51 protein-coding genes (1 of these 51 running past the window's edge) are annotated in these 56,150 nt (G+C 71.3%); 29 read left to right on the top strand and 22 right to left on the bottom strand.

Annotated elements, in window-relative coordinates; all coding sequences use genetic code 11:
* The first annotated feature begins 143 nt into the window (after window positions 1-143).
* The 4 genes from eccCa to ABD808_RS11615 all read left to right on the top strand — a co-directional run bounded on the left by eccCa (window position 144) and on the right by ABD808_RS11615 (window position 7,499).
* Window positions 144-4,118 (top strand): type VII secretion protein EccCa, encoded by a 3,975-nt coding sequence (gene eccCa, locus ABD808_RS11630; RefSeq protein WP_344894293.1) that lies wholly within the window; start codon window positions 144-146, stop codon window positions 4,116-4,118.
* A gap of 311 nt (window positions 4,119-4,429) precedes the next feature.
* Entirely contained in the window at window positions 4,430-4,729 is a 300-nt protein-coding gene (locus ABD808_RS11625; protein WP_344894291.1) for a DUF6507 family protein, read from the top strand.
* Window positions 4,726-7,023: a DNA/RNA non-specific endonuclease gene (locus ABD808_RS11620; protein ID WP_344894288.1), complete on the top strand. Its 2,298-nt coding sequence runs from the start codon at window positions 4,726-4,728 to the stop codon at window positions 7,021-7,023. Before ABD808_RS11625 ends, ABD808_RS11620 begins: the two co-directional genes overlap by 4 nt.
* Window positions 7,024-7,043: 20 nt before the next feature.
* Window positions 7,044-7,499: a hypothetical protein gene (locus tag ABD808_RS11615; protein ID WP_344894285.1), complete on the top strand. Its 456-nt coding sequence runs from the start codon at window positions 7,044-7,046 to the stop codon at window positions 7,497-7,499.
* Window positions 7,500-7,812: 313 nt separating this feature from the next.
* On the opposite strand, the gene ABD808_RS11610 is transcribed toward ABD808_RS11615, so the two are convergent.
* Window positions 7,813-7,947, bottom strand: coding sequence for a hypothetical protein (locus tag ABD808_RS11610; RefSeq protein ID WP_344894283.1), 135 nt, complete (start codon window positions 7,945-7,947; stop codon window positions 7,813-7,815).
* A 232-nt stretch (window positions 7,948-8,179) separates the two neighbouring features.
* On the opposite strand from ABD808_RS11610, the gene ABD808_RS11605 reads away from it, so the two are divergent.
* The 4 genes from ABD808_RS11605 to ABD808_RS11590 all read left to right on the top strand — a co-directional run bounded on the left by ABD808_RS11605 (window position 8,180) and on the right by ABD808_RS11590 (window position 10,617).
* The gene (locus ABD808_RS11605) at window positions 8,180-8,992 is read left to right on the top strand and encodes a helix-turn-helix domain-containing protein (RefSeq protein ID WP_344894280.1); all 813 of its coding nucleotides are present in this window, start codon (window positions 8,180-8,182) and stop codon (window positions 8,990-8,992) included.
* Window positions 8,993-8,994: 2 nt separating this feature from the next.
* A complete protein-coding gene (locus ABD808_RS11600) occupies window positions 8,995-9,189 on the top strand; it encodes a DUF397 domain-containing protein (protein WP_344895377.1) in 195 nt (64 codons plus the stop codon).
* Between the two features lie 169 nt (window positions 9,190-9,358).
* Window positions 9,359-9,736 (top strand): hypothetical protein, encoded by a 378-nt coding sequence (locus ABD808_RS11595; protein WP_344894277.1) that lies wholly within the window; start codon window positions 9,359-9,361, stop codon window positions 9,734-9,736.
* Window positions 9,733-10,617, top strand: coding sequence for a DUF6177 family protein (locus ABD808_RS11590; protein WP_344894274.1), 885 nt, complete (start codon window positions 9,733-9,735; stop codon window positions 10,615-10,617). The genes ABD808_RS11595 and ABD808_RS11590 overlap by 4 nt, the downstream gene beginning before the upstream one ends.
* 4 nt (window positions 10,618-10,621) lie before the next feature.
* On the opposite strand, the gene ABD808_RS11585 is transcribed toward ABD808_RS11590, so the two are convergent.
* Entirely contained in the window at window positions 10,622-12,742 is a 2,121-nt protein-coding gene (locus tag ABD808_RS11585; protein ID WP_344894271.1) for a SpoIIE family protein phosphatase, read from the bottom strand.
* A 294-nt stretch (window positions 12,743-13,036) separates the two neighbouring features.
* On the opposite strand from ABD808_RS11585, the gene panB reads away from it, so the two are divergent.
* Entirely contained in the window at window positions 13,037-13,888 is an 852-nt protein-coding gene (gene panB, locus ABD808_RS11580; RefSeq protein ID WP_344894268.1) for a 3-methyl-2-oxobutanoate hydroxymethyltransferase, read from the top strand.
* Window positions 13,889-13,912: 24 nt separating this feature from the next.
* On the opposite strand, the gene ABD808_RS11575 is transcribed toward panB, so the two are convergent.
* Window positions 13,913-14,983, bottom strand: coding sequence for a potassium channel family protein (locus tag ABD808_RS11575; protein ID WP_344894265.1), 1,071 nt, complete (start codon window positions 14,981-14,983; stop codon window positions 13,913-13,915).
* Window positions 14,984-14,995: 12 nt separating this feature from the next.
* Window positions 14,996-15,700, bottom strand: coding sequence for an NADPH-dependent F420 reductase (npdG, locus tag ABD808_RS11570; RefSeq protein WP_344894262.1), 705 nt, complete (start codon window positions 15,698-15,700; stop codon window positions 14,996-14,998).
* 140 nt (window positions 15,701-15,840) lie between these two features.
* Here npdG and tnpB point away from each other — a divergent pair, with 140 nt between their 5' ends.
* Window positions 15,841-17,133 (top strand): IS607 family element RNA-guided endonuclease TnpB, encoded by a 1,293-nt coding sequence (tnpB, locus tag ABD808_RS11565; RefSeq protein WP_344894259.1) that lies wholly within the window; start codon window positions 15,841-15,843, stop codon window positions 17,131-17,133.
* Between the two features lie 44 nt (window positions 17,134-17,177).
* Window positions 17,178-17,795 (top strand): hypothetical protein, encoded by a 618-nt coding sequence (locus tag ABD808_RS11560; RefSeq protein WP_344894256.1) that lies wholly within the window; start codon window positions 17,178-17,180, stop codon window positions 17,793-17,795.
* 7 nt (window positions 17,796-17,802) lie between these two features.
* On the opposite strand, the gene ABD808_RS11555 is transcribed toward ABD808_RS11560, so the two are convergent.
* Window positions 17,803-17,979 (bottom strand): hypothetical protein, encoded by a 177-nt coding sequence (locus ABD808_RS11555; protein WP_344894253.1) that lies wholly within the window; start codon window positions 17,977-17,979, stop codon window positions 17,803-17,805.
* Between the two features lie 68 nt (window positions 17,980-18,047).
* On the opposite strand from ABD808_RS11555, the gene map reads away from it, so the two are divergent.
* A complete protein-coding gene (gene map / locus ABD808_RS11550) occupies window positions 18,048-18,899 on the top strand; it encodes a type I methionyl aminopeptidase (RefSeq protein ID WP_344894250.1) in 852 nt (283 codons plus the stop codon).
* A gap of 58 nt (window positions 18,900-18,957) precedes the next feature.
* Complete coding sequence (locus ABD808_RS11545) at window positions 18,958-19,653, top strand: ComEA family DNA-binding protein (RefSeq protein ID WP_344894247.1); 696 nt, start codon at window positions 18,958-18,960, stop codon at window positions 19,651-19,653.
* A 57-nt stretch (window positions 19,654-19,710) separates the two neighbouring features.
* On the opposite strand, the gene ABD808_RS11540 is transcribed toward ABD808_RS11545, so the two are convergent.
* Both ABD808_RS11540 and ABD808_RS11535 read right to left on the bottom strand, forming a co-directional pair.
* Window positions 19,711-20,223, bottom strand: coding sequence for a peptidase inhibitor family I36 protein (locus ABD808_RS11540; RefSeq protein WP_344894244.1), 513 nt, complete (start codon window positions 20,221-20,223; stop codon window positions 19,711-19,713).
* Between the two features lie 340 nt (window positions 20,224-20,563).
* Complete coding sequence (locus ABD808_RS11535) at window positions 20,564-21,187, bottom strand: NAD(P)-dependent oxidoreductase (RefSeq protein WP_344894241.1); 624 nt, start codon at window positions 21,185-21,187, stop codon at window positions 20,564-20,566.
* 86 nt (window positions 21,188-21,273) lie between these two features.
* Here ABD808_RS11535 and ABD808_RS11530 point away from each other — a divergent pair, with 86 nt between their 5' ends.
* Complete coding sequence (locus ABD808_RS11530; protein WP_344894237.1) at window positions 21,274-21,624, top strand: winged helix-turn-helix transcriptional regulator; 351 nt, start codon at window positions 21,274-21,276, stop codon at window positions 21,622-21,624.
* A 219-nt stretch (window positions 21,625-21,843) separates the two neighbouring features.
* A complete protein-coding gene (locus ABD808_RS11525) occupies window positions 21,844-22,560 on the top strand; it encodes a metal-dependent hydrolase (protein ID WP_344894235.1) in 717 nt (238 codons plus the stop codon).
* Between the two features lie 33 nt (window positions 22,561-22,593).
* Here the strand turns inward: ABD808_RS11525 and ABD808_RS11520 are convergent, their stop codons facing one another.
* From ABD808_RS11520 to ABD808_RS11500, 5 genes are all read right to left on the bottom strand, one after another.
* Entirely contained in the window at window positions 22,594-23,112 is a 519-nt protein-coding gene (locus ABD808_RS11520) for a hypothetical protein (RefSeq protein ID WP_344894232.1), read from the bottom strand.
* On the bottom strand, window positions 23,109-23,930 hold the full coding sequence (locus ABD808_RS11515; RefSeq protein WP_344894229.1) for a sensor histidine kinase: 822 nt from the start codon (window positions 23,928-23,930) through the stop codon (window positions 23,109-23,111). The genes ABD808_RS11520 and ABD808_RS11515 overlap by 4 nt, the downstream gene beginning before the upstream one ends.
* 579 nt (window positions 23,931-24,509) lie before the next feature.
* Complete coding sequence (locus ABD808_RS11510) at window positions 24,510-25,184, bottom strand: response regulator (protein ID WP_344894226.1); 675 nt, start codon at window positions 25,182-25,184, stop codon at window positions 24,510-24,512.
* A gap of 84 nt (window positions 25,185-25,268) precedes the next feature.
* On the bottom strand, window positions 25,269-25,778 hold the full coding sequence (locus ABD808_RS11505) for a hypothetical protein (protein WP_344894223.1): 510 nt from the start codon (window positions 25,776-25,778) through the stop codon (window positions 25,269-25,271).
* The gene (locus ABD808_RS11500; protein WP_344894220.1) at window positions 25,775-27,196 is read right to left on the bottom strand and encodes an ATP-binding protein; all 1,422 of its coding nucleotides are present in this window, start codon (window positions 27,194-27,196) and stop codon (window positions 25,775-25,777) included. The genes ABD808_RS11505 and ABD808_RS11500 overlap by 4 nt, the downstream gene beginning before the upstream one ends.
* A gap of 102 nt (window positions 27,197-27,298) precedes the next feature.
* On the opposite strand from ABD808_RS11500, the gene ABD808_RS11495 reads away from it, so the two are divergent.
* Window positions 27,299-29,041 (top strand): hypothetical protein, encoded by a 1,743-nt coding sequence (locus tag ABD808_RS11495; protein WP_344894217.1) that lies wholly within the window; start codon window positions 27,299-27,301, stop codon window positions 29,039-29,041.
* A gap of 47 nt (window positions 29,042-29,088) precedes the next feature.
* Here ABD808_RS11495 and ABD808_RS11490 read toward each other — a convergent pair whose 3' ends face one another.
* The 5 genes from ABD808_RS11490 to ABD808_RS11470 all read right to left on the bottom strand — a co-directional run bounded on the left by ABD808_RS11490 (window position 29,089) and on the right by ABD808_RS11470 (window position 35,901).
* Window positions 29,089-30,183, bottom strand: a complete 1,095-nt coding sequence (locus ABD808_RS11490) for a baeRF3 domain-containing protein (protein WP_344894214.1) — start codon at window positions 30,181-30,183, stop codon at window positions 29,089-29,091.
* An 83-nt stretch (window positions 30,184-30,266) separates the two neighbouring features.
* A complete protein-coding gene (locus ABD808_RS11485; RefSeq protein ID WP_344894211.1) occupies window positions 30,267-30,962 on the bottom strand; it encodes a response regulator in 696 nt (231 codons plus the stop codon).
* Between the two features lie 13 nt (window positions 30,963-30,975).
* Window positions 30,976-32,256 carry a sensor histidine kinase gene (locus ABD808_RS11480; RefSeq protein ID WP_425548912.1) on the bottom strand — a complete coding sequence of 427 codons (1,281 nt, stop codon included), beginning with the start codon at window positions 32,254-32,256 and terminating at the stop codon, window positions 30,976-30,978.
* Window positions 32,257-32,314: 58 nt separating this feature from the next.
* The gene (locus tag ABD808_RS11475) at window positions 32,315-34,486 is read right to left on the bottom strand and encodes a bifunctional copper resistance protein CopD/cytochrome c oxidase assembly protein (protein WP_344894204.1); all 2,172 of its coding nucleotides are present in this window, start codon (window positions 34,484-34,486) and stop codon (window positions 32,315-32,317) included.
* Window positions 34,487-34,602: 116 nt separating this feature from the next.
* Window positions 34,603-35,901 (bottom strand): helix-turn-helix domain-containing protein, encoded by a 1,299-nt coding sequence (locus ABD808_RS11470; protein ID WP_344894201.1) that lies wholly within the window; start codon window positions 35,899-35,901, stop codon window positions 34,603-34,605.
* A gap of 278 nt (window positions 35,902-36,179) precedes the next feature.
* On the opposite strand from ABD808_RS11470, the gene ABD808_RS11465 reads away from it, so the two are divergent.
* The 4 genes from ABD808_RS11465 (at window position 36,180) to ABD808_RS11450 (ending at window position 40,072) form a co-directional block, all read left to right on the top strand.
* Entirely contained in the window at window positions 36,180-37,625 is a 1,446-nt protein-coding gene (locus ABD808_RS11465; protein WP_344894198.1) for an NCS2 family permease, read from the top strand.
* 136 nt (window positions 37,626-37,761) lie between these two features.
* The gene (locus tag ABD808_RS11460; protein ID WP_344894195.1) at window positions 37,762-38,928 is read left to right on the top strand and encodes a glycerate kinase; all 1,167 of its coding nucleotides are present in this window, start codon (window positions 37,762-37,764) and stop codon (window positions 38,926-38,928) included.
* Between the two features lie 258 nt (window positions 38,929-39,186).
* Window positions 39,187-39,687, top strand: coding sequence for a hypothetical protein (locus tag ABD808_RS11455; RefSeq protein ID WP_344894192.1), 501 nt, complete (start codon window positions 39,187-39,189; stop codon window positions 39,685-39,687).
* Between the two features lie 118 nt (window positions 39,688-39,805).
* Window positions 39,806-40,072: a hypothetical protein gene (locus ABD808_RS11450; RefSeq protein ID WP_344894189.1), complete on the top strand. Its 267-nt coding sequence runs from the start codon at window positions 39,806-39,808 to the stop codon at window positions 40,070-40,072.
* Window positions 40,073-40,234: 162 nt separating this feature from the next.
* Here the strand turns inward: ABD808_RS11450 and ABD808_RS11445 are convergent, their stop codons facing one another.
* Window positions 40,235-40,642, bottom strand: a complete 408-nt coding sequence (locus tag ABD808_RS11445; protein WP_344894186.1) for a hypothetical protein — start codon at window positions 40,640-40,642, stop codon at window positions 40,235-40,237.
* Between the two features lie 1,318 nt (window positions 40,643-41,960).
* On the opposite strand from ABD808_RS11445, the gene ald reads away from it, so the two are divergent.
* On the top strand, window positions 41,961-43,076 hold the full coding sequence (gene ald, locus ABD808_RS11440) for an alanine dehydrogenase (RefSeq protein WP_344894183.1): 1,116 nt from the start codon (window positions 41,961-41,963) through the stop codon (window positions 43,074-43,076).
* Between the two features lie 115 nt (window positions 43,077-43,191).
* Window positions 43,192-43,491 (top strand): metal-sensitive transcriptional regulator, encoded by a 300-nt coding sequence (locus ABD808_RS11435; protein ID WP_176196176.1) that lies wholly within the window; start codon window positions 43,192-43,194, stop codon window positions 43,489-43,491.
* 94 nt (window positions 43,492-43,585) lie between these two features.
* On the opposite strand, the gene ABD808_RS11430 is transcribed toward ABD808_RS11435, so the two are convergent.
* Complete coding sequence (locus ABD808_RS11430) at window positions 43,586-44,140, bottom strand: MarR family winged helix-turn-helix transcriptional regulator (protein WP_344894176.1); 555 nt, start codon at window positions 44,138-44,140, stop codon at window positions 43,586-43,588.
* Between the two features lie 80 nt (window positions 44,141-44,220).
* Between ABD808_RS11430 and ABD808_RS11425 the strand changes: the two genes are divergently transcribed.
* The gene (locus tag ABD808_RS11425; protein WP_344894173.1) at window positions 44,221-45,774 is read left to right on the top strand and encodes a DHA2 family efflux MFS transporter permease subunit; all 1,554 of its coding nucleotides are present in this window, start codon (window positions 44,221-44,223) and stop codon (window positions 45,772-45,774) included.
* A 12-nt stretch (window positions 45,775-45,786) separates the two neighbouring features.
* On the opposite strand, the gene cutA is transcribed toward ABD808_RS11425, so the two are convergent.
* Both cutA and ggt read right to left on the bottom strand, forming a co-directional pair.
* Entirely contained in the window at window positions 45,787-46,149 is a 363-nt protein-coding gene (gene cutA / locus ABD808_RS11420; protein ID WP_344894170.1) for a divalent-cation tolerance protein CutA, read from the bottom strand.
* A gap of 65 nt (window positions 46,150-46,214) precedes the next feature.
* Complete coding sequence (gene ggt, locus ABD808_RS11415) at window positions 46,215-48,161, bottom strand: gamma-glutamyltransferase (RefSeq protein ID WP_344894167.1); 1,947 nt, start codon at window positions 48,159-48,161, stop codon at window positions 46,215-46,217.
* A 370-nt stretch (window positions 48,162-48,531) separates the two neighbouring features.
* Between ggt and ABD808_RS11410 the strand changes: the two genes are divergently transcribed.
* The 6 genes from ABD808_RS11410 (at window position 48,532) to ABD808_RS11385 (ending at window position 55,916) form a co-directional block, all read left to right on the top strand.
* Window positions 48,532-50,730 (top strand): APC family permease, encoded by a 2,199-nt coding sequence (locus ABD808_RS11410; RefSeq protein WP_344894164.1) that lies wholly within the window; start codon window positions 48,532-48,534, stop codon window positions 50,728-50,730.
* Window positions 50,731-50,929: 199 nt separating this feature from the next.
* Window positions 50,930-51,763, top strand: coding sequence for an NUDIX hydrolase (locus ABD808_RS11405; protein ID WP_344894161.1), 834 nt, complete (start codon window positions 50,930-50,932; stop codon window positions 51,761-51,763).
* On the top strand, window positions 51,760-52,881 hold the full coding sequence (locus ABD808_RS11400; protein WP_344894157.1) for a molecular chaperone DnaJ: 1,122 nt from the start codon (window positions 51,760-51,762) through the stop codon (window positions 52,879-52,881). Before ABD808_RS11405 ends, ABD808_RS11400 begins: the two co-directional genes overlap by 4 nt.
* 11 nt (window positions 52,882-52,892) lie before the next feature.
* Window positions 52,893-53,864, top strand: coding sequence for a hypothetical protein (locus ABD808_RS11395; RefSeq protein WP_344894154.1), 972 nt, complete (start codon window positions 52,893-52,895; stop codon window positions 53,862-53,864).
* A gap of 3 nt (window positions 53,865-53,867) precedes the next feature.
* On the top strand, window positions 53,868-55,187 hold the full coding sequence (locus ABD808_RS11390; RefSeq protein ID WP_344894151.1) for an adenylosuccinate synthetase: 1,320 nt from the start codon (window positions 53,868-53,870) through the stop codon (window positions 55,185-55,187).
* A gap of 12 nt (window positions 55,188-55,199) precedes the next feature.
* Window positions 55,200-55,916, top strand: coding sequence for a 3-keto-5-aminohexanoate cleavage protein (locus ABD808_RS11385; RefSeq protein ID WP_344894148.1), 717 nt, complete (start codon window positions 55,200-55,202; stop codon window positions 55,914-55,916).
* 18 nt (window positions 55,917-55,934) lie between these two features.
* On the opposite strand, the gene ABD808_RS11380 is transcribed toward ABD808_RS11385, so the two are convergent.
* A protein-coding gene (locus ABD808_RS11380; RefSeq protein WP_344894144.1) for an Rv1733c family protein crosses the window boundary here: on the bottom strand, window positions 55,935-56,150 show its final stretch. It continues 399 nt past the right edge of the window; the window shows 216 of its 615 coding nt (coding positions 400-615); its start codon lies off the right edge, out of view; its stop codon occupies window positions 55,935-55,937.

Genomic DNA, 56,150 nt, shown 5'->3' with positions numbered 1-56,150 from the left:
GCGGGGGCTCGCCGCGCCGCCACCGGAGCGAGGTGGTCGCGCGCGGATCGTCGCAGGACGCGTGGACGGCCCCGCCGGGAACGTCCAGGGCCCCCGGGACCAGGACGGATCGACGCAACCGCGAACACCGAGGGAGAACGGTCGTGACCATCCGGGTAGTGCATCGTCCGGCGCGCACCGTCCTGCCGCCCCCGGAGCCGGAGCGGCGCCTCATCGAGGCGCCGCCGACCCTCCCGGAGGAGGGCGCGCAGGGCAACCAGGTGATGATGATCCTGCCGATGGTCGGCATGATGGCCTCGCTCGCGATCATGACGGTGCTGCGCAACCCGGCGTTCATGGTGTTCGGGGCGGTGCTGCTGGTGGTCGCGGTCCTGGCGGGCGGGGCGATGCTGCTGTCGCGGCGCGGGCAGGTGTCTCGGCAGCGCCGCGCGCAGCGCGAACGTTACCTGGACTACCTGGAGACGCTGCGCGAGGAGCTGACCGCCCGGGAGGCGGCGGACCGGGCGCGGGCACGGGTCCTGGACCCGCCGCCGGAGGCGCTGTACGACATCGTCCGCGACCCGACCCGCCTGTGGGAGCGGCGGCGCCGCCAGCCCGACTTCCTGCGGGTGCGGGTCGGCACCGGGTTCATGCCCGGGCCACCGCTGGAGGTCGGCGAGCAGGGGACGGCGCTGATGCCGACCGACCCGTTCATGTTCGCCGAGGCGCGGGCGCTGCTGGACCGGTTCGGCGACGCGCCGGACATGCCGTTGACGCTGCCGCTGGACATGGCGGGGAACGTCAGCGTGGTCGGCGAACGCGCGGACGTGCTGCGGCTGATGCGGGCCCTGCTGGCGCAGCTCGCGGCGTTCCACTCGCCGCAGGACGTGGCGGTCGCGGTGGCGTGCGGGGCAGGGCGCGCCGCCGACTGGGAATGGGCGAAGTGGCTGCCGCACGTGCTGGACCGGCACCGCCACGACGGTGGTGCGCCCGTCCGGCTGATCGCGCCGAGCCCGCTGCGGCTGGCCGCGCTGCTGGCCGACGACCTGCGCGAACGCGGCGACGTCGCGGCCGAGGTGCGGCGCGGGCTCGGCCGCGACGACTCGTTCCAGCTGCTGCGCAGGCTGCTGGTCGTGCACGACACCCACGGGGAGGTCGCCGCCGAGCTGGTGCGTCCTGACGAGACGGTGCCGCCCGCCGATCTCGCGGTGACGATCCTCCATCTGGTGGACGACCGGCGGCGGGAGCCCGGCGACGTCGGCGTGCGGATCCGCGTCGACGGCGACCACGTCGAGGTCGACGACCTGCGCGGCCCCGTCCCGGCGACGATGGCCGGGACGGTCGACGACGTCCCGTCCGGGATGTTGGCCGGGCTGGCGCGGATGCTCGCGCCGCTGCGGCTGTCGCGCGAGTCGGCGGAGGAGAGCGCCGCCGCGGACGGCGAGATCGACTTCACCGCACTGATCGGGGTGGACGACCCCGCCGAGATCGACGTGGCCCGGCTGTGGGCGCCGCGCACCGAGCGGGCGTTCCTGCGGGTGCCGATCGGATTGGACGACGCGGCCGAACCGGTCATCCTGGACCTGAAGGAGGCCGCGAGCCTCGGCATGGGCCCGCACGGGCTCTGCGTGGGCGCGACCGGATCCGGCAAGAGCGAGATGCTGCGCACGCTGGTGCTGACGCTGGCGGCGACGCACCCGCCCGAACAGGTCAGCATGGTGCTCGTCGACTACAAGGGCGGCGCCACGTTCGCGCCGTTCGAGAACCTGCCGCACGTGGCGGGTGTGATCACCAACCTGGAGGACGACGCCGGGCTGATCGAACGGGCGTACGCGAGCCTGTCCGGCGAGGTGCAGCGCCGCCAGCGGCTGCTGCGCGACGCGGGCAACATCGCGAGCATCGGCGACTACGCCTTCGAGCGGACGCGGCGTCCCGAGCTGGCCCCGCTGCCGTACCTGCTGGTCATCATCGACGAGTTCGGGGAGCTGCTGTCCGCGCGTCCCGACTTCATCGACCTGTTCCTGTCGATCGGCCGGATCGGGCGCAGCATCGGCGTGCACCTGCTGCTGTCGAGCCAGCGGATCGAGAGCGGGAAACTGCGGGGCCTGGAGACCTACCTGTCGTACCGCCTCGGCCTCCGCACGTTCTCCGAGGAGGAGAGCCGCACCGTCCTGGACACTCCCGACGCGTTCCACCTGCCCGCGCTGCCCGGATTCGGCTTCCTGAAGGTCGACACCAGCGTGTACCAGCGGTTCAAGGGCGGGTACGTGTCCGGACCGTACCGGGGCCCGGTGCAGACGGTGCGGGAGGGCGACAAGAAGCCGCCCGTGCGGCCGTACACGGCGTTCAACACGTCCGCCCCCTCGGCGGAGGCGCGCGGCGGCCCGGCACCGCAGGACACCGGTATGCCGGAGCGCTCCGCGGGCCCCCGGCTGCTGGACGTGCTGGTCGGCGGCCTCGTCCGGCACGGCCGCCGGATCCAGCACATCTGGCTGCCGCCGCTGCCCGCGCTGACCACCCTGGACCAGGTCACCGGCCCCGTCCGGATCGACGACGACGGGATGCGGCTCCCGGTGCGGGCCGAACCGCTGCACGTGCCGATCGGCCTGCTGGACGACGCGCGCCGCCAGTGGCAGGGCGTGTGGAACCTCGACCTGGAGTCGGCGGGCGGCCACATCGCGATCATCGGCGGCCCGCAGACCGGCAAGACGACGCTGCTGCGCACGCTGGTGCTGTCGCTGGCGCTGACCCACTCCCCCGCGCAGGTCGCGGTCTACGGGCTCGACCTGCTCGGCGGCGGCCTCCGGTCGCTGGCCGGGCTGCCCAACGTCGGCGGCGTCGCGGGCCGCGCCGACCGCGAACGCGTGCGCCGGACCGTCGAGGAGGTGCACGGCATGCTGGACCACCGCCAGGAGGTGTTCCGGCGGCACGGCGTCGACGGCGTCCAACGGCTCCGGGCGATGCACGCCGCCGGGCAGGTGCCCGAACTCCCGGCGGCGGACGTGGTACTGGTCGTGGACGGGTTCGGCGCCATCCGCGCCGACTTCGAGGAGATCGACGAGATGGTCACCGACATCCTCACCCGCGGCGGCGGCTACGGCGTCCACCTGGTGGCGGGGATGCTCCGCTGGAACGACGTGCGCATGTCGGCGCAGTCGATGTTCGGGCGCCGGGTCGAGCTGCGCCTGAACGACCCCGCCGACTCCACCGTCGAACGCAAGCTGGCGCAGACCATCGGGACCGCGCAACGGGGCCGCGCTCTGACCGACGGCAAGCTGTTCGCTCAGGTCGCGGTGCCCGCGCTCGGCCACGTCCCGGACCCGTCCGAGCTGGGCGCGGCCGTGGAGTCGGCGGTCGGCGCGGTCCGGTCGGCGTGGACGGGCCCGGTCGCCCCACCGGTCCGCGTGCTGCCGCACCGCCTGGACGCGGCCGACCTCCCCGGCCCCGCCGAACAGCCCCTGCTACTGCCGGTCGGGCTGGAGGAGCGTTCGTTCGAGCCCGTCCTGCTCGACCTGTTCGGCGCCGAACAGAACCTGCTCGTCCTCGGCGACGGCGGGTGCGGCAAGTCCGCACTGCTGCGCCTGGTCGCGCGAACCGTGGTCGACCGCTACTCCCCCGAGGAGGTCGTCTTCGCGGTGATGGACCCGCGCCGCACCCTCGGCCGCGACATCGTGCCCGCCCCGTACCTCGGCGGATACGCGAACACACCACGGGTGTGCGCGGGCCTGGCGGCGGGCGTCACGAAGGAACTGGAGGAACGCATGCCCGAGCCGGACGACGAGGACGCCGCGTCCGCCACGGGCCCGCGCGTCGTCGTGCTCGTGGACGACTACGACCTCCTCACGACCGCCGGGCAACAGCCGTTGGCGGCGTTCGTCCCGTTCGTCCCCAACGGCCCGGACATCGGGTTGCACTTCGTGGTGACCCGGCGCGTCGCGGGCGCGAGCCGGGGCCTGTACGACCCGCTCGTCCAGTCGATCCGGGAGATCGGCGCCGCCTCGCTGCTCATGTCCGGGGACCGCTCGGAGGGCCAGATCTTCCCCCGCGTCCACGCCGACCATCTCCCACCGGGACGCGGAAAATGGATCAGACGAGGAGAGGAGCCCCGCCTCGTCCAGATCGCCTTGGAGCCCCACTGACCAACAACACCATCAGCCGCATCCCCAAAGGCGACACGCTCCGGCTCCACCCGCACGCCGCCCCTACGGCTGGCGCTCGGCGGCAAGGTCTCACCCGCCGGGTCGTCCCGACGACTTCAGCAGCCTGGAGCCATTTCAGGCCCTGCTCCGCCACCTCCAGGCCCCCACGACGACCCCGCATCTGACCAGCTAGTCAGATATACGTCACCCAAAACGACCATTACCGACCATCCATTTTCAACCATTCCACAGATTTGTCGGACGTCACCCCTAGCCTGTCAAGGACTTCCGTCGAGGGGCAGGGGGCCCGGATGACCGCATGGGATATCAAGCCGTACGGGGTGAAGAGCGTGATCGATCGGACGGCGGACGCCTTCAAACCGGTCGAGAAACACGCCAAAACGTTCGTGACCAGTACCCGTGACGCTGCGGAGGCCACGGGGAGTCCCCGTGTCGCTCAGGCGTTAGCCGGGTTCGTCCTGCACCACCAGCCGACCCTGAGCGGCATCGCCCGCCGCACCGAACGCACCCTCCAGGCCGCCGCCGACGCCACCATGGCCTACCTGGACGGCGACGACCAGATGGCCGCGGGCACCCCGGGCCGCTCATGATCGTCCCCGACGAGGTCCTGGGCATCATGGCCAAAGTCCACCCCGACGCGGTGGAAACCGAAGCCCACGACTTACGCAAGGCCGCCGGAGGCATCCGCGACGCCGGAGCCGACGTCCACACCACCTGGCAAGGCTTATCGGCGTTCTACAAGGCCCCCGAAGCCGACCAGCTCTTCGCCGCCACCACACCCGTCCGCGACAACGCGGCCATGTTCGCAGGCCAACTAGAGAAGGTCACCGGCGCACTCACCACCTACGCCGCCGAAACCCGCGTCATCAAACACAAACTCACCGACCTGTACATGCAGGCCGTGACCTTCGTCAACAAAACCTTCAACGAAGACGGCAACTGGAACGAGAACAAAGACCTCGTCAACGAGAACAACACCCTGCTCGCCGCGGTCAACACCCAGGCCATGGCCTTCCACAACGCCCAGGAAAAGGCCACCAGCAGCATCTACGCCGCCTACGGCGAAACCACCCCGCCCCTGCCCACCGGCGGCGGCGGCGAGCCACCCCCGTGGGGCACCCCCGAAAAAGCCGACCTGCCCTGGTACGAAGACCTGTGGAACGGCGCCGGTTCCCTCCTCACCGGCTTCTTCGGCGACGGTCTCGGCGGCGACGCCAAAGGCATCTGGGACCTGGTCACCTCCCCCGACAAATGGTGGGACGCCTACAAGAGCCTGATGGCCCTGACCCTGCCCCTCAACCCCATCATCGCGCCGTTCGCGATGCTGATCCCGTCCGTCCGGCACAAGGTCAACGAGACCTGGAAGGGCTTCGGCAAATCCTTCGTCGCCTGGGACCGCTGGAAACAAGACCCCGCCCGCGCCGCCGGAAACACCCTCTTCAACATCGTCACCACCGTCGTCCCCGTAGGCAAAGTAGGAACCCCGGGCAAACTCGCCAAACTCTCCCGCGCCACCGCAAAAGTCGGCGACCTCGTCGACCCGGTCAGCCTCAGCCTCAAGGCCACCAAACTCCCCAAGGTCTCCGACATCGTCGCCCACCTCGGCGGAAAAGTCGGCGACCTGGCCAAGACGACCAAACTCAACCTCCACAAGTTCGTCATCCAACCCACCATCGACCTCAAGAACTACATCCACCACCGCCACTCACACATCCCCGACCGCATCCCCGAATGGATCCAACGCGAACACCGCCAACCAGCCGCAGCCCAAGTCCGCGCCTCACACACCCCCGAACTAGCCGCCGCCCGCACCGGCCAACCCACCAACACCATCCACGACCCTGCGCAGACTCCGGCCACCGCGTCGCGCGCCACCCCTCAGAGCGGCAACACCACCGGAGGCAACTCTCCGGGCGAGTCCCCCTTGATCCGCCATACCGGTTCCTTGACAGGCCCACATCAGGGGCCCTCAGAGGGTTCTGGGGTCTTACACCACGATCGCGTCGAGGGGGACTTGGACACCCCCGCCGCCGCTACACCTCCTCATGGTCCCGAAGGCCCTCCGCATGACCCTTCGGGGGGCGAGCACACCCCCAAGCTCGAAGATCAGGTCGTCGAACGGAAGGACGCGCTCTCTCCCAAGAAGAGCAAACCGTTCGGGGATGGCGTCGAACTCGAGGCCAACAAGCGGTACATCGTCACCGACCATGGCGGACGGTACCGTGGCGTCTTCATCACCGACGACCACGGGGTGATCAGAGAGGTCCACACATGGTCCCGCAGCACGGGCAAGTGGCGCCCGGACCTGCGTAACCCGCTGCCGAACGTCGCCTACCACGTCGACGACAACTGGATCTTCCGCACCGACGACCACGCACGAACCATCAGCGTGGAAGGCGAACTCCATCACCCCGGATCCGACGACGCCCGCCGGATGGCGACGGACCAGAGTTCCGCAGGCAAGGAAGGGGGGACGGAGTATGAGAGGCTCAACAAAGAGATAATCGACAACTTCGTCGATGAACACAATCGCCTTCCGATGTCACACGAGGTTGATCTATACCATGACGTCAGATGGAATGGCGGACACCTCATAGGCACAGCCTTTGGCGGTCCGGGCGAACGCATCAACCTGGTCTCCATGCTAGAGAAGCTAAATAAGGCACAAAAGGGGACAAGTCTCCTTAATAACTATCGGAAACTAGAAAGTTACTTCATAGCAATTCTTGACCGCTCTCAACCGCCAAGGCTTGAGATCAACATAAGGGCAGACTACCTACCAGGCCGGAAGGTTCCTCACGAAATCATAGTTGAGTACGCACTCGACGGACAGATTACGAACAAACTCGTCTACCCCAACGTGCCGCCGATAAATAGCAGTTAGCAGCAGCAGAGAGCCATGTCATGATTTCAGAAAGCCCCATCTCTCCAGAAGAGCAGGAAGCCGTCCTACGAGATGTCGGTGGCGGCGTGCTCGCGGCGGCACCGGACGGCTGGACTCAACTTCGCTTTCGGCTGGACGTGACCACCGAACTGGCAAGTAACAGGTTCGAGGCAACGATGGAAGATGGTTCCATCGTTCACCTGAGCGCACCTGACCGACCACGCAGAAGCCTCCAGAAATTGCGCGAACAAATGTATTCACCAGGCAAGGGGGCTTGGTTCACTGCCCGGTACGTCATCGTTCGACCGGGTCGATACAGCGTCGAGTTTGACTATGAAAACGAACCCGATTTCGGTTTCGAGATCGACGCTTTGACCTACGCCAACGATCTCAAATCCTTTCCACGGGACGACGAGCACATTCCTGATTGGCTTCGCCAGAAGATCAACGAATCAGAAGCCAGCGAAGAAGGATAGGCGACGACGACAAGACCTACGTCAACGACCTCAAGTGGTTCCCTTGCGACGACGAACACATCCCCGACTGGCTTCGCCAGAAGATCAATGAAGCAGTGGCCCACGAGGAATGATAAGCGGAGACGGGCATTCATTTCTTGATGCCGATGCAGGAGCGGCAGCCGGTGGGGGTTTCGGTGGCCGCAAGTTCCGGGAGGTCAACGGTGTTTGCCGGTGTAGTCAGCGTTGGTGATGGCCATGCCGATGAGGAGGATCAGCACCCAGGCCGCGAAGCCGGTGAGTAGAGCGAGGGCGGTGATCGCCAGGGTGAGGATCACAGGTTCTCCTCGATCTTGCGTTGGTCGGCGAGTGCCTCGCTGAGCAGCTCGTATGAATCCTCGGCGAGGGTCATGCACAGGCCGTGGTAGAGCTCTCGATCACTCAGGGGATGGCCCAGGCGGGTGGCCATGACACACGTCATCGTCGGAGGGCGGCGAATGTGCCAGGTCGGATACTGCGCCTGTAGACGAGCGCCTTCTTGATCGTTCACGAGTCGGATTCCCTGCGAATTGATTTGGCCGATGACAGGCGAGCCTCGCAGGCAAGAGTTACTCTGAGCTACGAACCGCTCACCCCCCATGAGCACCCGGCCAAGTGAGGCGACACCCCCGAACCTGCGGGCCGACACCCGGGAGCACCCGATGGCATCCTCGCGTGACACCAACCCCTCCGCCTTCCAGGAAGCGTTCGTCAACGAGTTGCGTGCGCGGCGTCAGGCGGACGGCATCTCCCGGAACAAGCTCGCGGCGAAGCTGGGCTGCACGCCCCAGTGGATCGCCAAAGTCGAGACCTTCGAGAAGCCCCCGTCCGAGGGCCTCGCCCAGGACCTGGACACCTACTACCAAATGGGCGGCACGTTCCACCGCATGTGGGAGAAGCACGTTGAGGCACGGATGAATGGGCTCATTCCGACCGGATTTCGACCTCTCATCGAGGCAGAGAAGGAGACGGACCGAGTCAGCATCTTCGAGCCACTCCTGATCCCGGGCTTGTTCCAGACGGAGGACTACGCCCGCCTCGTGCTCAGTGCTAGCAGGCGCCCCGACAAGTTGGAAGAACTTGTCTCGATTCGAGTGGGGCGCCAGGTCATCCTCGACAAAGCTGATCCGCCGTGGATCTTCTTGTTGCTCCGAGAATCAGTCATTCGTGATCTACAGCCGGAATTACTTCATGGACAGTGCGAGCGGCTGCTTGATCTGGCAGGACGACACACGATCGCGGTTCAGATCATCCCAGTGAGAGCGCGTCTGTTTCACCCGACGGGGTTCCAGATACTTGGCTTCCCGCAGGCAGGTTCCATCGCGTACATGGAAGGAACCGGAGAGCACGGCCAGACACTCACAAACCCGGAAGCAGTACGCAAACTTGTCGTACTCTTCGACTTGGCAAGATCCGAAGCGTTGTCTGCTGAGGATTCCATGGCCCTGATCAGGGCCCACATGGAAGGCACGTGAGCATGTCTGACCTGTCGCCTTGGCGCAAGAGCTCCCACAGTGATCAAGAAGGAGGCAACTGCGTGGAAGTCGCCGAGCTCTTCTTGGCGATCGCCGTCCGGGACTCGAAGGACCCGGACGGGCCGAAACTGGCGTTCGAGCGTGCGGCGTTCGCTGACCTGGTGACCGGCATCCAGACCGGACGGTACGACCGGTAGTCCGCGTTCAGGAAATGTGCTGGGGTCTCATGCCACGATCGGGTGCGGGGCCCTCGGCATGTTCGCATGGCCACGGTGCGGGTGCGGTCTCCGCTGGCATGCGCGCGTGATCACGGTGCGGGGACGGTTCGTTGACGTTGGATGTCGGCGGTGTTGGAAAGGTCGGGGGATGACTAAGGATGTTGTCGCGCTGGTGGCGGCGGAGCCGGATGTGGGGTCTGTTCTGGCGGGGATGGTGGAAGCCGGGAGTCAGTGGCGGGTCGAGAGCGCGGCGGGGGGTGGGGTTCTTCGGTTGTGTGATGAGGGTGGACAGATCGTGGTGAGTGTTGAGGTGCCTGTGCTGGTGGAGGTGGTCGGGGAGTTGGCTCGGCTCCTCGGGCCCGAGGTTGGGGAGGTTGAGGTGCCTGTTTGGTGGGTTGAGGTTCGGGGTGGTGAGTTCTGGGACGGGTCGGAAGTCGTGGCGTTACGGTTCGCGGCGCGGATTGTTGAGCGGCTCGGTGGGACGGTGTGGGTCGGGGATCCCGAGTATGTGAGGCGGGCGACATGACCGTTGATGTGATGTCGGAGCGGGTGGGTGTGGTCATGCAGAACCGGCCCGTGGTGTCGTTGTCGTCGTGGGTGGCGGAGGCGATTCGGGTGTGCGCTGAGGCTGACAAGGGGCTTCAGGTTGTTACCCCCGTGCATTCGCGGCTGACGTTGCCGTTGCGGTTGGCGCTCACCGGGCCTGACTGTCGGTGGGTGGTGACTGATCCCGCAGGCGGGTACTACGACGGGATCTCCGGGGTGAAGCTCGCCTGGGACGGGTCATTGTTCGCCCCGACCGAGGGGGGCACGGCTGAGGCTTTCAAGGAGGCGGGGGCGGACGGGACGCAGGTCTTTGTCGACGCGACCGTCCGGCACACGGCGTATGAGGCGTTGAACGTCGGGGTGGTCGCGCAGACGATGTGCGAGGAGCTGGGTTCCGGACCGCCGTCGGGGTGGGGTACGGCCGAGCCCGCGGGGATCGTGTGGAGCACCGAGCGGCTGACCGGGGTGTGCCGTGAGCGGGCGCCACGGCCCACGTGGCTGGTGTTCGTGGGTGACGGGGTGGTCGGGACGATGACGGTGCGGCGGACGGAGTCGGGCGTCCAGGAGACCGTGACGGCGGGGGTGGGGCGTGAGGCCGATGTGCGGGGGCTCGTCGAGCGGCTGGACGCCGGGTTCTCGTTGGTGTCCGTCCTGGCGCAGCGGGTGCCCGGCCGGGATGACCTCACCGTGGAGCCGCGGTGGTCGGGGATGCCGGTGCCGGTGGGCATGGCGATCGGGCCCGAGGCCCAGGCGGAGATCGGGATGCCGGTGTCGGGGCGCGCCGAATGGCGCGATCTGGACGGCGGGCCGGACGGGTGGGCGGAGTTCGCCCGCGTCATCGGCGCCCTGAAAGGGGCCTAGCCGATCACTCGCGGTGGTGGTTCTCGCCCGGCCAGGACTCGTCGGGCCAGCCGGAGACCTGTTCGGAGGCGTCCGGGTCGATGCCGGGGACGATCTGTTCGCACCACACGACCTTCCCGGCGGCGGTGCGGCGGGTGCCCCAGCGGTGCGCGAGCTGGCTGACGACGAGGAGGCCTCGGCCGTTCTCGTCGTCGTCCTCGGCGCGGCGCAGCCGAGGCAGCGCGGCGGAGCGGTCCAGCACCTCGCAAACGAGGGTCCGTTCCAGGAGGAGGCGCAGTTCGATCGGGCCCGGCGCGTACCGGAAGGCGTTCGTGATCAGCTCGGACGCCAGCAGCTGGGTGGTGTAGTCGAGCTCGTCCAGGTCCCATTCGGCCAGACGGCTGCGGACGAGCCCACGGGCGCGGCGGACGGCGGCCGGGTCGGCGGGCAGCGTCCAGGAGGCGAAGCGGTCCTCGGGCAGGCGGCGCAGCCGCGCGATGAGGACGGCGATGTCGTCGCGGTGCTGGTCGGCGTACACGCCCGCGAGGGTCGCCTTGGCGAGGTCCTCCATGGAGTGGTCGACCGAGTCGGGGCCGAAGACGCGCTGGAGGCGGGCGAGGCCGTCGTCGATGTCGCGGCCCCGGTTCTCGACCAGGCCGTCGGTGTAGATGACGAACAGGCTGCCGTCCTCGACGGTGAACTCGCGGCTCTCGATCGCGGCGCCGCCCGCGACGCCGAGCGGCGGGGCGGGCGGGACCTGGAGGTACTCGTTGTCGCCGTTCGGCCCGGCCAGCAGCGGCGGCAGGTGCCCGGCGGACGCGATCTCGATGGCGCCGGTCGTCGCGTCGTACACCGCGTACACGCAGGTGGCGAAGTGCGGCTCCTGCTCGCCCAGCTCGATCATCAGCTCGTGCATGACGTGCAGCGCGTCGGCGGGCGGCAGTTCCAGGTTGGCGAGCGTGTGCAGCGCGGTGCGCAGCCGTCCCATGGTGACGGCGGCCTTCACGCCGTGCCCGGCGACGTCGCCGACGATGAGGGCGACGCGGGCGCCGGGCAGCGCGATCGACTCGTACCAGTCGCCGCCGACCTCGACGAGCTTGCTGCCGGGCAGGTAGCGGTGCCTGACCTCGACCGACGACGGCGCCGACAGCCGGTTCGGCAGCAGGCTGCGTTGCAGCGCGAGCGCGGTGGCGCGCTCGCGGCCGAACTGACGCGCGTTGTCGATGACGATCGCGGCGCGGGCCGCGAACTCCATGCCGATCTCGAGGTCGTAGCGGTCGAACTTGCGGAACCCTGGCACACGGGTGCAGGCGAGGAACCCGAGCAGCGTGTCCTGCGCGATCATCGGCAGCAGCACCATCGACACGCCGGTCAGCAGTTCACCGGCGGGGCCGCGCCGCCACAGCCGGCCGATCTCGGACGCCGAGTCGACGTCGATGTGCGGCAGGTGGACGGGACGCGCCGTGTCCATGACCTCCCGGTACGGGGTGCCCTCGGGGAACACCAGCACCTCGCCGACCGGGAACGTCGACGTCCACGCCGCCAGGTTCCCGTCGTCGGAGGTGACGGCGATGCGGCGCAGCACCGCCGATCCGGACTCGGCGTGCACCTCGTCGGCGGCGACCAGGCTCTCCAGCACCAGCACCGAGGCGGCGTTGCAGTAGTGCGGGACGCAGACGTCGACGAGCCCCCGCGCGGACTGGTCGAGGTCGAGGGACGCGCCGAACCGGGTGAGCTGGTCGTCCATCAGCGCGCGCCGCATGAGGGCCGGGTCCTGGTAGCGGTCGCTCGGCGGCAGCGCGACCCGGACGAACAGCAGCGTCGTGGGCGCGGTCTCGGGGTCGCCGCCGACCAGGGGCTGCGCGGTCACGACGGCCTCGGTGGACGTGCCGTCGCCGCGCAGCACGGTCACGACGCCGTTGCGTTCCTGCCCGGTGTCGCCCTTCTCGAGCAGCGCTTCGAGTTCGGCCTTGGCCTCGTCGCCGACCAGCACGGTCGCGGGATGGCCGATCAGGTCCTCGGGGGCGCGGCCGAGGACGGCCCGCGCGTTCGGCCCGCACTGCACGATCCGCCGGGAAACGTCGATTCCCAGGACGAGCGTCCGGGACGCGGAATCGGTCGCGGGCGCTTCGCCTCGCGGCGCCATGACGGATCTCACCTGACGCGCTCCAGACAGCCGTTCGTTTGAGCCCTACCCAGCGACAGTATGGGGCATGACACCGTTTCAAGGGGAGAAGATCACGCTTACCATGCCGAAATCCCTCCCGGACATGCCCTCCCCGGCCACATTCCGGACGCCGGGCGGCCCGATCCTGGTCGCCACACGGCCCTCGGGCCGACTTCAGGGGGAATGGCGGGGGCTATCCGAATCGTTGTGAAAGTGGCACGATCGGTCCCGTCTGGGTACGCCGCCGTGGCGCCTCAAGACCGGAGGTTTCGCATGTCTTCTTCTGTCGCACCCCCCGAGCGACCGGCCGCACTGTACGGCGGTACGAGCGGGCGAAGGGTGACCGTACGCGACATCGCCGCCGCCAAGGAGCGGCACGAGAAGTGGCCGATGCTCACCGCGTACGACGCGCTCACCGCGCGGATCTTCGACGAGGCCGGGATCCCGGTGCTGCTCGTCGGCGACTCCGCCGCGATGGTGGTGTACGGCTACGACTCCACGATCCCCGTCACCGTGGACGATCTGATCCCCCTCACCGCGGCCGTCGTGCGCGGTTCCAAGCGCGCGATGGTGGTCGCCGACCTGCCGTTCGGCTCGTACCAGACGGGCGTCCCCGAGGCGCTGTCGGCCGCGACCCGCTTCCTCAAGGAGACCGGGGCGCACGCGATCAAGCTGGAGGGCGGCCGCCGGATCATCCCGCAGGTCGAGGCGATGGTCGCCGCCGGGATCCCGGTGATGGGCCACCTCGGCCTCACCCCACAGTCGGTGAACGTCTTCGGCGGCTACCGGGTGCAGGGCCGCGGCCAGGACGGCGACGAACTGATGGCGGACGCGAAGGCCCTGGAGGCGGCGGGCGCGTTCTCGGTCGTCCTCGAATGCGTGCCCGCGGAGCTCGCCGCCCGCGTCACCTCGTCGCTGTCGGTCCCGACGATCGGCATCGGCGGCGGCAACCAGACCGACGCACAGGTCCTCGTCTGGCAGGACATGGCCGGGCTGACCCCGCGCACCGCGAAGTTCGTCAAGAAGTTCGCCGACATGAACGCGCTGCTCGGCGAGGCCGCCCGCAGCTACGCCGACGAGGTCGTGAGCGGCGCCTACCCGGCCGCCGAGCACACCTACCACTGAGACCGGCGCGAGCCGTCCCGGCCCTCAGGAGTTGTGGCCGGGACGGACGTCGTCGTTCTCGTCCGTCCGCGGCCGGTGGGTGGAGCGCACCACGATCAGCCGGTCGCCGGGTTCGAGCACCTCGCATTCGGCGTGGTCGAACGGCAGCATCCGGCCGTCCCTGACCAGCGCGATCGCCGGTTCCCGCACCGCGCCGATCGGGCCGCCGACCTCGTCGCGGCGCACGTCCCGCTCGGCGAGGTCGAGGCCGCTGCCCCGTTCGAGGAGGTCCTCGATGACCTCGCTGACGGCGGGCTGGACGGTCGACACCCCGAGCAGCCGTCCGGCCGCCTCCGACGACGTCACCACGTGGTCGGCGCCGGACTGCCGCAGCAGCGGGACGTTCTCCGACTCGCGCACCGACGCCTGGATCCCCGCCGCCGGGTTGAGCTGCCGCGCGGTCAACGTGATCAGCACGGCGGTGTCGTCGCGGGCGCTGGCCACGACGACCCACCTGGCCCGCTCGACGGCGGCCTGTTTCAGCACGGAGCTGCGGGTCGCGTCCCCGACGATGCCGACGAACCCGGCCTCGGACGCCTCGGCCACCACGCGCGGGTCGGGATCCACCACGACGATGGACGCGCGCTCGACTCCGGTGCTGAGCAGTGTCTTGATGGCGCTGCGGCCCTTCGTGCCGTAGCCCGCCACCACGATGTGGTCGCGCACGCGCGTCCTCCAGCGGGTTCTGCGCCAGTCCTGGCGGGTGCGTTCCGCGAGCACCTCAAGCGTGGTGCCGACGAGGACGATGAGGAACAGCACCCGGACGGGCGTGATGAAGACGATGTTGACCAGCCGGGCGCCGTCGCTGACCGGCGTGATGTCACCGTAGCCGGTGGTGGACGCGGTCACCGTCGCGTAGTAGAAGGCGTCCAGCAGGGACAACGTGCCGCCCCCGCTGTCCCGGTAGCCGTCGCGGTCGACGTACACGGCGGCCACGACGGCGAGGAGCAGCACCAGCGCGATGCCGACCCGCCGGGCGACCGCGCGCATCGGGCCCGCGCCCGCCGACGACGGCAGCAGGACGAGCGGGCCCCTGGCCGCGTCCGGATCGTTCATGCTCGGCGGGGGTCAGACGTCGGTGACGCGCAGGCCCGCGTGAGCCTTGTAGCGGCGGTTGATCGAGATGAGGTTCGCGGTGAGCGCCTCGACCTGGTGCGCGTTGTGGAGCCTGCCGCCGTAGACGCCGCGCATGCCGGGGATCCGCCCGGCGAGGGCCTGGACGAGGTCGGTCGCCTCCCGGTCGTCGCCGAGGACGAGGACGTCCAGCTCCATGCCCTCCACCTCGGGGTCGAGCAGCAGCTTGGCGGACACGTGGTGGAACGCGGCGACGACGCGGCTGCCGGTCAGCACGGCGGCGGCCTGCTGGGCGGCGCTGCCCTCCTCGACGGGCAGCGCGAACGCGCCCTTGCCCTTCTCGAAGCCGAGCGGGTTCACGCAGTCGACGACGATCTTGCCGGTGAGCTCGTCGCGCAGTGACTCCAGCAGCGCGCGGTGGCCGTCCCACGGCACTGCGACGACGACGACGTCGGAGCGTCCGGCCGCGTCCGCGTTGTCGGCGCCGGTGATGGTCAGGCCCGCGTCCGCCCCGGCGGTGAGGTCGTCGGCGGCGGCCTGGGCGCGTTCGGCCTTGCGGGACCCGAGCGTCACCCGGTGTCCGGCGAGCGCGAACCGGCGCGCGAGCCCCTTGCCCTGGTCGCCGGTGCCGCCGAGAATCCCGATCGACAGACCGCTCACGTCGGGAAGGTCGCCCCCGGTGTTCTGCTGCTCAGTCATGCCGCCGAGTCTGCCAGGCCGAAAGCACGCGCGGCGGCGCGGGGTTCTCATCGGTTGGGTGGGGTGAGTGAAGTGAGTGTTGGTGTGTGTCTGTACGCGGAGCGCCGGGACTGTCGGCGGGGGTCGGTACGGTACGTGGCGTGCAGGTCACTCAGGCGTACCGGTTCGCCCTGGATTCGACGCCCGCGCGGCGGCGGGCGTTGGCATCGCACGCGGGTGCGGCGCGGTTCGCGTGGAACTGGGCCCTGGCCGCCTGCACCACCCGCCACAAGGCCGAAGGCAAGTGGTGGTCGGCTACCGAACTGCACCGGTTATGGAACCAGACCAAAAAGACCGACCCCACGCTGGGCTGGTGGGCCGAGAACTCCAAGTGCGTGTATCAGGAGGCGTTCCGTGACCTTGACCGGGCGCTGCGCGAGTTCGTCCGGTCCCGTAACGGAGCCCGCAAGGGCCGGTTGGGGTTTCCTCGGTTCAAGAAGCGGAGCCAGTGCCGGGACTCGTTCCGGTTCTCCACCGGTGTCATGCGCTGTGCGGGCCGGACCGTCGCCCTGCCCCGCCTGGGCACCGTCGCCACCCACGAGTCGACCCGCAAACTCACTCGCCGCCTGGACAACGGCACCGCGCGGATCCTGTCTGCAACGGTGTCGCGGACCGCGGACCGCTGGCACGTCTCCTTCACCGTCCACGTCGAAAGGCCGGCCCCCGCGCGGCACGCCCGGCCCGGGTCGGCGGTAGGCGTCGACCTGGGCGTCACCACCCTGCTGACCGGCGTCGCCGACGGTGGCACAGTGATCGAAATCCCCGGACCAAAGGCGCTACGGACCAGGCTGCGGAAACTCGCGCGACTCAGCCGGGTCCACGCCCGCGCCCAGCCCGGGTCAGCCAACCGGGCGAAAGCCGCCGCGCGGCTGGCCCGCCACCACGCCCGCGTCACCCACGTCCGCACCGACACCCTCCACAAGGTCACCAGCGCGCTCGCCGCACGGTACGAAACCGTGGTGATCGAAGACCTCAACGTGACCGGGATGCTGGCCAACCGGCGCCTGGCCCGCGCCATCGCCGACCAAGGGTTCGGGCAAGCACGGCGAATGCTCACCTACAAGACCGGCTGGAACGCCGGAACCCTGCTGATCGCCGATCGGTGGTTCCCCTCGTCCAAGACGTGCTCGGATTGTGGGAGGCGAAAGCCAAACCTCGCCCTGTCCGAGCGTGTCTACCGGTGTGGGGGTTGCGGCCTGGTCGCGGGCCGGGATGTGAACGCGGCCCGTAATCTGCTCGTTCTCGCCGCCAGTGGGGCGGAGAGCCCAAACGCCTGTGGAGGCGATGTAAGACCTGGCCTGGCCGGGCGGTCGCCAGCGAAGCAGGAACCCGGCACCACACCTGGTGTGGGTGAGACCGGGACCGCCGCCGCGCAAGCGACGGCTACCCGATAGCGAACACTCACTCTCGCTTACACAACGGGTAACGGTGCGGCACGATGGTGGTCGTGGAGGCCGAGCAGATCGTCATGTTGCGCGAAGTCCTGGCCGCGACGGGCTGGCTGGAGCGGACCGAGGAGTTCGGCCGCGCCCTGCGGGTCACGTCCCGGACCCCGGGCGGGCTGCTGCTCGTCGGCACGCCCGACGGCGAGCCGTGGCATCTGGCGGCGCATCTGGACGACGAGAGCCGTCTCGGCGACGTCCCCGGCCTCACGCCGACGCTGGTGCGCTGGAAGCCCCCGGCGGACGCGCCCGCGCACCTGCGCGTCGGTCTGGAACGGCTGGAGGAGGCGCGGCGCGGCGAGACGCTGTTCGTCGTCGCCGAGGAGGACGCGCCCGTCCCGCTGCTGGAACGGGTCGACGACGCGCGCCGCGTCGGGGCGACGATCCTCGCGCTCGACGGCGGCGACCGCGAGCTGCGCGGCCTCGCCCACGAGTCGCTGACCGTCCCGCCGGACGAGGCGCTGCTGTCGTTCGACGGTGCGCAGCACCTGGTCAGCGCGGCGGCCGGGGTTGACGCGGACGGCGGGCGGCGGAGCCCGCGCGGCGGTCCGCGCGGGCTCCGCCGCCGCCTCGCGAAGCTTCTGGACACGGTGGCGGGGCCCACGGTGGACTAGTGGGCGGCTAGTCGTCGCCGTCCTGCCTGCGCCACGCCTCGTTGCGTTCGCGTGCCAGGGCGAGCGCGTTCGCGGCGGCGCCCTCGGAGTCGTAGGGGCCCATGCGGTCCTTGTCGGGGCAGCCCGGCCCGTGCTCGACCTTCATGTGCTTCAGGCAGAACCACCAGTCACCGTCGTCGGCCATCGGCGCTCCTCTCGATCTTGTGCCGCACGGGATTCGTTGCCCCGATCCCGCTGACTACACTCGCGTCTATGACGACCCAGCTACTCCGGCCCGGCAACGTTTCCCCCATGCGCAAGGTTCCGCAGACCATTCCGCGTCCGGAGTACGTGGGCAAGAAGCACCCGAGGACCGGGGAGCCCGACGTCAAGTCGCCCGAGATCATCGAGCGGATGCGGGTGGCCGGGAAGATCGCCGCGCAGGCGCTGGAAGAGGTCGGCAAGCACGTCCGGCCCGGGATCACGACCGACGAGCTGGACGTCATCGGCCACGAGTTCCTCCTCGACCACGGCGCCTACCCGTCGACGCTGGGCTACCGCGGCTTCCCCAAGTCGCTGTGCACGTCGGTCAACGAGGTGATCTGCCACGGCATCCCGGACGACACCGTCCTGCGCGACGGCGACATCGTCAACGTCGACATCACCGGGTTCATCGGCGGCGTGCACGGCGACACCGACGCGACGTTCCTGTGCGGCGACGTCGACGAGGAGTCGCGGCTGCTGGTGGAGCGGACGCACGAGGCGACGATGCGGGGCATCCGGGCGGTGAAGCCGGGCCGGGCGCTGAACGTGATCGGACGGGTGATCGAGTCGTACGCCAAGCGGTTCGGGTACGGGGTCGTCCGCGACTTCACCGGGCACGGGATCGGCACCACGTTCCACTCCGGGCTGGTCGTCCCGCACTACGACGACCCGAACGCCACGACGATCATCGAACCGGGGATGACGTTCACGATCGAGCCGATGCTGACGCTCGGCACCCACGACTACGACATCTGGAAGGACGGCTGGACCGTCGTCACCAAGGACCGCAGGCGCACCGCCCAGTTCGAGCACACGCTGCTGGTGACCGAAGACGGCCACGAAATCCTTACCCTCCCGTGACAGACCTCTTGATCTAGAGTCCGATTCGCCTCACCTCCGGCCGGGAGACCCTCTAGAGATGAACGCCCCAGCGCCGTACGAGCCGAGGGTCCCGTCCGACAGCATGCCGCCCGGACGCGCCGCCCTCAGCGTGACGTGGGCGGCGCTGCCGTTCCTGAGCCTCGGCTACGCGACGCCGTTCACGTTCGCGGCGGCGGCGCTGTGGCGGCGCAGCCCGCACCTGATGATCTCGACGGCCGCGTACGTCGGCGTCTTCGCGACGCTGCTGCTCCTGCTCCCCGACATGGGCAAGGACGACGGCGCGGAACGCGCGGCCGGGGTGCTGCTGTTCATCCTCGGCGTGGTGGGCTGCGCGCACGCGTTCATCATCCGCCGCCGCGTGTTCGACCCGCACGGGCTGTCGGCCGTCGACAACGAGGCGGTCGTCGAGCGCGTCAAGCGGCGGCGGCTGCTGCGGGACAAGGCGCGCGACCTGGCGGCGTCCGACCCGGGCCTCGCGAGGGAGCTGCGGATCGGACGCCCCGACCTGCCGCGCCAGTACAACGACGGCGGGCTCGTCGACGTCAACCACGCCCCGGTGAACGCGCTCACGCTGCTGCCAGGCATCACGCCGGAGCTGGCGGCGCGGATCGAGCGGGTGCGGGCCGAGACGGGCGGGTTCGTGTCCGCGGAGGAGCTGTCGGCGGTGGCGGGCCTGCCGCCCGACCTCACCGGCGACCTGTCCGACTACGCCGTCTTCGTTCGTTCCCATTGAGCGAAGGGGACCGGCCGCAAACCGCCGACCGATCCCCCGCGAAACCGTGCGACCAGTCTACTCGTCGATGCAGTAGATCGAGAAGAGGTCCGCGCGGTCGCTGGCCGCGCCGACGTCCACCGAGGACGCCTGCGGTCCCTCAGCCCACAGCTCCGACCAGGGGTCGCTCGGCTGGTTCTTCTCGAAGACGAAGACCGCGTTGTCGGAGTTGTTGTAGTAGGACGAGATCCGGTCGGCGAACCCGTAGTCGGCGAGTTTCGTCGAAAGCGTGGTACCGCAGTGGATGGTGAGTTGCGCCCCGGTGAAGTTCGTGCCGTCGTAGAAGCAGACGCGGTGACCGTCACACGAGCCGGGCTTGTCGTCGCCGGGGAAGCTGACGACCACCCTGCCGTTGTTGTAGGACACCTCGTTCGGGCCGGTCTGGACACCACCGGGGTGCTGGCGGAGCTGAACGTCGACCGCGCCCCGCGCCGGTGAGCTCTGGGCGGCGAACCCAGCGCCGGCACTCCCGATGACCATGGCGGCGGCTCCCGCGAGGGCGAACCCGCGGGCGAACATGCGAGCGGACATGACTCTCCCTTCGTTCTGCGCTGAACGGAGCCGGAGATGATCTCGGCTCGCTTCGAACGTAGAGGGCTTCAAAGGAAAAGTAAAACTTTGAATAATCCAAGCATCAACCAAACCGACAACGGGGCAGGCCATCGCGCTGGACGGGGAACTCGCCGTTCAGGACCGGCCGCGAGGCGGGCGCCCGGTGGCAGACGGCGCCCTGGTTCCCCGGCGACGGCGGCGCGGTGCGCGCGGCCGCCGCCGAGCAGGGCCTGCCGGGCGTCGTCGCCAAGCGCCTCGACTCCCCGTACGAGCCCGGCGAGGAGTCGGGCGCCTGGCGATTCATCCCTGGTAAGGGCGACTAGTAGGCAACGGTGATGCGACGGCCGACGGCCTGGCTCTTCTCCAGCTCGTCGACCAGCGCGACGGCGTAGTCCTCCGCGCTGATGAAGCTCTTCCCGTCGGCGTCGGTGAGGAGCTCGTCGCCGCCGAGCCGGAAGGTGCCGGTGCGCTCGCCGGGCTCGATTCCGGCGGCGGGCGAGATGTACGTCCAGTCCAGGTCGCCCGCCTCGGCGCGGACGACGTCGAGCAGCTCGCCCTGGGCGAGCGCCTCGCCCTTGTACAGGTCGGGGAACTCGGGCGTGTCGACGAGCCGGGCGCCGGGACCGACCAGCAGGCTGCCCGCGCCGCCGACCACGACCACGCGCCGGACACCCGCCTGCCGCAGCCCGTCGAGCGCGCCGCGTCCGCCCGCCAGCAGCGGCCCGGTCGGCTCCGACCCGTCGCGCGGCGGCGCGATCGCGAGGACGGCCGCGTCGTGCCCCTTGGCGAGCCCGGCGATCGCGGCGGCGTCGGCGGCCTCCGCCTTGGCCGTGCCCTCGTTCCCGCTGCGCGTGACCCCGGTGACCTCGTGGCCCCGGCGGCGGGCCTCGTCGGCGACCCGGCGCCCGATCATCCCGGTGGCGCCGATCAGCAGAATCCTCATGATGGCCTCCTCTGATGTCGTCATCGGCGTGAAGGTATCCATTGGATACTGGTTACTTCAACATCCACTGGTACCCTCTGGGAACCATGAAGGGCAACGCGTTCGATCCGAACTGCCCGACCAGGCTCGTTCTAGACCGCATCGGCGACAAATGGTCGGTCCTGGTCGTGCTCAGCCTCAGCTCCGGACCGCGCCGCTTCACCCAGCTCCGCGACACGATCGGCGGAATCACCCCCAAGGTCCTCACCCAGACGCTCCGCGCGATGGAGCGCGACGGCCTCCTCATCCGCACGGTCTTCGCCGAGGTGCCGCCGCGGGTCGAGTACGCGCTGACGCCGCTCGGGCAGTCCCTCCAGTCGCCGATCGGGGCCGTCGCCGCGTGGGCGGAGGAGAACGTCGAGGCGGTCATCGCGGCCCGCGAGCGCGCCCCCGTCTGACCCGGTCCCTGAGCCGAACCCGCCCGGAACCCGCCCGGAACCCGCACGGCACGTCCCGCATCAAACGGACGTAGTGCCCGGTTCCGGCGCGTCGCCGTCGAAAACCATCGGTAGCGGGCTAGAGTCCCGCTCTGACACGGGCGCCGGGGACGTGCTGAAAGGCCGTGTCACTGAAGGCCGTGTCACTGAGACGCGTGTCGGAAGGCGGGGACGGGCACGATGATGGGCAAGACGCACGCCCTCAGCGGCGCGCTGGCATGGCTGGCCGCCGTGCCCGTGATCGCGCAGGAGCGGCTGCTCGGCGACTACGCGGTGTCGCTGTCGGCGGAGCAGATCGCGGCGGGCGCCGTGGTGTGCGCGGGCGCGGCGATCCTGCCCGACATCGACCATCACAACGGCCGCATCGCCAACACGTTCGGGCCCATCACCCACCACATGTGCAAGTGGATCGGGAAGGCGTCGGGCGGGCACCGGCACGCGACCCACTCGCTGCTGTTCGCGGCCGGGATGGGCCTCGCGATGGACTACCTCGCGACCCACTACGTCTACGCTTGGTGGGCCTGCCTGTTCATGATCGTCGGCCTGGGACTGCGCGGGGTCGGGCTTGACTTCGAGGGCAAGGAGCCCCAGTCGGCGCTGGCCGACTGCGCGCTCGCCCTCATCGCGGTCTGGCTGATGCACAACATCGACATGAGCTTCGTCGGGTTCGCGGTCGGGCTCGGCTGCTTCGCGCACGTCGTCGGCGACTGCCTGACGCCACGGGGCTGTCCGGTGTTCTGGCCGCTGCCGTACCGGATCGACGTCCCGGTCATCCCGAGGACGGACGGCAAGGTGGAGCGCTGGGTCGTGATGCCCGTCCTCACGCTCGGCATCGCCGTGCTGACCGTCCGGTCGGTGCTCGGCGACCTCACCGCCGAGTGGCTCACCCGCGGCTGACCGCCGCCTCGCCGCGCCGAGGCCGTCCGCCGGTCAGGGCAGCAGGTCGACGAACTGGTCGCAGTTGACGCCCTCCCATCCGGTCACACCGCCCCACAGAGCGATGGACTCGACACCGGGAATGGCCTCCGCGGTACACGCGATCTGCGCCTTCTCCGTTCGCGCCCATGGCAGCTGTCCGTCGTCGGGCTGCGACCGCTGAACGATCAGTTCGCCCCCCGGCGGGGCCGCGGTGCCGTTGTCGGCGAGCAACCTGGCCGTCAACGGATGCCCGACCTCCGTGTGCAACCCGGCGTTGCGCTCCAGCCTCGTCGGCCTCACGGCGAGCTGTTCGATGGCCAGGTACGGGCGCCCGACCAGGCCCGGTCGAGCGACCGGCTTCAGCCGGCCGGCCCTGACGAGGTAGACGGTGATCGGGGGCGCGTACCCACCGGCGCTCGGCAGGGCTCCCGCGCCGATGATCCCAGTCGGCCGGACGCCGCAGCCGGTCAGGGCGACTCCCAGAGCCAGCAGAGCCAGCAGCGTCGCGGCCGTTCTTCGACGCCGGGTCATGGGCTCGTCTCCTCGCTGCCGGTGGGCAGCCACAGCGTGAACACCGCGCCGCCGCCGGGCCCGTTGTCCGCCTCCAGCGTTCCGCCGTGCAGGACGGCGTTCTCCTTCGCGATCGACAGGCCCAGACCGCTGCCCTCACTGCGCGAACGCGCCGCCTCGGCTTTGACGAACCGGTCGAACACCGCCTCGATCAGGTCGTCGGGGATGCCGGGGCCGTTGTCGGTGACCACCACACGGACGCCGTCGGTGTCCGCCGGTTCGTAGCGGAGCGAGACGGGTGGGCGGCCGTGTTTGAGCGCGTTGCCGACGAGGTTGGCGATGATGACGTCGAACCGGCGCGGGTCCAGCCGGACGAACAGGTCCGCGGGGCCCTCGACCGTCAGTTCGGTTTGCCAGCCGCGCGCCTTCAGGGTGGCGGTGATCGCGGTGGCGATGTTCACGTCGTCCAGGACGAGACCGGCGGCGCCAGCGTCGAACCGGCTGATCTCGATCAGGTGGTCGACGAGCTGTCCGAGCCGCCGGGTCTCCTGCGCGACGAGCCGGACCGCCTCGCCGTCCCCCTCGTCCGCCATCACACCGGTCATCGCGATCATCGAGGTCAGCGGGGTGCGCAGCTCGTGGGACACGTCCGCGACGAAACGGCGGGACGCGGCCTCCATCGCCAGTAACTCCGTCACCGTCTTCTCCAACGCCCCCGCCGTGTGGTTGAACGTGCGGGCCAGATCGGCCAGCTCGTCGCTGCCGCGCATCTCGACGCGCGTCGTGAGGTCGCCCTCGCCCAGCGCCGACGCGGCGGCGCACCGGACGGAGCACGCCACGAATCGCGAACAGGGCGAGGCCGACCGCCGTCACCAGCGCGAAGGCGTCCGCGATGAGGAGGGCGGTGGTGAGCGTGCGCAGGTCGGCGGCCTCCCGGCTCAGGCTCGCGGACACGAACACGACCGGCGGCGTGGTGCGCAACGGCTGGTCGACGCTCACCTCGTAGCCGGTGGCCCGCGCGCCGACGAGCAGGTAGGGCTTGCCGTGCCAGACGACCCGTTGGAACACCACGTTGTCGACGGCGCGCCGGGCGAACTCGCGGCTGACGGGAACGTCCAGCTTGCCCGGCGGCGGGAGGTTGACGCCGCCGTCCAGCCGCACAGGCACCGCTGCCGCCTCGCGTCCCGGCGCCGAACGCAGCGCCGCCTCCAGTTGGGCGCTCACCACGGGGATCGTGTCCGGGGGCAGCGAGGGCGGGATCTGCCGGGCCAGGGTGGTGCGGACATCCGCCAGCACGGCGTCCTGCGCGCGTTGCAGCATCATCCGCCGCATCAGGATGTAGGAGATGCCGGACGCCATCAGCGCGGCCAGCAGCGCGACCGCCGTGAAGGCCGCGGCGAGCCGTACCCGCAGGCTCGTCACGGTGGCGCGAACCGGTAGCCGAAGCCGCGGACGGTCTCGATGAGGCGCGGCTCGGCGGGCTCGTCCTCGATCTTGGCGCGGACGCGCTGCACGCAGGCGTCGACCAGCCGCGAGTCGCCCGGATAGGTGTGCTCCCACACCTCCGCCAGCAGGTGCTGGCGGGTGAGTGCCTGGCCGGGACGGCGGGTCAGCTCCAGCAGGAGCCGCAGCTCGGTCGGGGTGAGGCGCAGGTCGGCACCGGCCTTGGTGACCTTCAACGACGCGCGGTCGATGACCAGGTCGCCGTGGACGGTCTGATCGAGCCGGGTGTGGTCGGCGCGGCGCAGGACGGCGCGGATGCGGGCGTCCAGCACGCGGGGTTCCACCGGCTTGACCACGTAGTCGTCGGCGCCCGCCTCCAGGCCGAGGACGATGTCGAGGTCGTCGCCGCGCGCGGTCAGCAGGATCACCGGCAGCGCGTCCTCCCGGCGGATCCGGCGGCACACCTCGATGCCGTCGATGCCGGGGAGCATGACGTCCAGGATCGCGATCTCGGGACGCCGGGCGCGCAGCGCGTCCAGCCCCTCCTCGCCGGTGGCCCGGGACGTGACCCCGTGTCCCTGGCGGGTGAGCGCCAGCTCCAGGGAGGCCCGGGCGGCGGGATCGTCCTCCACGAAGAGAATGCTCGCCACCCGCACATTATCCGCGCCGAACCACCACGAACCGAGCACCACCCGCCATTGTCACGAGATCCGGACATCGCCCGTCCGCCGGGCTCACCGGTCGACGAACTGGGGGCAGGTCACGTCCCTCCACCCGGTCTCGCTCGACAGGCGGACGCGCTCGACGCCGGGGATGGCCTCTCCGGTGCACGCGATCTGGGCCGTGGCCAGCTCCGACCACCGCACGTTCGGGTCTCTCGTGTCGGTCGGCTGGACGTACAGGGCCGAGCGGGTGCCGCTCGCGGCGATGCCGTCGCCGCGGAGCGAGCCCGAGATCGGCCGCCTGACGTCGGTGTGCAGTCCCGCCTTGCGCTCCAGTGACGTCGGTGGCACGGCGAGTTGCTCGATGGCCAGCAGAGGGCGCCCGATCAGGCCGGGCCGGGAGACCACCTGCAACCGTGGCCCCGAGATGAGGTAGACGCTGATCACGGGGGCGCTTCCGGCGGCGCTCGGCAGGGCTCCCGCACCGATGATCCCGGTCGGCCGAACGCCGCAACCGCTCAGGGCGACCCCCAGCGACAGCGAGGCCGCCAGCACCGCGAGCATCCTTCGAGGCCGGATCATGCGCACTCCTCGTCGCCCTGGTCGGGCAGCCACAACGTGAAGACCGCGCCACCCTCCGGCGCGTTGGCCGCCTCAAGCGTGCCGCCGTGCAGGACGGCGTTCTCCTTCGCGATCGACAGGCCCAGACCGCTGCCCTCGCTACGGGAACGCGCCGCCTCGGCTTTGACGAACCGGTCGAACACCACGTCGACCAGGTCGTGGGGTAGGCCGGGTCCCCGATCCGCTACGACCACCCTGACGCCCCCCGTGTCGGCCGGTTGGAAGTGGAGCGAGGCGGGTGGGCGGCCGTGTTTGAGCGCGTTGCCGACGAGGTTGGCGATGATGACGTCGAACCGGCGCGGGTCCAGCCGAACGAACAGTTCCGCCGGGCCGTCGAGCTTCACCTCGTCTCGCCAGCCGCGTGCCTTCAGGGTGGCGGTGATCGCTGCGGCGATGTCCACGTCGTCCAGGACGAGACCGGCGGCGCCCGCGTCGAAACGGCTGATCTCGATCAGATGCTCGACGAGTTGCCCGAGCCGCCGGGTCTCCTGGGCGACGAGCCGGACGGCCTGCCCGTCCCCGTCCCCGTCCTGCGCCATCACGTCGGTCATGGCGATCATCGAGGTCAGCGGGGTGCGCAGCTCGTGGGACACGTCCGCGACGAAACGGCGGGACGCGGCCTCCATCGCCCGCAACTCCGTCACCGTCCCCTCCAGGGCGCCCGCCGTGCGGTTGAAGGTGCGGGCGAGGTCGGCCAACTCGTCGCTGCCCCGTTCCTCCACGCGCGTCGTCAGGGCCCCCTCGCCCAGCGCCCGCGCGGCGGCACCGAGACGCCGGACCGGACGGAGCACACCGCGCGTGGCGAGCAGGGCGAGTCCGACCGCGAACACCAGCGCGAAGGCGTCCGCGATGAGGAGGGCGGTGGTGAGCGTGCGCAGGTCGGCGGCCTCCCGGCTCAGGCTCGCGGACACGAACACGACCGGCGGCGTCGCGTTCAACCCCTCGCCGTCGACCACTTCGGTGCCCTCGGCGCGCCCACCGACCAGCAGGTAGGGCTTGCCGCGCCGGACGACCCGCTGGAACACCAGACCGTAGACCGCGCGCTCGGCGAACTCGCGGGTGACGGGGACGTCCAGCTTGCCTCGCGGCGGCAGGTTGACGCGGTCGTGCGACCACATGGGGACCGCCGCCGCCTTGCGTCCCGGCACCGAGCGCAGCGCCGCCTCCAACTGGGCGCTCACCACGTACGTCACGTCCGGGGGCAGCTCGGGCGGGACCTGACGGGCCAGGGTGTTCCGGACGTCCGTCAACACCGCGTCCTGCGCGCGCTGCAACATCACCCGCCGCATCAGCACGTAGGAGATGCCGGACGCCATCAGCGCGGCCAGCAGCACGACGGCGGTGAAGGCCGCGGCGAGCCGCACCCGCAGACTGGTCACCGCGCCATTATCGGGGCGAACGGATCACTCCCCCGCCCATGTCACGAGATCCGGACATCGTCCCCGCAAGATCATGACAATGGGCCGGGACCGTGGGGCGGTATGACGCTCACGACCGCGCCAGTTCGCCGTTCCGGTCCGCCCACTCCGGCGCGGGCCGCTCGCCGTCCCGCCGCGCTGCCATGGCTGCTCGTGGCCGGGACGGTGGCCCAGCTGGTCATGCGGCTGTGGCTGGCCAGCTCTCACCGGGCGCCCGCCGCGAACCCGGACGAGACCGGCTACCTGGTCGCGGCACGGTGGATGGCGGGCTTCCCGAGCGGCGACCTGTCCGGGTGCACCCTCTACCAGGGCGGATACTCCCTTCTGCTCACGCCCGTGTACTGGGTGACGCGCGACCCGGCGGCCGTGTACCGGATCGTCATGGCGATCAACGCGCTGATCGGCGCGGCGCTGTTCCCGCTCGGGTACGCGGCGGCGCGGCGGCTGGGGCTCGGCCGTCGCGCCGCGCTGCCCGTGGTGTTCGCGGCGGTGCTGCTGCCCGCGTCGACGTTCTTCGGCGCGTGGGCGCTCGCGGACGCCGTCCTGCCGACGCTGGCTCTGGCCTGGCTGCTGGTCCTGGACCGGTTCGTCCGGAACGGCCGGGTCTGGGACGCGGTCGGAGCGAGCGCGCTCGCCTCCTACGCGGCGATGGTGCACTCGCGCGGGGCGGTGATCGTGGCCGTCCATGTCCTGGTGCTGGTCGCGGTGGCGGTGACCGGACGCCGGAGGGTCCTTCGAGCCGTGATCGGCGGCGGCGCGGTCGTCATCGCCGGATACGCCGCCGGGGCCGCGCTCAACGCGCGCGTCCGGGCCGAGATGTATCCGAGCGGCGCGCGTGACCTCGCCGCGAACCTGGAGTCGCGGATCACCACGGTGCCGGGGCAGGAGTGGGCGCTGTCGGGGGCCGCCGGGCAGCTCTGGTACCTGGTCGTCGCGACCTGGGGCCTGGCCGGGATCGGGCTGGCCGTGACCACGGTGGTGCTGGTCCGCCGCCGCACGCCCGTCCCGGACCGGATCATGGCGGGCACGCTGCTGACCGCGACCCTCGCCATCGCCTACGCCTCGTCCGCCGCCCTGCCCGACGAGCACCGGGTCGGGAACTTCGCGTACGGCCGCTACCTGTCATGCCTGGCCCTCGTCCACACGCTGGTCGGCGCGGTGGCGCTGCTGCGGTCCGGGCACCGCGCGGCGATGCGGCTGGCGGCGGCGGCACTGCTCGCGGTGGGGGCCACCGCCTGGTGGGTCACCGCCTACGCGGGCGAACGCCTCCGCACCCATCGCTTCATCTCGTTCGACTTCCCCGAGACCACGTTCCTGACCGGCGACCGGACCGCGTTGCACCTGCCCGAGGTGACGCTCACCGGAAGCGCGGCGCTGTGCGGGTTCCTGGCGCTGTCCCGGCTCGGCAGGCGGTACGGCCCGGTCGCCGTCGCCGCCGGGCTGGCGGCGATCAACTTCGCGGCGCTGATGTTCGCGATGGCGCCCGGCCCGCGTCATGACCGTCCGGCACCGCCGTTCCCCGGACCGGAGGCGGGCGGTGTCGTCGCCGACGTGTCGCTCCACTGGGCCCTGCGGATCAGCCTCGTCCACCCCGTGTGGTGGACGCGCGTCGGGTTCATCGACACCCGGCACGGCGGACGTCCCGCACCCGGCGTGTGCACCGTCGTGGTGCCGCAGCCGGACGGGACCCCGGCCGAGGCGACCTGGCCCGCGCACCCGGCGGGATGGTGGCCGCACGCGGGACGGCGGGCCTGGTCGCTCGGCTGGGTCAGCTGGCACGCCCCGTCCTGCGACGCGCCGCGCTGACGGCGGGTCAGGCGCGCCGACGACGGGGCAGGCTCGCTGACGGCGGGTCAGAAGCGGGTGACGAGCGCGATGCGGCCGTGGTCGACGAGGAAGCCGTCCGAGACGAACGTGACCTCGCCGCCGTACTCCAGCGTCGTCTCGATCACGTCGTCGACGACGTCGTCGACGACGTCCGCGCCCCGGAGCACGCCGGGCATGCCGTCCACCGGGACGATCTCGCCGTCGGTCCGCACGGCCGGGGCGTAGTAGCCGCGTTCCACGACCAGGTGGTCGCCGCGCCCCTCCTCGACCAGCCGTTCGACCTCGACCAGGCCGCCCGCGTACCGCTGGATGCTGCGCGCCGCCTCCAGCTCGGACAGGACGGCGACCTCGCGCAGATCCTCGTAGGCGGCGAGCGCGGGCCGGACCGCCGCCACGAGCGTGCTGGGCGCGGCGCCCTCGAAGCTGCCGTCGACCCGTCCCGCCACGGCGATGTGGGGGCCCGCCACCTCGTCGAAGAACGCCTGGTGGCGGGTGACGCCCGCGACGATCAGCGGACGGCGGTCGCGGGCCAGGACCCGGTCGAGCGCGGCCACGACGTCGCGCATGGCCCGCCGGTGGCGTTCCCCGTCACCGTGGCCGGAGCGGCGCGAATGGCGACCGGAGCCCTCCTCGTCGACCGACTCCGGCTCGACGGGGAAGCCGCCGCCGACGCGTTCGGTCAGGTGCTCGCGGTGGCCGTCCCACAGACGCGTCCGCTGGTCCGACAGGGACAGCAGCCAGTAGCGCGGGGTGCGGGTGTAGTCGGCGACGAGGTCGCGGGTGGCGAAGCCGCTGTCGACGACGACGCGCTCGTCCACATGCTGGTCGATCGTGAAGGCGTGCCGCTCTCCGCCGGGCGCGGCCAGCAGCACCAGCCCGTCGGAGGCGTGCCGCAGGTCGATCTCCTCGGCGGCGCTCTCCAGCCCGCGCAGGACGTGGTCGGCGGCGTCGGGCTCGACCCGCGCGTCGTCGTGCAGCCGCCGCCGCACCTCCGCCAGGAGGTTCCGCAGGCGGATCGGGTCCTGCCGGTTGTCCGGCACGGCTCGGTGCGTCGGCATCAGCACCGACACCGCCGGATAGGCCCTCGGTTCACGGAGTTCGGCCAGCGTGACGGCGTCCATGATCCCCCGATCTGTCGGACTTAATCTCTTCTGCCCTTTGTAGCTACCCGCAGGTAAACCGGGTGTAAGCGGCGTACCGAGAGTCAGCCGGGCGTGATGAACGACGTCTCGTAGGCGAAGATCACCGCCTGGGTGCGGTCGCGGGCCTGGAGCTTGGCGAGGACGTTCCCGACATGGGTCTTCACCGTCTGCGGGCTCACGAACAGGTCCTGGGCGATCTCGGCGTTCGAGCGGCCCTTCGCCATCAGCCGCAGGACGTCGCCCTCCCGCTCGGTCAGCTGCCCGTGCCAGGACGCCCCGCCCGTCGTGGCGCCGGACGGCGCGTGCCGCGCGGCCAGCTCCCGGATCGCGGCCGGGAACAGCAGGCTCTCACCGTGCGCCACCATACGGACGGCGTGCAGGATCTCCTCCGGCCTCGTCCGCTTGAGCAGGAAGCCGTTCGCGCCCGCCTTCAGCGCGTCGTAGACGTACTCGTCGTTCTCGAACGTCGTGACGACGATGATCCGGGGCGGCCCCGCCGCGGTTCCCGTGGGGTCGTCCCCGCTCGACGAGTACGGCGCGGTCTCCAGGATGCGGCGGGTCGCCTGGATGCCGTCCAGGCGCGGCATCCGCACGTCCATGAGGATCACGTCGGGACGCAGCCGCCGCACCGCGTCCGGCACCTCCGTCCCGTCGGCGGCCTCCCCGACCACGGTGAGGTCGTCCTCGGCCTCGATGATGGCGCGCAGCCCCGCCCTGATGAGCCGCTCGTCGTCCACCAGCAGCACCTTGATCGTCATTCTCCGGCCCCCATCAGGTTCCCGACCTCAGCGGCAGCGAGACATGGAACCGCCACCGGCCCTCCTCCTCCGGGCCGTTCCGGGGGGTGTGGGGGGTCGTCCCCCCACAGGAGACCGGCCCGGCGGTCATCTCGCCGCGCAGCGCCGTGACGCGCTCGCGGACGCCGTCGAGCCCCCGCCCGCCGCCGTGGCCCGCGCCGTCGCCGTGCGGGGCGCCGAGCGGGTTGCTCATCTCCATCTCCAACCGATCGCGCTCCACTCCGAGGCGCAGCCGCACCGGGACCTTCCCCGCGTGTCGCAGCGCGTTCGTGAGGCCCTCCTGGACGATCCGGTACGCCTCCCGCGACACCGCCGCCGGGACCTGCTCCACCTCGTCGCCGACCGCCGCGTCGAGCTTCACCCCGGCGATCCGCGTCTGCTCCAGCAGCCGCCCGAGGTCCTTCAGCGTGGCCTGCGGGGCGGCGGTCTTCGTCGCGTCCTCCCGCAGCAGGCCGAGCACATGGTCGAGGTCCTCCAGCGCGGCGCGGGCCGAGTCCTCGATGGCGCCTAGCGCCTCCCGGGCGAACCGGGGGTCGCTGTCGAGCACGCGCCCGGCGGCCGCCGCCTGGAGGGTCACCACGCTGAGCGCGTGCCCCACCGAGTCGTGCAGCTCCCTGGCGAGCCGGTTCCGCTCGGCCAGCTTGACGGCCCTGGCCTCCACGTCGGCGAGCCGCTCGGCGGCGGACGGCCCGAGGAACCACGGCGCCAGCCGGGACAGCAGCGCGCCCACGCCGACGATCAACCCGAGCAGCGCGACCAGCGACGCCAGCCCGATCAGCGACGCGGGCCACTGGTGCCAGGAGCCCGACCACCCCCAGCTGTCCAGGAACCGGGTGTCCCAGCTGACCAGCGGCGCGAGGACCATCACGACCGCGAACGGCGGCACCGCCAGGCTCAGCCCGCTCACCACCACCCCGGCGAACAGGTGGACGCCGAACCACGCCCCCGTCCGGGCCCGGCTCTCCCACGACCGCGCCGACCCGGGCACGAGCGCCGCCGCCGGTCCCTTGAGCAGCTCCTTCGCGAGCGACCCCTCCAGCAGCCGGACCGTCGGCACGAGCCCCGTCACGAACGTCGCCACGGCGGGCATGACCACCATCATCAGCACGGACCGCACGATGTCGTCGCCGATCGGCAGCACCGGAATCAGGCTGATCCCGAGGAACCAGTAGGGCATCAGCAACGCCCCGCCCACCACGAGGTGAGCCCATCGCAGCCAGGTCGTCCTCTCGACCACGGGCCTGAACACGCGCATCACGGTACCGATACTGGCAGGTCAGCCCGCCCGCCCACCTCCCCCACGGGAGGGAGGGTCAGGGCGCGGCCTCGCCGTCCTTGTCGGCGCCCTTGTTCTCGGTGTCCGTCTTCTCGGTGCCCGCCTTCTCAGCGTCCTTCGCCTCGGTGCCCGTCTTCTCGGTGTCCTTCTCCTCGGGCTCCCTCTGGTGGGGGACGGCCCGGTCGCGTTCGGCGAGTTTGGCGAGGCGGGCGTTGTAGACGGCGAGTTCGTCGTCCTCGGCGCGACCGCCGGGGGCGGCGGCGCGGTCGGCCTTGCGGTCCAGGCGGCGGGCCTGCCGCTGGTCGTCCATGTACCACTGGAACGCCAGGACGATCAGGACGATGAACGTCGGCACCTCACCGAACGCCCACGCGATGGCCCCGCCGGTGTGCTGGTCGTGCAGGACCGTCGTCCCCCACGGCGGGTCGACGGTGGCGTACCAGCCGCGTGCCAGCGGCTGGCTCAGGTTCATCAGCGCGATGCCGAAGAAGGCGTGGAACGGCATCGTGACGAACAGCAACAGGAGGCGTCCCGGGTAGGGCAGCCGCTTCGGCGCCGGGTCGACGCCGAGCAGCACCCAGAAGAACAGGCATCCGGACGCCAGGAAGTGCGCCATCATCGCGACGTGCCCGAGGTGGTTGCGCATCGCGGACTGGAACAGCGGCGTGAAGTACAGCGCGAACGTGCTCACCACGAAGATGACCGTCGCCACCGCCGGATGCGCGATGACCGCGAGGTACCTGCTGTGCAGCATCGCGGTCAGCCACTCGCGCGGGCCGAGGTCGCCCCGGACGCGGGCGGGCCTGAGGGCGCGGAGCGCCAGCGTCACCGGCGCGCCGATGACCAGGAAGATCGGCGCCAGCATGTTCAGCACCATGTGCTGGGCCATGTGCACGCTGAACAGGATCGGCGCGTACTTGGCCACTCCGGTCTCGGTGACGACGACGATGGCCAGCAGCCCGACGAACCAGGCGACGGTGCGTCCCATCGGCCACGAGTCGCCGCGCTTGCGCAGCCGGACGATCCCGGCGAGGTACAGGCCGCCGAGGACGACGACCAGCACCGCGAAGAACAGGTCGAGCTGCCACAACGTCGCGAGCCGCGCCGGGGTGACCTCCGGCGGCATGTCGTAGCCGAGCAGCGCCTTGATCGCGGACTCGGACTCGGTCGGCGCGGGCGGCGCGGTGCGGGCCAGCGCGACGGCGAGGCCCACGGCGGCGGCCATCACCGCGACCTCGACGGACGCGAACCGCGCGAACGACCACGGCTTCCCGGCGGCGAGGGCGGGCAGCGTCCGCTCCCGGTGCCAGTAGCCGAACAGGCCGAGCGCGCCGAACGCGATCATCTTGCCGAGGGCGAGCCTGCCGTAGTTCGTGTCGACCAGCTCCGCCGGGTCGGGCAGCCGGGCGATCACGTTCACCAGGCCGCTGGCGCCGACGGTGACGTAGCACCACAGGGCCATGCGGCTGAACCGGGTCGCCATGACGGGCAGCCCGTCGCGGCGCAGCAGGGCGTGGACGCCGACGACGGCGAGGCCGCCGACCCAGGGCGCGACCGCCGCGACGTGCAGCGCGACGCCGGTCGTGGCGACGGAGTGGTTGGCGGCGGACGCGGAGTGCCCGGTCAGCGGCGCGGGGAACAGCGCGATCCCTGCCAGCGCGAGCAGCCCGAACGCGGTGGCCGGCGTCGTGGTGGTGCGGGCCAGCAGTGCCACCACCACCGCCAGCAGCACCACGATCATCAGCGCGGTGCCCTGCGGCAGCGACCCGACGTAGCTGCTCAGCTCACTGCCGGTGAGGACCTGGCCGACGGGCTGGCCGAGGACGTCCGCGACGGTGAACACCAGGGTGGCCGCCGCGGCGGCGCCCCAGGCGGCCGCGAACCAGGACGCGGCGTGCAGATACGAGACGGCGTCCTTGGAAAGCCGGGCCGATCCGCGCCCGCCCTCGATGGGCAGGAACGCGGCGGCGGCCAGCAGTGCCCCGACTGTCAGGGCGGACAGCAGGTCCATCGCGGTGCGGGACGCGGGCAGCCCCCACCGGGTGAGCGTGCCCGCGTCACCGAGGCCGGGGATGACCTTCTCGGTGACCGAGCCGCCGAGCACGAGCCCGGCCACCAGGACGGCGCCGGACGCGGCGAGGGCGAGCACGGCGGCCCGCCACACGCGCAGGGCGTCCCGGCGAGTGTCCGGGGGTCTGTGGGTCGTCATGGAAGGCGGGTTCTCTGCGGATCGGGGTCGACTTCTCGGGGCGGAGTCAACGGGGCGTCCCCCACCCTACTGAGCCCCCCGCGATGGCGCGCCCCGGGTCGCCCCCAGGCCCCGCCTCACACTCCGACGCAGGTCAGGGCGCGGCGGTAGGCGGCCATCCGGGGCTCCTCGGCGGTGCCGGTCTCGGCGAGCACCTCGGCGAGGTCGAACCACGCCTGCGCGGCCTCCCGGGAGGACTCCATCTCCTCCAGGCAGGTGGCGGCGCGGGTCAGCACCTCCACGGCGCGGTCGCGGCGGCCGAGCCGCACCGACGCCTCGCCGAGCACGGTCAGCGCCCCGGCGGTGGCGCGGCGCGGGGCGTCCCCGAGCAGGTCGAGGGCCTCCTCGGCGAGCCGGACCGCCTCGGTGGGACGGCCGAGCGCCGTCTCCGCGCGGGCCAGCTCGGTCAGGCACCAGGCCACGTCGATCTCGCCGGACGAGCTGGCGTTGCTCTCCCCGCGCACGTGCGCGAGCAGCTCGCGGGCGCGGGCGGCCTGGTCGGGCCGGGCGCGCAGCAGCAGCCCCGCGTAGATGACGCGGAGCCGGTTGAGGTCGCGCGGGTCCTCGCCGTCACCGGCGAGCATCAGCGCCCGCTCGGCCAGGGCGACGCCCTCGTCGTACTCGCCGCGGATCTCGGCGACGTAGGCGGCCTCCCAGTAGGCGACCATCCGGGCGCGCGGGCTGCCGATCCGCTCGGCCCGCTCGATGAGCTGGAGGCCGAGCTGCCGGGCGCGGACGAGGTCGCCGCGCTCGATGAACGCCGCGAGCATCGCCGCGCCGAGGTGCACGGCGGCGTCGGTGGAGTCGGCGCCGGTCGCGATCAGGTGGCGCAGCGCGTTCTCGGCGGCCTGCACGCCCGCGCTGATGTCGCCGCGCTCGCGCAGGCAGCGGCTCAGCGCGACGTGCACCCGAGCCCAGTGGTCGAGGTCGGTCTCGGCGGAGGCCTCCTTGGTCAGCGCGGTCAGCTGCGCGATGGCCTGCTCCAGCTCACCCGCGGCCTCCAGCGCGAGGGCGTGCCCCCACCGGGCCTGGTGCAGCATCTCGGGCAGCGCGACGGCGTCGGCGCTGGCGAGGACCTCGGCGAACCGGGCCCGCGCCTCGACCGCCGCGCCGTTGCTGAGCGCGATCTCGGCGTAGTCGAGGGTGACGCGAAGCTCGTCCACGACGTCCTCGCTGACGCCGCTGACGAGGTAGGTCGCCGAGCAGTTCAGCTTCGCCGCGAGCAGGTCCACGACGCTCGGGGCGGGGACGCGCTTGTCGCTCTCGATCAGCGAGATGTAGCTGTCGGACAGCTCGGGGAAGGCGAGCTGCGCCTGGCTCACGCCCTGCCGGATCCGCAGGGCGCGGATGCGCTGCCCAAGTGTCTCCCGATCCATCGTGTGACCACCGCCTACGAGTAGTTCCGGGGGGTGTGGGGGGTCGCCCTCCCACATTGTTACGAGTAGTTCCGGGGGGTGTGGGGGGTCGCCCTCCCACATTGTTACGAGTAGTTCCGGGGGGTGTGGGGGGTCGCCCTCCCACGCTGTTACGAGTAGTTCCGGGATGAAGTCGACTCGATCCTCAGTGTGTCGAGCCCAAGGCCGTCCAGCAGGCTATACGGGTTAATCTGTGCACGCCATTTCGAGATCGTGCCGTGGAGAGCGGAGCGCCCGTCATGCCCGAGACCTTCGCCGCCAAGACCGACGATTCGCCGCCGTCGGGCGGGCGCGGGCCGTTGGAACGGCTGTTCGGTCTCGCCGCGCGCCGGACGACCGTGGCGCGCGAGCTGCGGGGCGGCGTGACCACCTTCTTCGCGATGGCCTACATCATTCTGCTGAACCCGATCATCCTCGGCGGGGCGAAGGACGTCACCGGCGCGACCCTGTCGATCCCGCAGCTGACGACGATGACGGCGCTGTCCGCCGCGATCACCACGATCATCATGGGCTTCGTCGGGAACGCGCCGCTGGCGCTCGCGGCGGGTCTCGGCATCAACGCGGTCGTGGCGTTCCAGGCGGCGCCGGTGATGACGTGGCCGCAGGCGATGGGCCTGGTGGTGATCGAGGGCGCGGTGATCGTGGTGCTGGCGCTCACCGGCGTCCGCGAGCGGATCATGAACTCGATCCCGCTTGCGCTCAAGCACGCGATCGCGGTCGGCATCGGCGCCTTCATCGCGCTGGTCGGCTTCTACGACGCGGGGTTCGTCACGTCCAGCGCCACGAGCCCGCCGCTGTCGCTCGGCGTCGGCGGGCACCTGTCCACGTGGCCGTCGCTGGTGTTCGCCCTCACCCTGCTGCTGATGATCGTGTTGCATGTGCGGCGGGTGCCGGGCGCGATCCTGATCAGCATCGTGGCCGGGACGGTCGCCGCCGTCGCCATCCAGGAGAACGCCACGATCAAGGAGGGCGGCTGGGGCGTCGTCACGCCGAACATGCCCGACGACCTGTTCGCCGTCCCCGACTTCGGGCTGTTCGGGGAGTTCGACCTGTTCGGCGGGTTCGCCGAGGCGGGGGTCATCACCACGCTGGTCGTGCTGTTCACGCTGGTGCTGTCGGGGTTCTTCGACGCGATGGGCACGATCCTCGGCATCAGCGACGAGGCCGGGCTGGTGGGCTCGAAGGGCGAGGTGCCGCGGCTCGGCCGGATCCTGTCGGTGGACGGCCTGTCCGCCGCGTTCGGCGGGGTGACCAGCTCGTCCGCCAACACCGTGTTCGTGGAGTCGGCGGCCGGGGTCGGCGAGGGCGCGCGGACGGGCCTCGCCAACCTCGCCACCGGCGCCCTGTTCGCGGTGACGCTGTTCCTCACGCCGCTCGCGGCGACCGTCCCGGCGCAGGCGGCGGCGCCCGCGCTGGTCGTGGTCGGCGCGCTGATGATGACGCAGGTCGCCAAGGTCGACTGGACCGACCAGGACCTCATCATCCCGGCGTTCCTCACCATCGTGCTGATGCCGTTCACCTTCTCGATCACGATCGGCATCGGCGGCGGGATGGTGGCCTTCGCGTTGATCAAACTGGCGCGCGGCCGGTGGCGTGAGGTCTCGGTCTGGCTGTGGCCCGTGGTGCTGCTGTTCCTCGTCTACTTCGCGATCGAGCCGATCGAGCAGTGGCTGGACGTCCGGTAGCGGTCGCGCCGACACGCTCTTTCCGGGTAACTCTCCGTTCATTTGGACGTCGCGGGGCCGCTCGCGGGTGTCAAATAGTGCCGACATGGCGTAAGCAGAAGGTAGGGCCTTACCCCCCGGCGTGAAAGGCGTGGCTGTGGCGTCCGCGGACTCTCCTCCCCACCCGTCCCCGCCAGGTCATGTCCTCCTGGCGCCCGACAGGTTCCCGGGAGCGCTGACCGCGGCGCAGGCGGCGCGCCATCTCGCGGTCGGGCTGGGCCGCGTCCGGCCGGACGTCCCGCTGGTGGAGCTGCCGGTGGCGGACGGCGGCGACGGCACGGTCGACGCGGCGGTAGCGGCCGGCTGGCGGCGGGTCGAGGTCGAGGTGTGCGGGCCGACGGGCCGTCCGGTGACCGCGCGGCTGGCGTTGAAGGGCCGCAGCGCCGTGGTGGAGCTGGCCGAGGCGTCCGGGCTGCGGCGGCTGCCGGGCGGCACGCCGCGCCCGCTGGTCGCCTCCAGCGTCGGGACGGGCCAGTTGCTCGGCCACGCGGTGCGGCTCGGCGCCCGCCGGATCGTCCTCGGGCTCGGCGGCGGCGCCTGCACCGACGGCGGCGCGGGCCTCGTGCAGGGCCTCGGCGGGCGGCTGCTGGACGCGCTCGGCAAGGACCTGCCGCCCGGCGGCGCGGCACTGCGCTCCCTGCACGCCCTCGATCTGCGCGGCCTGCCCGACATGTCGGGCATCGAGGTAGTGGTAGCGGGGGAATCGGGTGGGCCGCTGCTCGGCCGCACCGGCGCCGCCGCCGTGGACGGACCCCGGCGCGGCGCGAACCGCGACGAGGTCCGGCTGCTGGACGCGGGGCTGCGCCGCTGGGCCGACCTGGCCGAGGCGGCGTCCCGGCGGACGGCCCGTGACGCGCCCGGGGCGGGGACGGCGGGCGGCGTCGGGTTCGCCGCGCTCGCGTTCCTCGGCGCCACGATCGAGCCGGGCGCGTCCCTCATGCTGGATCTGCTCGGCTTCGCCGACAAGGCGCGCGGCGCGCATCTGGTCGTCACCGGCGAGGGCTCGCTGGACGCGCGGTCACTGCGGGGCACCGCGCCGATCGGGGCGGCCCGTGCCGCCGCGCGGGCGGGCGCGCCCGTGATCGCCGTGGCGGGTCGGCGCGGCCTCACCGGCGAGCAACTCCGCAAGGCCAGGATCCAGGCGGCGTACGCGCTCGCCGACATCGAGCCGGACCCGGAGCGCCGTGTGCGGCGGGCGGGGCCGTTGCTGGAGCAGCTGACCGTCGCGATCGCCGACGAATGGCTTCCGCCATCGCCCGTCTGAGCACCGATCGAGGGGGACGTACCCAGCCGAACCGGACACTGTGCGCAACTCTCAATTCACCGCCGGGGCCGTTCCCCTATCATGTCCGATTCGCGGGGTTTGCACGCAATGGGGGGCGTTAGAGATTCGCGGCGACGGGTTTTGGGGGCGCCCGCCGCCTCGGCCACCGTCCGTGATCGGACGAGTCCGATCACGGTGGTATCGGCTGGTCGGCGGCCCTACACTGGAACCCGGGAGTGAGCACTGGAGAGAATCGGCATGGGCAGAATTCGCGATGAGGACTTCCTGCTCCTGTGGCGCGAACACGGGAAAGAACTGCCTTGGCGCGGGTACGCGCAGCGCCTCAGCGTGCTCGTCGACGAAGAGGTGACGGAAAGCTACGTCCGGGTCTGGGTGCAGCGCAACCGCGAACGCCTCCGGCAGGAGTACGGAATCACCGTCGGGGCGCGCCATGTCCGCGCCGACCGCGAATTCGAGGCGTGGCCGAACCTGCCGCGCCAGGAACGAAACCAGAGCCTCTACCGCCTCCTCGAATACCACGCGCGGGCCCGGCAGCTCGGCGTCGAGAACCTCGCCGCGTCCGTCCGCGATATGTACGTGACCGCCGTACGCAACCTGCGGGCCGACAATCAAATCATCCGGTACGACCCGGAACGCGGCCTGTATCGGTCGAGCCGCACTCCCGAAGAGGAGCTGGCGGATCCGCGGTACGAACGGATCTCGGAGCCGAAAGAGTCCTACTTCGCCCGGCACAACTAGAACAAAGAACGTCCAAGATCCCATGTTGCCCTGTTGTCAGCGCTATCACTCTTGTACCTTTGTATTTAAGAGGCGCCCTTAACGCGAGCGCTACCACGGCCGGGTTGGGAGAGGCAGGGTGGGCGGAATCGGGTCACTGGCCTTCGCGAGGGAGCTCGCCGACGCGAAACTCGTTTCACCCGAAGGCGGTGCGATCGTCTTCGTGGCGAGCGGAACGCTCATCGCCTGCGATCGCCCGGACGACGTCACCGAGCAGGACAATGCCTGGTTGGACGAGGTATTCGACCGCTATGGCGTGACGGATCTGCCCCCGCCCTGTCATATCGACGAGGGCGAGTTCGCGGGCTGGCGATACTGGACGCTCGACCTGGAGAACCAGGCCTAGAGAACAGGCCCATAAGACCGAACTCCAGCGCCCCGGGCCCAGAGCGACGCGCCCCGGAGCAACGGGCCGGGCGACGGGGCCATGGCATTCGGCCCGGCCCTCGTCGCCTTCCTGCCGGACGAGAAAGGACCGGGGCGGCCCCCGGGCGCCCCGGTCCTTCCGCTATGCCGGACGAGCGCCCTCAGGCGCCCGCCGGGGCCGCGACGGGTACGGCGCGGTCTCGTGCGGGGGGACGTCCTCCCGAGCCTCCCGGTGCGGCCCGGTCCGCCGGTTCGCGACCGGTTGCTGGAGCAGGGTCATGACCACGACCCGGAACGGGCTCGGCGCCCCCTCCGGCCACACCCCGTGGACCGTCAGCAGGCAGGCGGCGCACTGCGAGCACACCCGCAGCGGCTCCTGCGTCGACCGGTCCGCCAGACGTCCGAGGACGACCTCCAGCGTGGGCAGCTGCGTGCACCCCCGCTGGGGCCCCTGGCACCGGTCCGTCCCGGTGGGCGCCGGGGGCCGTCCCCGCGCCCGCGACCGTTCCCGCACGCCCGTGCCTGCCGCCTGAGCGCCTGGTTCCCTCATGCCTGCCTCCTCTGTGACGTCCGCGTTCGCGCCGCGCGGCCCGTCCGGGCGCCGACGCCGGGGTCTCGCAGCGCCGCAGCGGGCTTCCGCACCCGCAGGCGCACGACCGGCGACGGCCGTACCGGAGGCCCTCCAACAGGACCCCGAGCGAGCAGATGAGCAGAGCCGCGAGCATCACCGAAAGCGCCGAATCGGCGCCGCCATGGATCCGCTCGAAGCCGGAAATGATGGCGTTACCCTCCATGGCTCCTCTCTCTGACCAGAGTGGCGGAAATAGGAATGACCCCCGCCACTGGTGTGACGAGGGATCATTGTTACATGGGCTAAACAGGATGGATGTTACGGAAACATCTCGTTTCTCGGCACCGAAAAAGGGCATGCCAAAAGCCCGGACGAGAAAGGGGGCCGCAGAAAACGCGGCGGACCCGTTCCGTCCGGGGAGTCGGCCCTCCCGTTGCTTTGTCCCTGGTCGCGTTCCCGCCGGCGGCACGCGAAAACACGGCGCCCGGACGTCCGATTGCGGTCACGGCGCCGACGAGGCGCGCGACCGGCCCCGAGCGGAGCGCGGCGCACCCCCCGGCGCGAGGCCGGGGGGTGCGGTTCGGCGGGGCGTCCGGCTCCGTCCGGCAGCACGGCGGTACTGCCGGGTCCCCCCGGCGAGCGGACGCGCACCCGCGGACCGCGCCGGTTCGGTCGACCGGCGCGGCGCTTCCACGGCGGTTCGGGACACCGCCCCGCCCGATGGCCGCGCTCCGCCCGGTGGAACCGGCCCGCCCCACTCCCCCCGAGAGGAGCGGGCCGGTCCCATCACCACGGTGCGGCCATCAGACCCGTCCGACCCGTCTCCGGACCGGACGTGAACGACTATAGCCCATGTAACAGAAGCCCGCAATCTCGTTGGTGCTCACCATCTCGCCACACGAAGAGGGGGGCCGGATCATGCCTGCCCGACTGGGTGGAGCGACCTCGAAGGAACGGTCCCGACTCGCGTGCGGCACTTGCCAGAAAATAATAGCCCTTGTAACTTTGACTCGTCGCGCCGGACGCGCCGGGAGCCTGCCACCGAAGGCTCTGACGGAACGCGCGTCCCGGCGGGACGCCGATCCCGGGCTCACTCCCAGGTGGCAGACCGGTTCATCGGCTCCGAGAGGCCCCCGGCCCGCACCGGGGGCCTCTCTCGTCGACCCACGCCACCTGCGGTGGGTTACACCCTGTCAGCAGGACCGTGGAGGCTCTTACACAGTGCTGATGGGCACGCGTGCCGTGCGGGCACCACGCTGGGAGGCGTACAGACCGATCACCGTCAACGGAGGATCCCGTGAAGATCGGCGTCCCGCGCGAGGTCAAGAACCACGAATACCGTGTGGCCATCACCCCGGCCGGTGTTCACGAGCTGACCCGCCACGACCACGAGGTGTTCATCGAGCGCGGCGCCGGACTCGGCTCCGCCATCCCCGACGACGACTATGTCGCCGCCGGGGCCAAGATCCTGGACGGCCCGGACGAGGTCTGGGCCGAAGGCGAGTTGATCCTCAAGGTCAAGGAGCCGATCGAGCCCGAGTACCCGCGGATGCGCGACGGCCAGGTCCTGTTCACCTACCTGCATCTGGCCGCGTCCCGCGCGTGCACCGACGCGCTGCTGTCGGCGGGCGTCACCGCGATCGCGTACGAGACCGTCCAGCTCCCCGACCGCTCGCTGCCGCTGCTGGCGCCCATGTCGGAGGTCGCCGGGCGGCTCGCGCCCCAGGTCGGCGCGTACAACCTGATGGCGTCCAACGGCGGCCGCGGCGTGCTGCCGGGCGGCGTGCCCGGGGTCGCCCCGGCCAAGGTCGTCGTGATCGGCGGCGGCGTGTCCGGGCTCAACGCGGCGCAGATCGCCGTCGGGATGGGCGCGGACGTGACCATCCTGGACGTCAACGTCGACCGCCTCCGCCACATCGACGCCATCTACCAGGGCCGCCTGCGCACCCTGGTGTCCAGCGTGTACACCGTCGAGCAGGAGGCCCGCGCCGCCGACCTCGTGATCGGCGCCGTGCTGATCCCGGGCGCCAAGGCGCCCAAGCTGATCTCCAACGACCTCGTCGCGGGGATGAAGTCGGGGTCCGTCCTCGTCGACATCGCCATCGACCAGGGCGGCTGCTTCGAGGACTCGCGTCCCACCACCCACGCCGACCCGACCTACCGGGTGCACGACTCGACGTTCTACTGCGTGGCCAACATGCCCGGGTCCGTCCCGAACACGTCCACGTACGCGCTCACCGGCGTCACGCTCCCCTACGCCCTCCAGCTCGCCGACAAGGGCTGGGAGGGCGCCCTGCGGTCCAACGCCGCTCTCGCCCGCGGCCTCAACACGCACGCCGGCGCCCTCGTCTACGACCACGTGGCCGAGGCCCACGGCCTGCCGTACACGCCCCTCGCCTCGATCCTGGACTGACGCCGCGGCTCCATGTCCTGACCGCTGTCGGCGCGGGCGCATAAAGTACCCATATGGGGGACGTCCCCCCGAGGGGTACCCGGGCGTGCGCCCGCGAGGATTGCGAGGGACGGAGATGGCGACGAGCGAGACCCCCACCCGCGGGTACACCGCCACGAAGGACCAGTTGCAGACCCGCCTGGCCAGGATCGAGGGCCAGGTGCGCGGCATCGACCGGATGGTCGAGGACGACCGCTACTGCATCGACATCCTCACCCAGATCAGCGCCGTCCAGGCCGCCCTGGACAAGGTGGCGCTCGGCCTGCTGGACGGGCACGTGCGGCACTGCGTGGCGGAGGGCGCCGAGGAGGGCAAGGGCGAGGCGATGTCGACCGAGCTGATGGCGGCCGTCGGACGCCTCATGCGCCGCGGCTGACGCCCGTCCGGGAGACGCCCGTCGACTGACGCCCATCCAAGAGACACCGTCGGCTGACGCCCGTCCGGGAGACGCCTGTTCGGGAGCGGGGAGGTCAGCCGCCGCAGGGCGGCGGCGCGTCGTCCTCGGTGGCGACGGCGTCGCCGGTGGCGCCCTCTCTGGCCGCGGAGCGCTCCATGTTCTCGACGAGGGTGCGCCAGCCGAGGATGAAGTGGGCGCGTTCCTGCGGGGTGAGGGCCTCCAGGGTCAGTCGCAGCGGGTCGAGGCGGCGCCGGGTGAACCGCTCGATGACGGTTCGGTGCGTCTCGTCCAGGCTGACGATCATGCGTCGGCGGTCCCGTTCGTCGGGACGCCGCTCGACGAACCCGGCGCGTTGCAGCTCCCCGACGAGCTGGCTGGCCGTGGCGGGGTTGAGGGCCATGCGCTCGGCGAGGACGCCCACCGGCGACGGGCCGTGCTGCGCGAGGCTCACCAGCGCGGGCAGGTGACGGCGGCCGAGCCCGGCCGCCTGCACGTGGCGGAAGAGCTCGTGGGTCTCGTGATGTCCGCCCGATCCCTTGATTCCGCGCATCATGCGACCCATGAGCTGGACGATCGCGTCCAGGTCAGCGTCGATCGACCCGCCGTAGGCGCCTGAATCGTCGGACATATCTTGAATTCCAACATATTCCGTGGTGGACTGCAAACGTATTGAACTTCAAGACGTTCGACGCGCCAAGGGAGTGGAACATGGCCAAGGTCCCGTCAACCGCGGCGGCTCCGCCCGGCGCGGTCGCCCGCGACGATGGACTCGACCGGCAGACCATCCTGCTCGGCCTGGTCATCGTGGCGGGCGCCGTGATGGCCGTCCTGGACACCACGATCGTCAACGTCGCGCTGGACACCCTCGGGCGCGACTTCGAGACCCAGCTGTCGACCATCCAGTGGGTCGTCACCGGCTACATGCTGGCGATGGGCACGGTCATCCCGCTCACCGGCTGGGCCATCGACCGGTTCGGCGGACGGCGCGTGTGGCTGACGTCGATCGCGCTGTTCGTCCTCGGCTCCGGGTTGTCCGGCGCGGCCTGGAACATCGAGTCGCTGATCGTCTTCCGGGTGTTGCAGGGGCTCGGCGGCGGCATGCTGATGCCGACCGCGATGGCGATCCTCACGATGGCGGCCGGGGCGCACCGGATGGGCCGGATCATGAGCATCATCGGCATCCCGATGCTGCTCGGCCCCGTCCTCGGCCCGGTGCTCGGCGGCTGGCTGGTCGAGGACGTCGACTGGCGCTGGATCTTCTTCGTGAACCTGCCGGTCGGCGCGCTGGCGTTCTTCCTGGCCTGGTGGAAGGTGCCGCACGACCGCGCGGAGCACACCGCGCCGGGTCTCGACCTGCGCGGGCTGGTCCTGCTGCCGCCCGGGTTCGTGCTGCTGATCTACGGGCTGTCGACGGCGACGAGCAACGGCGGGTTCGGGAACGCCGCCACGATCGGCTGGCTCGCCGGGGGCGCGGTGCTCGTGGGCCTGTTCGTGCTGCACAGCCTGAACCGCCGCGAACGGTCGCTGATCGACGTGCGCCTGTTCAAGGACAGGACGTTCGCGACCGCGTCGTTCGGGATCTTCCTGATCGGCGTCGCGCTGATGGCCGCGATGCTGCTGATCCCGCTGTACTACCAGACCGCGCGCGGCGAGGGCGCGTTCGCGGCGGGCCTGCTGCTCGCCCCGCAGGGGCTCGGCGCCGCGACCGCGATGCCGCTCGGCGGCGTGATCACCGACAAGTTCGGGGCGGGACGGATCGTCCCGTTCGGCATCGTGCTGCTGGCGGTCGGCACGCTCCCGTTCGCGCTGGTGCAGGCGGACACGTCCTACTGGCTGCTCGGCGGCATGCTCTACGTGCGGGGCCTCGGGCTCGGCTGCACGATGATGCCGACGATGTCGGCGGCGCTGGTGACGCTGCGGCGCGCGGCGGTGTCGCGGGCCAGCAGCACGTTGAACATCCTGCTCCAGCTCGGCGGCGCGATCGGGACGGCGCTGCTGGCCGTGATCCTGTCCCGGCAGATCAGCGACCGGATCCCGCAGGCCCCGGGCGGCGGCGGCGCGGGCGGCATGGGCGACGCCCCCGACCGGGTCCGCGAGCAGGTGGCGCCGCAGCTGGCGGACGCGTTCGGGACGACGTTCTGGGTCGCGCTCGCCCTCACCGCCGTGCTGATCATCCCGGCGCTGCTGCTCCCCCGGCAGAGCGCGCAGCAGCAGCACGAGCAGAAGGGCGAGGACGCCGAAGCCCCACCCACGGTGCTGTGACGGCCGGGGCGGTCAATCCTCAGGCTCGTCGGCGACGGCCTCGTCGCGTTCGCCGGGTTCGGTCTGCTCGGTGATCCAGGTGAGGTAGTCCATGCTGCCCGCCACCACCGGCGTCGCGATGATCTCCGGGGTGTCGTAGGAGTGCAGCTCGGTGATCAGTGAGGCCAGCTCGTCGAACCGGTCGGCGGAGGTCTTGAACAGCACGAGCCACTCCTCCGCCGACTCGATCTCGCCCTCCCACCAGTAGGTGCTCGCGATGGGGCCGACGAGCTGCGCGCACGCGGCGAGCCGCTCCGCCACCGCGGACCGCGCCAGCTCGGCGGCCTCCGACCGGGAGTCGGTCGTGGTCGTCACCTGCACGTAAGCGTGGGCCATGGCACGACTCCTTCCCGTTCGCCGTCCGGGCACGCCCCGGGCCGTGACACGAGTGGCGGCACCGGCTACCTCGCCGGGCGGACGACGAGCGCACTGCCGCCGCCCCGCCGGGTCGGCTCGGCGACCGCCTGGACGAGCCCCGGCCGCAGCACCTCCAGCGCCGTGGCGGCGCCGATGACGCCTGTCGGCGGGCCGGGGAACAGCTCCAACCGGTGGCCGCGGGCCGCCAGGTTCCGTCCGTAGGCGTCGATGAAGGGCTGTTCGGCGAAGACCTGCGGGGTGTTGCGCTGCGTGGCGCGCGGGGCGGCCAGCGCGGCGGGCAGGTTCATGCCGAGGTCGACGCGGTTCACCAGGATCTGCAGGACGGTCGTGATGATCGTGGATCCGCCGGGCGTGCCGAGGGCCAGCCGGGGCTGCCCGTCCTTGAGCACGAGCGTCGGCGCCATGCTGCTGCGCGGGCGCTTGCGCGGCCCGGGAAGGTTCGGGTCGGGCGCGCCGCCGGGCGGGGGCGGCTGGAAGGAGAAGTCGGTGAGCTGGTTGTTGAGCAGGAACCCGCGGCCGGGGACGGTGATGGCGCTGCCGCCGAACTGCTCGATTGACATCGTGTAGGCGACGACGTTGCCCCACTTGTCGGACACGACGAGGTTGGTGGTCTGCGGGCCCTCGAACGCCAGCGACCTGGTCTGCGTGCCCGGCGGGACGCACGGTTCGTAGCGTCCGTCGGGAGTGCCTGGGGCGACGGGCGCGACGGCGGCCTCGTCCGGCTTGATCAGGCAGGCGCGCTCGCGGACGAACCCGGGGCTGAGCAGCTCGTCCAGCGGCACACCGATCTTGTCGGCGTCGCCGACGTAGCGGCCGCGGTCGGCGTAGGCGAGCTTGGACGCCTCCAGGTAGTAGTGCAGCGCGGTGACCGGGTCGCGCCGGTCGAGCCGGAAGTTGCCGAGGATGCCGAGCGCCTCCCCGACCGTCGAGCCGCCGGACGACGACGGCGGCATCCCGTACACGTCCAGGCCCCGGTAGGGCACGTGCGTGGGGGCGCGCTCCACGGCACTGTAGGCGGCCAGGTCGGCGGGCGTCATCAGCCCCGGGCGGACGGGACGGGTCGCGGCCGGATCGACCGGCGGTTTGGCGACCGTCCGCGCGACCTCCCGGCCGAGGCCGCCCTTGTACAGCCAGTCCGGGCCGCGTTTCGCCAGCTCACGATAGGTGTCGGCGAGGTCGTGGTTGCGGAGCACCGAACCGACCTCGGGCAGTTTCCCGTTCGGCAGGAAGAGTTTCCGGGTCGGGACGATGTCGCGGAACCGGGCCTCGTTCACCGCCGTCTGGTCACGGAACTCCTGGTCGACGACGAATCCCCGGTCGGCGATCTTGATGGCGGGACGCAGGACGTCGTCCAGGTCGCGGCTGCCGAAGCGGCGCAGCGCGAGGTCCCACTGCGCGAGGGTGCCGGGCACGCCGACGCTGAGGCCGCTGGTCACGGCCTGGTCGAACGGGAGCGGTTTCCCGGTGGCGGGGTCGATGAAGGCGTTCTCCCTCATCTGGTCCGGGGCGAACTCGCGTCCGTCGATGGTGGAGACGCGGTGGGTCTTGGCGTCGTAGTACGTGATGTATCCGCCGCCGCCGATCGCGGCGACGTACGGTTCGGTGACGCCGAGCGTCGCCCCGGCCGCGATGGCGGCGTCCATGGCGTTGCCGCCGCCCTTGAGCACGTCCAGGGCCGTCCGGCTGGCGTCCGGGTCGACGGTGGACACCGCGCCGCCGGAGCCGGTCGCGACGGGCTGTTTCGGCGGCGGGCGGCGTCCCGGCGGAAGCACGGGCGAGCCGGGCGGGACGGCGGCCGCGACGGCGGGAACGGCCAACGCCGCGGTGGCGGTGAGGGCGACCAAGGCGACGGTCGCGCGGCGCCGCACCCGTCGCCGTACGGGCGGCGGTCCGGGTGTCGGCGTCGGTCCGGACGGCGGCGGCGCGGGCGTCGGCGTCGGTGTCTTCGAGGACGATGGGGAGCGGAACATCGGGCCTCCAGAGGAACACGGCGCCCCTACGGTGTCACCGATCTTCGCTCGATGCCACCGTCCGCACCGGCCGACCCCGGACGCGGCGCTCCGGGACGCCCAACAAAGATCGTAAAGCGCTTTCCCAAGTATGAATTGGGAGTTTTCGCCCGGAACGGTCCATGAGAAACTCAGCACCGTCTTCGCCGAGCGTGAGGACGGCGCTGCGCCACGTCGCCGACCTGCCCGTTTGGCAGGATCCGACAACACCTCTATGACACGAATCACCCGCAAAACGTTGCGATTATGCTCATACCTGGTGAATTCTTAGGGACTTCGACAGCCGTCATCTCGCGAACAGCGGCGCGGGTTCAGGCCTGGGGGGATACCTATGACCTGGAACATGCGCATGCGCAACAACATGTTCCGACGCCTGCCGGTGGAGCAGGCGACCGGCAGGATCTACGGTGGCCGGCACCGGCTTCGCGTGGTGTATCGGACCCGCGATCTGGTCGTCCTCGGCCTCGGCGTGATGATCGGCTCCGGCATTTTCAAGATCGCGGGCGAACAGGCGGCGTCGACCGCCGGTCCCGGCGTCATGGTGTCGTTCCTCATCGCCGGTGCCGTGTGCCTGTTGGTCGCGCTCGCGCTCGCCGAGTTGTCGTCGATCATTCCCGTCGCCGGAAGTGCCTATTCGTTCAGCTATGTCGCTTTCGGCGAGGTGTGGGCGTGGATCGTCGGCTGGGCGCTGGTGATGGAGCTGTTGCTCGCCTCGTCGGTGCTGGCGAGGGTCTGGTCCCTGTACGCGACGCAGACGCTCAACGACTTCGGGGTGCCGATACCCGGCTGGCTCGGTGATCTGATCGGCCAGGAGAAGGGCCCCGACCTGCTCGCGTTCGGGATCCTGCTGCTGGTCGTGGTGATGCTGGCCACCGGCAGCCGGATGAGTCTGAAGACGCTGTGGTTCATGGTGATGGCCAAGCTGATCGTCGTCGGCCTCGTCATCGCGACCGGGCTGAAGTTCTTCAGCGCCGACAACATCACCCCGTTCATCCCGCCGCCCCAGCCCGCCCCCGAGGCGGACCAGACGGCGCTGGACGCCGTCCTCGGCGCGTTCGGCGGCGGCACCCCCGAGGTGTTCGGCATCTGGGGCCTGTTCGCGGCGGCGCCCGCGATCGCCTTCGCCTACATCGGGTTCGACCTGATCGCGACCTCGGCCGAGGAGACCGAGGACGCGCCCCGCAAGGTCCCGCGCGGCATCATCACCGCCCTGATCACCGCCGTCGTGCTGTACGTGGCCGTCGCGATCGTGCTGGTCGGGATGGTCGGCATGGACGGCTTCGGCAAGCTCAACCCGGACAAGCTCCTCATCGCCGCCGCGTTCGACTCGCACGGCGCGGGCGCGATGGGCAAGCTCGTCGACGTCGGCGTGGTGCTCGCGCTGACCACCGTCATCCTCGTCCTGCTGATCAGCCTGACGCGCGTGGTGTTCTCCATGTCCCGCGACGGGCTGCTGCCGCGCCCGCTCGCGACCATGAGCCGCCGCTACAAGGTGCCGTCGCGGGCCACCCTGGCGGCGGGCGGCGCGGCGCTGGTCGTCTCGCAGACGCTCGACGTGCTCACGCTGGAGCAGCTCGTGGTGATGGGGACGCTGTTCGCGTTCCTGTTCGTCCCGGCCGCGGTGCTGGCGCTGCGGCGCACCCGGCCCGACCTGCACCGCCCGTTCCGGGTCCCGGCGGCGCCGGTCACCGCCGTCGTCACGATCATCGCGGTGGCCTGGCTGATGCTGAACCTGAAGGTCGAGACCTGGGGCTACTTCGCGATCTGGATGGTCGTCGGGGTGCTGCTGTACCTGGCCTACGGGCGGCGCAAGAGCCAACTGAAGCTACTGCTGGACGAGCCGCCGAAGCGTCCGGTCTCCGCCCAGTTCGCCACGGCGCCGCCGCCGGGCGTGCCCGTCCTCCCCGCGCCGCCGCCGGGGTCGTCGCACCCGTCGTACTACCAGGGGGCGGCGAGCGGCGAGTACCCGGGCCCCGGCGGCTCCGGGGCGTGGCCGGGCGAACCGCGTCCGGGCGCGCCGGAGAGCCCGTATCCGACCGGCCGCTACTCGACGGGACGGCACTCGACCGGCCAGTTCTCCCGCGAGCCCGAGTCCGGCGCGACCGGCGGCCACGACCCGCGCGACACCTCCACGGACCTGTACGGCTCCGGCCCCTACCAATCCGGGCAATACCAGTCCGAGCAGAACCAGCCCGGCCAGTATCAATCTGGCCAGTACCAGTCCGGCCCGTACGAATCCGGCCCGTACGAATCCGGCCCGTACGAATCCGGCCCGTACGAATCCGGCGCCTACGAGTCAGGTCCTTATCAGTCGGGGCCGTATCAATCCGGGTCCTACCAGTCTGATCCCTACCAGTCCGGGGGGTACCAGTCAGGTCCCGCGCAATCGGGGCCCTACGACTCCGGGCCCTACCCGTCCGAACCGCATGGTTCCGGCCCCTACCGGACGAATCCGCGTGACAGCGGATGGTCTCAGGACGGCGAGGAGCACGAGGAGCCCCCGCCGCAAGGCGGACGGCACCGCCGCTGAGGCCCGGTTCCGGAAACTCGGTTTTGTAAAGATCCGCCGAACGTAGCGGGCGTCGCCTCCACCGGGGGCGGCGCCCGCTCGCCGTCTCCCCCGCCGAAGGGACTGGACACCGGGACGACCGCGAGGTAGGTTGCTCTCATCTTGAGATGAACTCAATGTGAGACTTACTCAGGTTGAGACCGAGAAGGGGAGGCGCCGGATGACTCCGGATCCGATTCGCGACGAGAGCGAGTTCCTCGCGAACTACGACCCGCGCGACTACGACCCGGTCTCCGTGACGGTGGACGTGGTCGCCGTCACCATCCGCGACGGAGCCCTGCACATCCTGCTGGTGCGGCGAGGGAACGCCCCGTACGAGGGGATGTGGGCGCTGCCCGGCGGGTTCGTCCAGGCGGGCGGCCCCCTCCAGGGCACCGACGCCGAGGACCTGCCGGACGCGGCCGTCCGCGAACTCGCCGAGGAGACCGGGCTCAGCGCCAAGGGCGGCGTGCTCGGCCGCGTGCACCTGGAGCAGCTCGGCACCTACGGCTCGCCGGGCCGTGACCCGCGCATGCGCGTCATCTCCGTCGCCTACCTGGCGTTCGCGCCGGAGCTGCCCGACCCGGAGGCGGGCGGCGACGCGGCCGACGCGGCCTGGGTCCCGGTGGACGCCCTGGGCCTCACCGAGTCCGCGAGCCAGCGCCCGGGCACGACCCGCAGGCTGGCGTTCGACCACGCGCGGATCCTGTCCGACGGCCTGGAGCGGGCGCGCGGAAAGCTGGAGTACACCCCGCTCGCCACGGCGTTCTGCGGCGGCGAGTTCACGATCCCCGAGCTGCGCGCCGTCTACGAGGCGGTGTGGGGCGAGGAGCTGCACGCGGGCAACTTCCACCGGAAGGTCCTGTCGGTGCCCGGGTTCGTGGAGAGCACCGGCGAGACGTCCGACCGGGGCGGGCGGCGCGGCGGCCCCAGGCCCCGCCTCTACCGACCCGGCGACGCCCGTCTCCTGCACCCCGCCCTGCTTCGACCCAGCAGGGAGGAAGAGATCAGATGAGCGAAGCGAACCGGGGGGTGTGGGGGGTCGTCCCCCCACGAGACGCGGAGATGAACAAGGCCGAGATGCTGGACGACGCGCTGGCGCGGCTCGACCGGGTGCGGGTCCCCGCCGACCTGTTCGGGGACGACGAGGACGAGGCCGCGCGCCGGTACCGGCGGCTGGCGAGGCTCGTCCACCCGGACGCGACCGGCGGCCGCACCCGCGAGGCGTTCATCAGACTGAACGCGCTCTGGCGCGCCTACAACCGCGACGACGACACCACGACGATCACCACCCGCCGCCGCTCGTACCGGCTCGACGGCGCCCCGGTCAGCGGCGACCTCGCCGAGCTGTACCGGACGCGCCCCGAGCCCGGCGCGCGGGACGTCCTGCTGAAGATGCCCCGCGACCCCCGCGACGGAGACCTGCTCGAACGGGAGGCCGTAGCACTGCGCCAACTCCCCAAGGACGGCGACGGCAAGTTCCTACCGTACGTGCCGCGCCTCATCGAGACGTTCCGGCACAAGGACGCCTCGACGGGCGCGCAGCGGCAGGTCAACGCGGTCGCGAGGCTGCACGGCTTCCACACGTTCACCGAGGTCCGCGCGGCGTTCCCGGACGGCGTCGACCCGCGCGACGTGGCCTGGATGTGGCGGCGGCTGCTGGTCGGGCTCGGGTTCGCGCACCGCGCGGGCGTCCTGCACGGCGCCGTCCTGCCCGACCACGTGATGATCCATCCGGGGAAGCACGGGCTGGTGCTGGTCGACTGGTGCTACTCCGTCCCCGGCTGCTACGCGGACACCGATCCGTCCGGGCGGGTCCCGGCGATGGTGGACAGCTACGCCGACTGGTACCCGCCGGAGGTGCCGGAGCGGCGGCCCGCGAGCCCGGCCACCGACATCGCCATGGCCACCCGGTGCGTGACCCACCTGATGGGCGACAAGGCGCCGAAGGCGATGCGCTCGTTCGCACGCGGCTGCCTGCTGCCCGCGCAGAACCGGCGCCCCTCCGACGCCTGGCGCCTGCTGGCCGAACTGGACGAGCTGCTGGACCGGCTCTACGGCCCGCGGCGCTTCCGCCCCTTCCAGCTGCCGACCCACCAGACGCCCACCCGCCCGATGTCCACCCGGAACTGAAGGAGACCACCATGGGAAGCGGACACTGGTCCACCAACGTCTACAACGCTCGCCAGAGCTACCAGGCGGCCAACGGCATCAGCGCGTTCGCCTACTCCGACGGCGGCGCCGCCGCCGTCCACCCCGACCTCGACCCGCGCGGCGTGACGAAGCGGGAGAGCCGGGACTCCGAGGACCACCCCGAGTCGCTCGCGATCGGCGTCCTGTTCGACGTCACCGGCTCGATGGGAACCGTGCCCCGCACGCTCCAGACCAAGCTGCCCGACCTGCTCGGGCTGCTGCTGCGCAAGGGGTACGTCGAGCACCCGCACATCCTGTTCGGCGCGGTCGGCGACGCGACCTGCGACCGGGCGCCGCTCCAGATCGGCCAGTTCGAGGCCGACAACCGGATGGACGACGACCTCGGCAAGATCCTCCTTGAGGGCGGGGGCGGCGGCCAGATGCGCGAGTCGTACGAGCTGGCCCTGTACTTCATGGCCCGGCACACCTCGATCGACTGCTTCGAGAAGCGCGGCCGCCGGGGCTACCTGTTCCTGATCGGGGACGAGCTGGCCTACCCGAAGGTCAAGCGGCACGAGGTCGAGAAGATCATCGGGGGCGAACTGGACGAGGACATCCCGGTCGCCGAGATCGTCCGCGAACTCCAGCGGATGTACGACGTGTACTACATCATCCCGGAGGGTGCCTACCACGCGGGAAGCCGCGAGCTGAAGGACTTCTGGCGGGGCCTGCTCGGCCAGAACGTCCTCTACCTGGACGATCTCGACGCGGTCTGCGAGACGATCGCGCTGACGGTCGGGCTCGGCGAGGAGGCCATCGACCTCGACGAGGGCCTCGGGCACCTGGCCGAGACCGGCTCGGACGCGGGCGCGTCGGTGTCGCGCGCGCTGGCCCGGCTGGACGCGTCCCGCGCGCCCGCCGCCGTGTCGTCCGCGCCTCCCGGGCTCGACGCCGCGGGGCCGTCCCGCTCGACCCGGCTCTGACCCATGGGACACGTGATCGTCGTCGACCTCGGCTACGGGGACGCGGGCAAGGGCACGGTCGTCGACCACCTCTGCTCGACTCGCCCCGTGAAGGCGGTCGTCCGGTTCAACGGCGGCGCGCAGGCGGCCCACAACGTCGTCGCCGCGGACGGACGCCACCACACGTTCGCCCAGTTCGGGTCGGGGACGTTCACGCCGGGCGTCCGCACGCACCTGTCGCGGTTCATGCTCGTCGACCCGCTCGCCCTCGCCGCCGAGGCCGCCCATCTGCGGTCCCTCGGCGTCGGGGACGCGCTCGACCGGCTGACCGTCGACCGGGACGCACTGCTCACGACGCCGTACCACCAGGCCGCGAACCGCGCGCGGGAGTCCGCGCGCGGCGCGGCCCGCCACGGGTCGTGCGGCATGGGCATCGGCGAGACCGCGTCGTACGCCCTCGCGCACGACGACGCCCCCCGCGTCGGCGACTGCCTGGCCCCGGCACGGCTCCGCCGACGGCTGACCGCCCTGCGCGACTGGTACCGCGACACATTTCCGACTGGCCCGGACGTCCCGGACGTCGACGACTGCGCCGACACGTTCGCCGCGTTCGGCGACCGTGTCCAGATCGTCGACGCCGACCACCTGCGGGGCCTCCTCCACGCCGGGGACGTGGTGTTCGAAGGGGCCCAGGGCGTCCTGCTGGACGAATGGCACGGCTTCCATCCGTACACGACCTGGTCGACCACCACGTTCGCCAACGCGGAGACGCTGCTGGCGGAGGCGGACGCTTCCGCCGCGCGGCTCGGGGTGCTGCGCGCGTACGCGACCCGCCACGGTCCGGGCCCGTTCGTCACCGAGGACCCGGCGCTCACCGCCGACCTGCCCGACCCGCACAACGCGGCGGGCCGCTGGCAGGGCGCCTTCCGCGTCGGCCACCTCGACACCGTCGCGCTCCGCTACGCGCTGGACGTGACGGGCGGCGTCGACGGCCTGGCGGTCACGCATCTGGACGTCGCAGGGGCGCGCCCAGACCTGCGTGTCTGCCAGGCCTACGATTTCGGCGGGGCCTACGACCTCGGCCGGGCCTACGGCAGCGGCGGCGCCTACGGCAGCGGCGGCGAACGGGTCGAGCGGCTGGAGGCCGGGCCGCCCGACCTGGACCGCCAGGCCGCCCTCACCCGGCAGCTCCTGTCGGCGCGTCCCGTCTACGCGCCGCTCAGACGCGCGGACGAGACGATCGCGGCAGCGCTGCGAACACCGGTCGTCCTGCGCTCCTACGGCCCGACCTCCGCCGACAAACGGGCCGAACCCGCGGAAGGACCCTGCTTCGCCGCGTCCTGACACCCACCTGAGATGATCGACGGCATGCTCCAGGTCTGCCCGAACGGACGCCGGACCGAAGGCGTACCCGTCTCACCGGAGGAGATCGCGGCCGAGGTCCGCGCCGCCGTCGATGTCGGCGCGCAGGACGCGCACCTGCATCCGCGCGACGTCGAGGGCGCCGACACCGTGGACCCCCTCCATGTCGCCGCGGTCGTAGACGCCGTGCGCGCGAGCACCCCGTCCATCCAGATCGGCGTGACGACCGGCGAATGGACCGTCCCGGAACCGCTGGAGCGCGCCGCGCGGATCCGCGCCTGGACGACCCTGCCCGACCACGCCTCCGTGAACTTCCACGAGGACGGCGCCGAACTGGTCGCCGAGGCGCTGTTCGAACGCGGCGTCGCCATCGAGGCGGGGATCTTCTCCGGCACGGACGGCGCCGCGCGGTACCTGCGCTGGCCGCACGCCCACCACGTGCTCCGGATCCTCGCCGAGGTCACCGACCCCGACCCGCGGACGGCGACCGACACGGCGAAAGAGCTCCTCCAAGGTCTCGGTACGCGGCACGGCCGCCCGGTGCTGCTGCACGGCGAGGACGGCGGCGCGTGGCCCGTGCTGCGGCTCGCCGTCCGGCTGAACCTGGACGTCCGGATCGGCCTGGAGGACACGCTCACCCTGCCCGACGGAGTGCCCGCCGCCGACAACGCCGCCCTGGTCCAGACCGCCCGCGCCCTGCTGACCGCCTGACCCGGCCCGCCGCCGGTGTCAGGAGCGGGGGTTGTGCCCGGCGTCGGCGTCCATCCGCGCCCAGTCGGCCTCCCACAGCTCGTAGCGGTGCCGGTCACAGCGGCGGCGGACCAGCGCGTAGCCGAGCGCGACCGGAACCCCGCAGGCCAGGACCGTCGCGGCGCCCGCGTAGGCGGCGTCGGTCACCGTGCGGCTGTGCGGACGGGGCCGGACCGTCGGAACGCCCGCGCGGTC

This window comes from Actinomadura meridiana (assembly GCF_039537545.1).
Lineage (GTDB): Bacteria > Actinomycetota > Actinomycetes > Streptosporangiales > Streptosporangiaceae > Spirillospora > Spirillospora meridiana.
This window is presented reverse-complemented; position numbering and strand designations above follow the sequence as displayed.

What these genes read in the sequence shown, in the direction of transcription:
- ABD808_RS11475 (WP_344894204.1), bottom strand. Translation starts at nt 34,486, where the DNA reads ATGACGACCCACAGACCCCCGGACACTCGCCGGGACGCCCTGCGCGTG.
- ABD808_RS11555 (WP_344894253.1), bottom strand. Translation starts at nt 17,979, where the DNA reads ATGGCCGACGACGGTGACTGGTGGTTCTGCCTGAAGCACATGAAGGTC.
- ABD808_RS11625 (WP_344894291.1), top strand. Translation starts at nt 4,430, where the DNA reads ATGACCGCATGGGATATCAAGCCGTACGGGGTGAAGAGCGTGATCGAT.
- ABD808_RS11575 (WP_344894265.1), bottom strand. Translation starts at nt 14,983, where the DNA reads ATGAACGATCCGGACGCGGCCAGGGGCCCGCTCGTCCTGCTGCCGTCG.
- ABD808_RS11430 (WP_344894176.1), bottom strand. Translation starts at nt 44,140, where the DNA reads ATGTCCGACGATTCAGGCGCCTACGGCGGGTCGATCGACGCTGACCTG.
- ABD808_RS11465 (WP_344894198.1), top strand. Translation starts at nt 36,180, where the DNA reads ATGCCCGAGACCTTCGCCGCCAAGACCGACGATTCGCCGCCGTCGGGC.
- panB (WP_344894268.1), top strand. Translation starts at nt 13,037, where the DNA reads ATGTCTTCTTCTGTCGCACCCCCCGAGCGACCGGCCGCACTGTACGGC.
- ABD808_RS11540 (WP_344894244.1), bottom strand. Translation starts at nt 20,223, where the DNA reads ATGTCCGCTCGCATGTTCGCCCGCGGGTTCGCCCTCGCGGGAGCCGCC.
- ABD808_RS11390 (WP_344894151.1), top strand. Translation starts at nt 53,868, where the DNA reads ATGGGACACGTGATCGTCGTCGACCTCGGCTACGGGGACGCGGGCAAG.
- ABD808_RS11435 (WP_176196176.1), top strand. Translation starts at nt 43,192, where the DNA reads ATGGCGACGAGCGAGACCCCCACCCGCGGGTACACCGCCACGAAGGAC.
- ABD808_RS11590 (WP_344894274.1), top strand. Translation starts at nt 9,733, where the DNA reads ATGACCGTTGATGTGATGTCGGAGCGGGTGGGTGTGGTCATGCAGAAC.
- ABD808_RS11595 (WP_344894277.1), top strand. Translation starts at nt 9,359, where the DNA reads ATGACTAAGGATGTTGTCGCGCTGGTGGCGGCGGAGCCGGATGTGGGG.
- ABD808_RS11525 (WP_344894235.1), top strand. Translation starts at nt 21,844, where the DNA reads ATGATGGGCAAGACGCACGCCCTCAGCGGCGCGCTGGCATGGCTGGCC.
- ABD808_RS11605 (WP_344894280.1), top strand. Translation starts at nt 8,180, where the DNA reads ATGGCATCCTCGCGTGACACCAACCCCTCCGCCTTCCAGGAAGCGTTC.
- ABD808_RS11470 (WP_344894201.1), bottom strand. Translation starts at nt 35,901, where the DNA reads ATGGATCGGGAGACACTTGGGCAGCGCATCCGCGCCCTGCGGATCCGG.
- ABD808_RS11545 (WP_344894247.1), top strand. Translation starts at nt 18,958, where the DNA reads ATGAACGCCCCAGCGCCGTACGAGCCGAGGGTCCCGTCCGACAGCATG.
- ABD808_RS11445 (WP_344894186.1), bottom strand. Translation starts at nt 40,642, where the DNA reads ATGAGGGAACCAGGCGCTCAGGCGGCAGGCACGGGCGTGCGGGAACGG.
- ABD808_RS11405 (WP_344894161.1), top strand. Translation starts at nt 50,930, where the DNA reads ATGACTCCGGATCCGATTCGCGACGAGAGCGAGTTCCTCGCGAACTAC.
- ABD808_RS11610 (WP_344894283.1), bottom strand. Translation starts at nt 7,947, where the DNA reads ATGGCCACCCGCCTGGGCCATCCCCTGAGTGATCGAGAGCTCTACCAC.
- ABD808_RS11395 (WP_344894154.1), top strand. Translation starts at nt 52,893, where the DNA reads ATGGGAAGCGGACACTGGTCCACCAACGTCTACAACGCTCGCCAGAGC.
- cutA (WP_344894170.1), bottom strand. Translation starts at nt 46,149, where the DNA reads ATGGCCCACGCTTACGTGCAGGTGACGACCACGACCGACTCCCGGTCG.
- ABD808_RS11495 (WP_344894217.1), top strand. Translation starts at nt 27,299, where the DNA reads ATGACGCTCACGACCGCGCCAGTTCGCCGTTCCGGTCCGCCCACTCCG.
- npdG (WP_344894262.1), bottom strand. Translation starts at nt 15,700, where the DNA reads ATGACTGAGCAGCAGAACACCGGGGGCGACCTTCCCGACGTGAGCGGT.
- ABD808_RS11385 (WP_344894148.1), top strand. Translation starts at nt 55,200, where the DNA reads ATGATCGACGGCATGCTCCAGGTCTGCCCGAACGGACGCCGGACCGAA.
- ABD808_RS11410 (WP_344894164.1), top strand. Translation starts at nt 48,532, where the DNA reads ATGACCTGGAACATGCGCATGCGCAACAACATGTTCCGACGCCTGCCG.
- ABD808_RS11620 (WP_344894288.1), top strand. Translation starts at nt 4,726, where the DNA reads ATGATCGTCCCCGACGAGGTCCTGGGCATCATGGCCAAAGTCCACCCC.
- ABD808_RS11480 (WP_425548912.1), bottom strand. Translation starts at nt 32,256, where the DNA reads ATGCGCGTGTTCAGGCCCGTGGTCGAGAGGACGACCTGGCTGCGATGG.
- ABD808_RS11530 (WP_344894237.1), top strand. Translation starts at nt 21,274, where the DNA reads ATGAAGGGCAACGCGTTCGATCCGAACTGCCCGACCAGGCTCGTTCTA.
- ABD808_RS11615 (WP_344894285.1), top strand. Translation starts at nt 7,044, where the DNA reads ATGATTTCAGAAAGCCCCATCTCTCCAGAAGAGCAGGAAGCCGTCCTA.
- ABD808_RS11505 (WP_344894223.1), bottom strand. Translation starts at nt 25,778, where the DNA reads ATGATCCGGCCTCGAAGGATGCTCGCGGTGCTGGCGGCCTCGCTGTCG.
- ABD808_RS11485 (WP_344894211.1), bottom strand. Translation starts at nt 30,962, where the DNA reads ATGACGATCAAGGTGCTGCTGGTGGACGACGAGCGGCTCATCAGGGCG.
- ggt (WP_344894167.1), bottom strand. Translation starts at nt 48,161, where the DNA reads ATGTTCCGCTCCCCATCGTCCTCGAAGACACCGACGCCGACGCCCGCG.
- ABD808_RS11520 (WP_344894232.1), bottom strand. Translation starts at nt 23,112, where the DNA reads ATGACCCGGCGTCGAAGAACGGCCGCGACGCTGCTGGCTCTGCTGGCT.
- ABD808_RS11535 (WP_344894241.1), bottom strand. Translation starts at nt 21,187, where the DNA reads ATGAGGATTCTGCTGATCGGCGCCACCGGGATGATCGGGCGCCGGGTC.
- ABD808_RS11585 (WP_344894271.1), bottom strand. Translation starts at nt 12,742, where the DNA reads ATGGCGCCGCGAGGCGAAGCGCCCGCGACCGATTCCGCGTCCCGGACG.
- ABD808_RS11425 (WP_344894173.1), top strand. Translation starts at nt 44,221, where the DNA reads ATGGCCAAGGTCCCGTCAACCGCGGCGGCTCCGCCCGGCGCGGTCGCC.
- map (WP_344894250.1), top strand. Translation starts at nt 18,048, where the DNA reads ATGACGACCCAGCTACTCCGGCCCGGCAACGTTTCCCCCATGCGCAAG.
- ABD808_RS11400 (WP_344894157.1), top strand. Translation starts at nt 51,760, where the DNA reads ATGAGCGAAGCGAACCGGGGGGTGTGGGGGGTCGTCCCCCCACGAGAC.
- ABD808_RS11490 (WP_344894214.1), bottom strand. Translation starts at nt 30,183, where the DNA reads ATGGACGCCGTCACGCTGGCCGAACTCCGTGAACCGAGGGCCTATCCG.
- ABD808_RS11560 (WP_344894256.1), top strand. Translation starts at nt 17,178, where the DNA reads ATGGTGGTCGTGGAGGCCGAGCAGATCGTCATGTTGCGCGAAGTCCTG.
- ABD808_RS11600 (WP_344895377.1), top strand. Translation starts at nt 8,995, where the DNA reads ATGTCTGACCTGTCGCCTTGGCGCAAGAGCTCCCACAGTGATCAAGAA.
- ABD808_RS11455 (WP_344894192.1), top strand. Translation starts at nt 39,187, where the DNA reads ATGGGCAGAATTCGCGATGAGGACTTCCTGCTCCTGTGGCGCGAACAC.